The sequence below is a fragment of the Mycobacterium spongiae genome (assembly GCF_018278905.1).
Lineage (GTDB): Bacteria > Actinomycetota > Actinomycetes > Mycobacteriales > Mycobacteriaceae > Mycobacterium > Mycobacterium spongiae.
Window position 1 is genome coordinate 5,014,804 of the sequence record NZ_CP046600.1, and the last position, 57,671, is coordinate 5,072,474.

Below are 57,671 nucleotides of genomic sequence, written 5' to 3' on the forward strand. Positions count from 1 at the left end.
GTCTGCTTGGTGGGAATGTCGGGCAACCCTCGGCAGTTCGGACCGCCAGAGGCGTTCACGATAGGCAAGCTCTCCGGATACGTGTATGACGGCGCACCCAGGATGAAGTTCGACGACGTGAACAGGCCCGCCTTACGAACGCCGATCAGCGGGCCGAACTCCTTGACGCCGCGCCCAATGCCCCTGAACAAGCAACCAAGCTCGGGCGAATAGTCGCCGGCTACTTTGAGTGGGGCGCGGAGCCGATTGATGGCAGCAATGAAGTCCTGTTCGGCCGGCGCCAGGGTCTCGTAGGCGACGTTGGAGAGGCCGATCGTGGCCAACAGAGTGGCGTTGAGATTGTCCTGCTCGTCGATGAGCGTCTGGTTGATCGTCGGCACGTTCGCGAACAGGGTATTGAGGTCGGGAGCGGCGGCGGCGTAGGACTTGGTCGCCAACGCCGCTTTGCGGAGATCCTCCTGTAGCTGCGGCAGCTTTGGGTTCGCTTGTCGCGTCAGCGTATTCAATCCTGACAGCAGCGCCCCCACGTCATCACCGTGGCCGCGCAGGCCCTCCGACAGCGCGCTCAGCGTTCCGTTCAATTCGACCGGGTCGATCTTGTGAAGCAGGTCGATGAGTGACTGGAACAGGGTGTTGACCTCGAGTTGTACCTCTGACGCCGACAGGCGCGCATCCGGCTGCAGCGACTTGGGCGACGGAGTCGCGGGCGGCAGGAACTCGACCGACTTGGCACCGAAAATGGTGTTTCCAGCGATATGCACCGTCGCATTGGAGGGGATATAGCCCAGCTCGCCGGTGTTGATGGCCAACTTCAGCCGTGCCTGGTCGCCGCTGTAGCTGATGTTCTCGACCGTGCCAACCTGGAGGCCGCGATACTTGACCTTGGCGCCCTTCTCCATCACGAGCCCAGCACGCGGCGAGGAGACGATGACGGTGTCGGTCGGGGTGAACGCTTCCGTGTAGGACAGGTAGGTCAGCACAGCGGACCCCACCATCAAACCGGCCAGTAGCGCCGCTGCCAGCCGCACACTCGTGCGTCGTGATCCGCCGCCTGCCATGGTCTTTGAGGGGTCTCCTTACCCAGAGAGATTGAAGTTACCGGACGCGCCGTAGACGGCGAGCGAGATGAACAACGTAATGACCACGACAACGATCAGCGAGGTCCGTACGGCCTGACCGACTGCGACACCCACGCCGACGGACCCGCCACTGGCGTTGTAGCCGTAATAGGTGTGCACCAGCATCACCGCGATCGCCATCGCGATGGCCTGCATGAACGACCACAGCAGGTCGGACGGGATGAGGAAGGTGTTGAAGTAGTGGTCGTAGAGCCCCTTGGACTGCCCGTTGATGTACACAGTGGTGAACCGGGCAGCGAAAAACGCGGCCAGCACCGACAGCGAGTACAGCGGGATGATCGCCACGAGGCCAGCGATCAGCCGGGTGGACACCAGGTATGAGACGGAGTGGACCGCCATGCATTCGACCGCGTCGATCTCTTCGGAGACCCGCATGGCGCCGAGTTGCGCGGTGGCGCCGGCGCCGATGGTGGCCGCCAGCGCGATACCGGCAATGACCGGCGCGACCACGCGGACGTTCAAGAAGGCCGAGAGGAATCCGGTCAGGGCCTCGATCCCGATGTCGCCCAGCGAAGAGAAACCCTGCACGGCGATAACCCCGCCGGACGCGAGCGTCAGGAAGGCCGCGACCCCGACGGTGCCGCCGATCATGACGAGCGCTCCTGCGCCCAGCGTCATCTCGGCAACGAGGCGGATCGTCTCTTTCCGATACTTGGTGATGGCGTTGGGGATATAGCGGACGGTTTCGCCGTAGAACAGCGCCTGCTCGCCGAAGTTGTCGACCGGCGCCTGCAGCCGGCGAAAATACCGGCGAGCTCGGATAGTGATGTCGTAGCTCATCGCGTACTCACCATCGCTTATTCACCATCGTTTGTTACCCGGCCGACAGTCTTACGCCGATGGCGGTCATGACCACGTTAATGACGAAGAGGCAGATGAATGCGTACACGACGGTTTCGTTGACGGCATTGCCGACCCCCTTGGGACCGCCCTTGACCGTCAGGCCGCGGTAACAACCGACGAGTCCGGCCATGAGTCCGAACAGCAATGCTTTGACTTCGGCAAGGATCAGCTCGCGCAGCCCGGTGAGTACGGTGAGCCCGTTGATGAAAGCGCCCGGGTTGACGCCTTGGAGAAAGACGGAGAAGACGTAGCCGCCGGACAGGCCGATGGCGCAGACCAAACCGTTGAGCAACAGCGCGACCAAGGTCGACGCCAGGACCCTGGGCACCACCAACCGTTGGATGGGGTCGATGCCCAACACCCGCATCGCGTCGATTTCCTCGCGAATGGTTCGAGCACCAAGGTCGGCGCAGATTGCGGTGGCACCGGCACCGGCGACGACGAGCACCGTCACAACGGGGCCCAGCTGGGTGATGGTGCCGAAGGCCGTGCCGGCACCGGACAGGTCGGCGGCCCCGATTTCGCGCAGCAGGATGTTGAGGGTGAACGCCACCAGGACCGTGAAAGGGATTGACACCAACAGCGTCGGGACGAGGGATACCCGGGCCACCATCCAGGTCTGATCGAGAAATTCGCGAAACTGAAACGGCCGGCGAAAAGCGGCGCGCGCGGTGTCCATCGACATTTCGAAAAACCCGCCGACGGCCCGGGCCGGAACCGCAAGTTGTTGGATCAACTGGGTTCCCCCCGTCTGCTGCTCGCGGCGAAGACTGTGGGCCACCTGTACGTGACCCGGCCTGCCACGTTGCACAGTGTGAGCCGGCTCATATTAACCCAGAACAAGTTCACCATGTCAATGCGCCCACTTATTGATCAGCCGTGCCAATTTTGCAGGTTAGGCGCCTTGTTAGAGGGTTCGACCGACACCGGTTCTGCCAGTGAACCCGCCGCGGGGACAGGTTCGCGCGCCCTCACTGAGCCATGAGCCCGGTCGCGGAAAAATTCTGTTCCGGATCCCGGCCAGCAAAGTAGTCCTGCAATGTCGTGCCGAGCTGAGCTGGATCCCATACCGGGCCGTCCGCGCTGAAGCGACGCTCCACGCTGGGTGCGGATACCAACGTGACCTGGGGTCCGTAGACGATGAAGACCTGGCCGTTGACCGCTGCGGCCGCCGGGGACGCCAGAAACTGCACCAGGCTCACCACGTGCTCTGGCGACAACGGGTCGATCTCATCCGCTGCCATGTCGGACGCGTCCGGCGCGGGTCCAAAAACATCGGCCGTCATTGCGGTGCGCGCCCGGGGGCAGATCGCGTTGGCGGATACCCCGTACCGCCCCAGCGCCCGCGCGGCCGTCAGGGTGAGCGCGGTGATGCCCGCCTTAGCGGCACCGTAGTTCGCCTGACCCACCGGACCCACCAGGCCGGCCTCCGAGGACGTGTTGATGAGGCGGCCGAATACCGTGCCCTGTTCGGCTTCTTTGGCTTTCTTGCGCCAGTACGTGGCCGCGTTGCGAGTGAGCAGGAAGTGGCCGCGCAAGTGCACGGCGATGACGCTGTCCCAGTCCTCGTCGGTCATATTGAACAGCATCCGGTCTCGGGTGATACCGGCGTTGTTCACCACAATGTCGAGCCCGCCCAACCCGTCGGCGCAAGCCACCAGTTCGTCGGCCGTGGCGCGCTGGCTGACGTCGCCGGTTACCGCAACCGCCTTCGACCCCGTCGCCGTACCAACGGCGGCGATCTCGTCGATGACGTCGGAGGAGTCCATGGCGGTGGCGATGTCGTTGACGACGACGGTGGCGCCCAGGCGGGCCAGTCCGATCGCCTCGGCCCTACCGAGTCCTGCGGCCGCGCCCGTCACCACCGCGACCTTTCCGGATAGATCGACCGCGTTTGCGCTGCTAGTCAACTTATGAATACCTCTAGTTTCAGGAGTGTCGGACAGCGGCGAAAATTGGCTGGAAGTGGCGCGACTGGCGGGGCTTCCCGGAGGCTAATCCTCGCGTAACAGGGCCGCGCGCGGGCATTCCGCGATCGCCTGCTCGGCAAGATCCTCCTGGTCCGGCTCAATAGGATCCATCTTCACGACCGCGTAGTCCTGGTCGTCCAGGTCGAAGATATCCGGCGCGATTCCCAAGCACACGGCGTTACCTTCGCATCGGTCATGGTCCACGATCACCCGCACGGCACTCTCCTTACCTGGCCTTGGACCAAACACACGGCCCGTCGCACTCAGACTCCACCATAGGGCTCCGGACGGGCTGAGCAAACGGTCGCTGGATTCCCAGACTAGAACGTGTTACAACCGGGGATACGGACGGGTAGTCGTTGGCGGTTCTTGTTGGCGGCTCGTCGCAGCTAGTAGCGGCTCGCGCTACAGACACGGTCAGTTGATCGGAGGCGGCTTAGATGCGCATTAGTTACAGCCCCGAACAGGAGGAGCTGCGTCGCGAGCTTCGCTCCTACTTCACCACCCTGATCACCCCGGAGCGACGTGAGGCACTGAGTGCGGTCCAGGGCGAATACGGCACCGGCAATGTCTACCGCGAGACGGTGGCACAGATGGGCAAAGACGGGTGGCTCGCCCTGGGCTGGCCCAAGGAGTACGGCGGGCAGGACCGCTCGGCGATGGATCAGCTGATCTTCACCGACGAAGCGGCCATCGCGGGTGCGCCGGTGCCCTTCCTGACCATCAACAGCGTCGCGCCCACCATCATGGCCTACGGGACCGACGAGCAGAAGAAGTCCTTCCTGCCCAAGATCGCCGCCGGCGAGCTGCACTTTTCCATCGGCTATTCCGAACCCGGCGCCGGCACCGACCTAGCCAACCTCCGTACCACCGCGGTTCGCGACGGCGACGACTACGTGATCAACGGCCAGAAAATGTGGACCAGTCTGATCCCCTACGCGGACTACGTGTGGCTGGCGGTTCGCACCAATACCGAGGCCAAGAAGCACCGTGGCATTTCCGTCCTTATCGTGCCCACCAGCGCAGAGGGCTTCTCCTGGACCGCCGTCCACACCATGGCCGGTCCCGACACCAGCGCCACCTACTACTCCGACGTGCGCGTGCCGGTGACCAATCGGGTCGGTGAGGAAAACGCCGGCTGGCGCCTGGTGACCAATCAGCTCAATCACGAGCGTGTCGCTCTGGTGTCGTCGGCTCCAATCTTCACGTGTCTCAAGGAAGTTCGTGAGTGGGCGCAGAACACGAAGGATCCTGCCGGGGGCCGGGTCATCGACGCGGAGTGGGTGCAACTCAATCTGGCACGTGTGCACGCGAAGGCCGAGGTCCTCAAGCTGATCAATTGGGAGCTGGCATCGTCCCACAGCGACTCCCCGTCACCCGCCGATGCGTCGGCGGCAAAAGTGTTCGGGACCGAGCTGGCCACCGAGGCCTACCGACTGTTGATGGAGGTGCTGGGTACCGCGGCCACACTGCGCCCGGATTCGCCCGGCGCCTTGCTGCGCGGGCGCGCCGAACGGATGCACCGTGCCTGTCTGATTTTGACCTTCGGCGGCGGCACCAACGAAGTCCAACGCGACATCATCGGGATGACCGCGCTGGGCCTGCCCCGCGCCAACCGATGATGCAGTGAGGACGAAACTTCTATGGATTTCTCCACGACTGAAGCGGCCCAGGATCTCGGCGGTCTCGTCGACACCATCGTCGACGCGGTGTGCACACCCGAGCATCAACGCGAGCTGGACCAGCTCGATCAACGTTTCGACCGCGAGCTGTGGCGCAAGCTCATTGATGCCGACATCTTGACGAGCGCGGCGCCGGAATCGCTGGGCGGCGACGGATTCGGGCTGCTTGAGCAAACAGCCGTGCTGGTAGCACTGGGCCATCAACTGGCCGCAGTGCCGTACCTGGAGTCGGTGGTGCTCGCCGCCGGCGCACTCGCGCGGTTCGGCTCGGAGGAACTACAGCGGGAGTGGGCCGCACCGGCAGTGCGCGGCGAGAAGATCCTCGCGGTCGCCCTCGACGGCGAGATGGGCGAGGGGCCGGTAGAGGCGACCAGCGCCGATCGGGGGCATCGGCTCACCGGAACGCGCACCTCGGTCGCCTTCGGTCCGGTGGCCGACGGCTTCCTCGTTCCCGCCGAAACCGATTCCGGCACAGCTATTTTCCTGATCGCGGCGAATGACCCAGGGGTCACTATGACCGCGCTGAACACCACCGGGTTGGGTAGCGTCGGCCACTTGGCTCTGGAAGGCACCGAGGTGGACGCCGCGCGACGGGTTGGCGGCGACGAGGCCGCGGCGTGGTTGACCACCCTGACCACGCTGGGCCGCAGTGCATTCCAGCTCGGCGCGCTGGAGCGGGGATTGCAGTTGACGGCCGAATACGCCCGAACCCGCGAGCAATTCGATCGACCGATCGGCAGCTTCCAGGCGGTAGCCCAGCGGCTGGCCGACGGCTACATCGATGTCAAGGGGTTACGCCTGACCCTTACCCAGGCGGCCTGGCGCGTGGCTGAGGACTTGCCAGCTGACGTCGACATCGCCACCGCGGCGTTCTGGGCCGCCGAGGCCGGGCACCGGGTGGCGCATACCATCGTGCACGTGCACGGCGGCGTCGGGGTCGACACCGATCACCCGGTGCACCGGTATTTCCTTGCCTCCAAGGAGACCGAGTTCACGTTGGGCGGCGCCACCGGGCAACTGCGCCGCATCGGCCGCGAACTGGCCCGCGAACCGGCCTAGGCCCCGCCCAGTGGCTCGACCGAGAGCGAGCGACGTGAACAGCCAGCCGCCCGCTAACCCGACGGTCACCCAGTTGTTGGCGCCGCTGGCTGAGGTCGCCGACCGGGGTGTCTATTTCGAGGACACCTTCATCAGCTGGCACGACCATGTCCGGCACGGCGCCGCGATCGCCGCCGCACTGCGTCAACGACTCGATCCGGCTCGTCCCCCACACGTCGGTGTGCTGCTGCAAAACACGCCGTTCTTCTCGGCGACATTGGTGGCGGCCGGATTGACGGGGATTGTGCCGGTTGGCCTCAATCCGGTGCGCCGCGGCGACGCGCTGGCCCGTGACATCGCCAAGGCGGATTGCCAATTGGTGCTGGCAGACGTGGGTTCGGCGGCGACCCTCGACGGTATCGAGCACCTGAACGTCGATTCGGCCGAGTGGGCCGAGGAGGTCGCCGCGCAGCGGGACGCGGAAGTCGTGTGTCAATCCGCGGATCCCGCGGATCTGTTCATGTTGATCTTCACGTCGGGCACCAGCGGAGACCCCAAAGCGGTGCGATGCAGCCACGGCAAGGTGGCGATCGCCGGCACGACGATGGCGCAGCGCTTCGATCTTGGGCGCGACGACGTCTGCTACGTGTCGATGCCGTTGTTTCATTCCAACGCCGTGCTGGTGGGCTGGGCGGTGGCCGCGGCATGTCAGGGCTCACTGGTGTTGCGGCGCAAGTTCTCGGCGTCGAACTTTCTGCCCGATGTCCGCCGCTATGGCGCCACCTATGCCAACTACGTGGGAAAGCCGCTGTCGTATGTGCTTGCCACACCTGAGCAGCCTGACGACGCCGACAACCCGTTGCGGGCGGTGTACGGCAACGAGGGCGTGGCCGCCGACGTCGAGCGCTTCGGACGCAGATTCGGCTGCATCGTCATGGACGGATTCGGTTCGACCGAGGGCGGGGTGGCGATCAGCCGCACGCCGGACACCCCGCAGGGCGCCCTGGGCCCGCTGCCCGACGGGATCCAGATCGTCGACCCCGATACCGGCGAGCAATGCCCGGTGGGCGTCGTGGGCGAGCTGGTCAACAGCGCCGGACCTGGTCGCTTCGAGGGCTACTACAACGACGAGGCCGCCGAATCCGAGCGGATGGCCGGCGGTGTGTACCACAGCGGCGACCTCGCCTACCGTGACGAGGCCGGCTACGTGTACTTCGCCGGGCGGCTCGGCGATTGGATGCGGGTCGACGGCGAAAATCTCGGTACGGCACCGATCGAGCGAGTTCTGCTGCGGTACCCCGAAAGTTCCGAGGTTGCGGTGTATGCGGTGCCCGATCCCGTCGTCGGCGACCAGGTGATGGCCGCAGTGGTGATGGCGCCTGGCGCGACGTTCGATGCCGACACCTTCCGGGACTTTCTCGCCGGGCAGACCGACCTCGGGCCCAAGCAGTGGCCGTCGTACGTGCGGGTCAGCCCGGGGTTACCACGCACCGCGACCTTCAAGGTGCTCAAGCGGCAGTTGTCCGCCGAGGGTGTCGACTGCAGCGATCCGGTGTGGCCCATTCACCGGTAGTTGCCCAGCAGAGGCGAGCGCCCCGATGCGATCCCGAAGCACCTCATGGTGTGGAGTGCGCATCGGACCGACGACATAACCGATCCACATGCTGAATAACGATCCACATACTGACACTGGTTGATTCGGTGGAACGGCTGAATGAGCCACCCGATCGAGATACGATCCGGTTCTAGCGATGCATGGGATGGCGGCTGGCTGGTGCCAGTCTGCCTGAGCAAGTGCGAGGTGCCGGATGTCGTTTGTGTTGGTAGCGCCACAGATAATGGAGTCCGTCGCCGCAGATGTGGGGCGGATTGGCGAGACGCTGGCAGCTGGCAACGCGGCCGCGGCAGCACAGACGACGGCGGTCGCGTCCGCCGCCGCGGACGAGGTGTCGGCGGCCATCGCCGCACTGTTCTCCGAGCACGCCCAGGGCTATCAGGCCGCCGCAGCGCGGGCGCAAGCATTTCACAGCGAGTTCGTCCGTACCCTGACCGCGGGTGCGGGCTCTTATGCCGCCGCCGAGGCGGCCGCCGCGGGACCGCTGCAGCCGATTATTGACGCGCTGCCCGCACCGTTGCAGACGCCGATAGAGACGTTCCTGTCGCGCCCGCTGATCGGCAATGGCGCCGACGCGACGACGCCGGGCGGCGACGGTGCCGACGGCGGATGGCTGTTTGGCAGCGGCGGCGCCGGCGCGGCCGGCGGGGCGGGCCAGGCCGGCGGCAACGGCGGCAACGCCGGGCTGTGGGGCAATGGCGGCCCCGGTGGCGCGGGCGGCAGCGGCGGCGCCGCTGGCGGCAACGGCGGCAACGCCGGGCTGCTCTTCGGCGGCGGGGGTGCCGGCGGCCTCGGTGGCGTCGGCGCCGCCGCCAGCACGGGCGGCATCGGCGGCAACGGCGGCAACGGCGCCGGGCTGATCGGCGCCGGCGGCGTCGGCGGCATGGGCGGCATGGGCGGCACCGGCGGCGGCACCGGCGGCACCGGCGGCAACGGTGGCGCCGGCGCGGGACTCTTCGGCGCCGCGGGCGCCGGCGGCGCTGGTGGGATCGGTGCCACCGGTACCGGTGGCGGGGGCAACGCCGGCGACGGCGGCCTCGGTGGCAACGGCGGAACCGGTGGGTTCCTCACCAACGGCGGCGCTGGCGGTGCCGGCGGCCAGGGCGGCGACGGCGCCGCCGGGGACAACGCCGGCCTCGGCGCCGGCGACGGTGGCGACGGCGGTCTCGGTGGCAACGGTGGCGAGGGCGGCGTGGGTGGTGGCGGCCCGGTGCTGTTCGGTACCGCTGGCGCCGGCGGGCTTGGCGGCCAAGGCGGCACGGGCGGCATCGGTGGCGAAGGTGGTCAGGGCACCACCTCGATCGCCGCCGGCACCGGCGGCGACGGCGGCACGGGCGGGTCTGCCGGTAGCGGCGGGGCCGCTGGCGCCGCCGGAATCTTTAGCACCGGGGGTCTGGCCGGTGGTGTTGGCTCCGGCGGCACCGGCGGCAACGGCGGCATGGGCGGCCAAGGCGCCAACGGCGTCTCCGCCGTCGGTGACGGTGGCGCCGGCGGCGGCGGCTTCGACGGTGGCGCTGGCGGCAGCGGCGGCACCGGCGGCGCGGCGGTGACCGGCGGGACCGCCGGCAATGGCGGCACCGGCGGCACGGGCGGCACCGGCGGCACGGGCGCCGCCGGCAACGACTCGACGACGTCTGGCACCAACGGCGGCCTCGGCGGCATCGGCGGCGGAGGCGGGGCAGCCGGCTCCGGCGGCGCGGCCGGCTCCGGCACCGGCGGGGTGGCCGGCAGCGACGGCGACGGCGGCAACGGCGGCAACGGCGGCAACGGCGGCAGCGCCACCGTCGCCGGCGCCGACGGCACCGACAACAGCGGCACCATGAACGCCACCGGTGGAAACGGGGTCGCAGGCGACGCCGGAGGCGCCGGCGGCGCCGGCGGCGCCTCCGGCGGAGCCGGCGGCACCGGTGGAACGGGCGGCAATGGCGGCAACGGCTCCAACGGCGGCAGCGGCGGCGCGGCCGGCAACTTGAGCACGAACGCCCCCACGGGTGGTGAGGGCGGCGCCGGCGGCGCCGGCGGCGCGGGCGGCGCGGCCGGTGCCGCGAACGGCGGCACCGCGGGCAGCACGGGTACCGGCGGCACCGGCGGCAACGGCGGCGCGGGCGGCCAGGGCGGCAGCGGCGCCGCCGGCACCGACAACAGCGGCAATGTCGGAGTCGCTGGCGGGACCGGCTTCAACGGCGGTGACGGCGGGGCGGGCGGCCTGGGCGGAGCCGCGGGCGCTAACGGCGGCACCGGCGGCGATGGCGGCATGGGCGGCACCGGCGGCGCCGCCGGCGCTGGCGGCGACGGTGGCAATGGCACCACCGGCACGGGCGCGGCGCCCGCCGGCGGGACCGGAGCCAACGGCGGCGCCGGCGGCACCGGCGGCGCGGGCGGCAACGGCGGCGCTGCTGGCGGCGCCGGCGGTAACGGCGGCGAGGGCGGCACGGGCGGTGCCGGCGGTGGGGGCGGCGCAGCCGGCGAGGGTGGTGCGGCCGATACCCCCAACGCTCTGGTCACCGATACCCCGAATGGAGGCGACGGCGGCACCGGCGGCGCCGGCGGCTTCGGTGGCGTGGGTGGCCAGGGCGGAGCCGCCGGAGCCGGCGCCTCGGTCGGCGGCGGCGACGGCGGCATGGGCGGCGAAGGCGGCTCGGCAGGCAACGGCGGAGCCGGCGGCGCCGGCGCGAGCGGTACCCTCGACGCGCCCCCAGGCAACGGCGGTAGTGGCGGCACCGGTGGCGACGCCGGCAACGGTGGACAGGGCGGCACCGGCGGTGCCGACGCTGCTGGCACATCCGCCGGCGACGGCGGCCAGGGCGGCACCGGCGGAAACGCCGGCGCAGGCGGTAACGGCGCCTTGGGCGCCGCCAACGGCGGTGACGGCACCGGAACGGTGTTTGCCGCCGGCAACGGCGGCAACGGCGGCAACGCCGGCATGGCCGGCCAGGGTGGAGCCGGCGGCCAAGGCGGCGACGCCAGCAACAACTTCAGCGGCGGCAACGGCGGCAACGGCGGCAACGGCGGCCTGGGCGCCAACGGCGGAGATGGCGCCGCCGGCACCGACGGCACGCAAAACCCCATCGGAAGCATCTTCATCGCCACGCCTGACGGCGGCACCGGCGGGTCCGGGGGCACCGGGAGCGGTGGCGGCCTACCCGGCGACGGCGGAGCTATCGGCAACCTCAGCAACGGCACCGCCGGCAGCCAGGGTACCGGCGGCGACGGCGGCAACGGCGGCGCCGGTGGCAAAGGCGGGGCCGGCGCCAACGGCGCCAACATCACCAACACAACCACAGTGCCGCAGGCTGCTGATGGCGGCGACGGCGCCGACGCTGACCCGACCGGTGGCAACGGTGACCCTGGTACTCCGGGCAGCCCCACCACCGGTCCTCCCCCCGTCACTCAAATCCAGCAGGGTGGTAATGGCGGAGACGGCGGCACTGGAACCAACAACAACGACAGCCAAACCGCCACCGGCGGAGAGGGCGGCGCAGGCGGCGACGGTAGTTTCTTGAATGGGCCCGGTGGCGACGGCGGCCTGGGCGGCGACGCCAACGCCACCGGCAAAGCCGGGACGGCAAACGCTGGCGAAGGCGGCGGCGGCGGGGACGGCGGGTCCGGTGGATTTGGGGCCGGTGGCAGTGGAGGCGCTGGCGGCGCCGCCACCGCCAACGCCGAAGACGGGGTGGCCAACGGCGGCAACGGCGGCAACGGCGGCAATGCCACCAACGGCACGACGACCCTACCCGACGGCACTATGGTTACCGCCGGCAATGGCGCCGCTGGCGGGAACGGCGGCAACGGAGGCCTCGCTACTGCGAACGGCACCAACGGGACAGCCGTCGGCGGCAACGGCGGCAACGGCGGCGACGGCAACCTCGGCTCGTTCAATGCCGGCAGTGGTGGCGCTGGCGGACAGGGCGGCGCGGGCGGCGCCGGTGGTTTCAACGGCGGCACCGGCGGCACTGGCGGCGCCGGCGGCGCTGGCGGGGCCGGCGGCGATGGCGCCGACGGCGGCCTCGGCGGCAACGGCGGCAACGGCGGCGGGGCTGTCGCAACCGGCAGCGGAAATGACACCACCGGCAACGGCGGCAACGGCGGCAACGGCGCCGACGCCGCGTTCGGCGCCGACGGTGGTACCGGCGGCGACGGCGGAGCTGGCGGCCTCTCCGGCGGCGGCGGTGCCGGCGATGGCGGAGCTGGCGGTGCGGGCGGAAATGGCGGCACCGGCGGAACTGGCGGCAACGGCGGGGACGGCGGCACCGGCACCGTGGCCGGCGACGATGGCACCGGCGGGAGCGGTGCCGACAGCGGCACCGGCGGTGACGGCGGCAGGGGCGGGAATGCCGGCAACGGCAATTCCGGCGGCACCGGCGGTGATGGCACGTCCAACAGCGGCAGCGGATCTGGCGGTGGCCAGGCCGGCGGCACCGGCGGTGACGGTACCGGCACGGGCGGCAGCGCCGGGGCTGCTGGAACCGTCTCCTGAGGTTGACGTCCCGCTAGCCGAGCATTGACGGCACCACGGCGTCGATCAGGTGCGGTCCGGGTTCGTCGAAAGCGGCACGCAGGGCGTCCGCGAACTCCTCGCAGGTTGTCGCCCGCCGAGCCGGCACCCCCATCCCCTCGGCGATCTTGACGAAATCCATTGCGGGGCGCGATATGTCAAGCAGATCCAGCGCTTTGGGACCGGGTTCGGATCCGGCGCCGACGCGCTGCAGCTCGATCCGCAGGATGTCATAGGCGCCGTTGTCGTAGATCACCGTGGTGACGTCCAGATTCTCTCGCGCCTGAGTCCACAATCCCGAGATCGTGTACATCGCCGACCCGTCGGATTCCAGGCACAGCACCCGACGATCGGGCGCGGCGACCGCGGCACCGACCGCGGCCGGTATGCCGTAGCCGATCGCCCCGCCAGTCAGCGTCAGCCAGTCATGGGCCGGCGCCCCGGCGGTGGCCTGCGGCAACAGCACGCCCGAGGTATTCGACTCGTCCACGACAATCGCCCCTTCGGGCAACAGTGCGCCGACGACGTCGGCGGCCGTCATTGAGGTCAGTGTCCCGGTCGGCAACTCCGGACGGGACGCGGCCGCCACCGATGCCACTGTGTCCGGCGCAACCTCGTCGGCCAACGCGGCCAACGCGGCCGCCGCACCGTGCTGTTCGCAGAGCACGTGTACCTCGCAGCCGGCCGGCACCAGATCGCTCGGCACGCCGGGATAGGCGAAGAACGACACCGGTGACTTGGCGCCGGCCAGCACCAGGTGCTTGACCCCGTCCAGCTGCGCGGTCGCGCCTTCAGCGAAATAGTTGAGCCGGTCGACGGCGGGGACACCGGCACCGCGCTCCCACCGCGTCGGGAATGTTTCGCACAACCAGCGGGCTCCGGTTGCCTCAACGACCCGCGCCGCCGCGGCCAGCCCGGGCCCGCGAGTCGCGTCCCCGCCGATCAGGATCATGGCGGGTTCTCCCGAGCGCAGCACCTCAGCGACCGGCCCGATGTCCACCGGCGTTCCAGCCGACGGCGCCGGAACACCCGCCGCCGGATGGGCGCCATCGGTCCAACACACATCAGCGGGCAGGATCAGCGTCGAGATCTGCGCGCCCGAACGGCTCGCGGCGATGGCCGCTTCGGCGTCGGCCCCGACCTGCGCGACGGCACCCGTCCGCCGCACCCAGGCCGAGACGGTGCCGGCGACCGCGTCGATGTCGGATTCCAGCGGGGCGTCGTACTTCTTGTGATGGATCGCATGGTCGCCGACAACGACCACCATCGGCACCCGGGCGCGACGCGCGTTGTGCAGGTTGGCCAGACCATTGCCCAGACCCGGCCCCAAATGCAGCAGCACCGCCGCCGGCCGGTCGGCGATCCGCGCATAACCATCCGCGGCACCAGTGGCCACGCCTTCGAAGAGGGTCAGCACTCCGCGCATGCGGGGGACGGTGTCCAGCGCCGCCACAAAGTGCATCTCCGAGGTGCCCGGGTTGGCGAAACACACATCCACACCCCCATCGACCAACGTGTTGATCAAGGCCTGGGCACCATTCACGGATCTACTCCCCTCTCTTGGGACATCGGGCGAGCCGAAAGACCCGCTCGGCGTTGTCGTGCAGAAAGTCGCGACGAGCCTCGTCGCTGAGGCCGAGGTCGTCAAAGCCGGCCAGGGCGTGCGCATGCGCGATCATCGGGTAGTTGGTCCCGAACATGACTTTGCGTTGTCCCGTACCGGTTTTCATGAACCGGACTAGCTCGGGCGGTAGCCGCTTGATCGTGTATGCCGAGGTGTCGATGTAGACGTTCTCGTGCTTGCGGGCGACCGCGACCATCTCCTCGGTCCACGGATAGCCAATGTGTCCGCACACGATCACGAGCTCCGGAAAGTCGAGGGCCACCTGATCGATGTAGGGAATCGGGCGGCCGGTCTCCGACGGCCGCAGCGGGCCGGTGTGACCAACCTGAGTGCAGAATGGCACGGCCGACTCCACACATTCGGCGAACAGCGGGTAGTACCGGCGATCGGTCGGCGGCGCGTTCCACAGCCACGGCACCACCCGTAGACCGATGAACCCTTCACTGACTCGACGCCTCAGCTCGCGGACGGCCGCCATCGGGCGGTCCAAGTCGACCGCCGCCAGACCAGCAAACCTGTCCGGGTACAACCGGATCCATTCCGCAACCTGGTCGTTGGAGATCAGATCCTGCGCTACCGGGCCACACCACGCGCTGAGCAGGCCGAAACCCACATCGGCGGCATCCATCGACGCTACGGTCACCTCGATCGGGATGTCGCCATCCGGTATCGACCCACCGGTCCAGCGCCGCAGCGAAGCCATCATGTCGCTGCGCAGAAACCCTTGGGTCGGATGCTGCATCCACACATCGATCGTCATCGCGCTTCAGACTGTAGACGCTCGGGAGCCAATTACCACCCCTGCACCCTCGCAATCGGGGCGAGGCGCCGGAGGCCGCTCATATCGTCCAAGCAGGACACGCTAGACCAGCCGAAGGTTGGTCCCCTCATCAGGCGGGGCGAGCCGCCAGGCCGCGAGCTCGCTACACCGGAGCGCGGCGCGCCCGGATCACCCAGGATCAGGCGCCAGTGCTCTCCTGATTGGCACGCACGTCGTCGGCGGGGCGTGCCTCGGTCTGCTCCTTGGCCCAGCGGTAGTCCGGCTTGCCGGCGGGTGTGCGCTTCACCTCATCGACGAGCCAAAGGCTGCGCGGCACTTTATATCCCGCGATCTCGGAACGCACGAAACCGTCCAGTTCGGCTAACGCCGGCCGGCATCCGGGCCGGGCCGCAACGACGGCCGCCACGTGCTGGCCGTAGCGCGGATCCGGCACACCGACCACCAGGGCATCGAATACATCGGGGTGGCCCTTGAGCGCCGCCTCCACTTCTTCCGGGTAGATCTTTTCCCCGCCGCTGTTGATCGATACCGAGCCCCGACCCAGCATGGTGACCGTGCCGTCCTCCTCGACCTGCGCGTAGTCACCGGGGATCGCGTAACGGACTCCGTTGATGGTCTTGAACGTCTCAGCGGTCTTCTTCTCGTCTTTGTAGTAGCCGACGGGAATGTTGCCCTTCTTGGCGATGACGCCGCGCACGCCTGAGCCGGGCTGCACCTCGTTGCCGTCGTCGTCGAGGACGACGGTGCGATTGTCGATGCTCACTCGCGGCCCACCGGAATGCGCCTGGCCCGCCACGACGATGCTCGTTCCACCAAATCCGGTTTCCGATGCGCCGATCGAGTCCGTAATGACCCGATTGGGCAGCAGTTCGATGAATTTCTCCTTGAGGCTCGGCGAGAACAGCGCCGCGGTGCTCGCCAACAGGAAGAGCGACGACAGATCGTAATCGTTGTCCTTCATCAGCGCGTCAAGCAGCGGGCGGGCCATGGCGTCACCCGTGAAGAACAACAGGTTCACCTTGTGGTCGTGAATCCTGCGCCACACCTCGTCGGCCTGGAATTCCGGCGCGAGCACAGTGGTTTGACCCGAGAAGATCGCCATCCAGGTCGCCGACTGGGTGGCGCCGTGGATCATTGGCGGAATCGGATAGCGGATCATCGGCGGATTCGCTGCGGCGGCCTTGGCCAGGTCGTACTCGTCCTTGACGAATTCGCCCGTCGCGAAGTCAGTTCCGCCGAACAGCACGCGGTAGATGTCTTCATGGCGCCACATCACGCCCTTCGGGAATCCAGTGGTGCCGCCGGTATAGAGCAAGTAGATGGCGTCGGGGCTGCGCTCACCGAAGTCGCGCTCGGGAGAACCCTGCGCGATTGCCGAGGAGAACTCGACGCCGCCGTAGCGCTCAAAGTCGTCGTCGGTGCCGTCCTCGACCACCAGAACCGTCTTGACGTTGGGAGTCTCGGGCAACACGTTGGCGACCCGATCGGAATACCGACGTTCATGGACCAACGCCACCATGTCGGAGTTATCGAAGAGGTAGCGAAGTTCGCCCTCCACGTAGCGGAAATTCACGTTCACGAGGATCGCGCCGGCCTTCACCACGCCCAGCATCGCGATGACGATCTCGATGCGGTTGCGACAATAAAGTCCGACCTTGTCGTCCTGCTGCACCCCCTGGTCAATCAGGTAATGGGCGAGGCGATTGGCCTTCTCCTCCAGTTGGGCGTAGGTCAGCTGCTCATCGCCGCAGATAAGGGCGATACGGTCAGGCACAGCGTCAATAGCGTGCTCGGCGAGATCGGCAATATTCAGGGCCACGGCCACCAAACTAGAACGTGTTACATTTCTTGACAAGTTGATCGACTATGTCGAGAAAGAGAGACTGCCCGTGGCCCCGAATGACGACGGAGCACCAGCAAACGCGGAACCCGCGCCCGACGCGCTCGTGGAACAGCGCGGCCACACTCTCATCGTGACAATGAACCGCCCTTCTCGACGCAACGCTCTCAGTGGCGAAATGATGCAGATCATGGTCGAAGCATGGGACCGCGTGGACAGCGATCCCGACATCCGTTGCTGCATTCTGACCGGTGCCGGTGGCTACTTCTGTGCGGGGATGGATCTCAAGGCGGCGACCCAAAAGCCGCCGGGGGACTCTTTCAAGGACGGCAGCTACGACCCGTCACGCATCGACGCTCTGCTCAAGGGCCGGCGGCTAACCAAGCCACTTATCGCCGCCGTCGAGGGCCCCGCGATCGCCGGCGGAACGGAGATCCTGCAGGGCACCGACATCCGAGTCGCTGGCGAAAGCGCCAAGTTCGGCATCTCCGAGGCCAAGTGGAGCCTCTACCCGATGGGCGGCTCCGCGGTGCGGCTAGTGCGCCAGATCCCCTACACGGTGGCCTGTGACCTGCTGTTGACGGGACGGCACATCACCGCGACCGAGGCCCAGGAGATGGGCCTTATCGGCTACGTCGTACCCGATGGGCAGGCGCTGTCCAAGGCGCTCGAGCTCGCAGAGGTGATTGGCAATAACGGCCCGCTCGCCGTCCAGGCGATCCTGCGGACGATCCGCGAGACCGAGGGCATGGCCGAGAACGACGCGTTCGCGATCGACACCCAGATCGGGATCAAGGTCTTCCTGTCCGACGACGCCAAGGAAGGTCCCAAAGCGTTCGCTGAAAAGCGCGCGCCCAACTTCCAGAACCGCTAGCTCCCTGCGCCGAACTTGAACCCCCTACGAGATCCGGGGAGATCCGGGGAGATCCGGGCCAGTTTCTCGCAGTGACGTCACGATCGGCGAAGAGCTAGCCACCCAGCGGTGCGGTCGGGGTGAAGACGACGGGCATCGCCTCCAAACCGCTGACGAAGTTCGCCGGCCGCAGCGGCAGCGACGAGTCCTCGGAGGCCAGCCGCAGGTCCGGCAACCGGCGCAGCACCCGTCGGGTCATCAACGACAGCTCCAGCCGAGCCAGCTGGTTACCCAGACAGAAATGCGTGCCAAAACCGAACGCCATATGGCTGTTCGGGTTTCGCTGAATATCGAAGTGTTCCGGCTCGGAGAACACCGCCTCGTCGAAGTTCGCCGACTCGAAGAGCAGCATGATCTTCTCGCCCTCGCGAAGCTGGGTGCCGTGGAATTCGGTGTCGGCGGTCAACATGCGGCACATGTTCTTCACCGGCGACGTCCAGCGCAGCATCTCCTCGATGGCACCGGGTAACAATGCGTCAGTGTCGTCTTGTAGGTCGCGTTGTAGCAAGTCCCACTGGTCGCGGTGGCGCAGCAATGGCTCAGTACCCCCGCTCAACGTGTGCCGCGTCGTTTCGTCGCCGCCGATCAGGATGAGCAGCGTTTCCATGACCAGCTCGTCGTCGGTCAGCCGCTCGCCGTCGACCTCAGAACTCACCAAGACACTCACCAGGTCGTCGGTCGGCTCGTGGCGGCGCGCGGCGATCGTCTCGCGGGTGAATTCGTTGTAGGCGGCGAAGGCGTCCATGCTGACCTGGAAATCGTCATCGGAGAAATGCGAACTAAGAAACGTCACCAGATCGTCGGACCATCTAAGGAACATTTCCCGCTGCTCCGGACGCACCCCAAGCATGTCGCCGATGACCGCCATCGGCAGCGGCGCGGCGATGTCTCGCACAAAGTCGCATTCACCGCGTTCGCACACCGCATCGATCAGCGTGTCGCAAAGCTGCCCGATCGACTCTTCCTTGTCCTTGACCCGCTTTCGGGTGAATCCGGCATTCACCAGCTTGCGCCGCAACAGATGTGCCGGATCATCCATGTCGATCATCATCGGCATCGCTGGCTGGTCGGGACGGATACCGCCGGCATTGGAGAACAGCTCCGGCTGCCGTTCGGCGTCGATGACAGCCTGATAGGTCGTCGCGCCGGCCAGTCCATTGCGGTCCCGGAAAACCGGCTGGTTGGCCCGCATCCAGCGGTATGCCTCGCGCGCTTTCGGACTGTCGGCATAGAAGTTGCCGTCGGTCAGATCGACGTCCGGTTTTGTCTCCGGTACCGCCCCGGTCACCACTTCAGTCATCGCATTCCTCCGCATTACAGTGGGCGTTATGTCTGCCTCGCAACACACCATCGCCGGCACGGTGCTCACTATGCCGGTCCGCATTCGCACCGCTAACCTGCACTCCGCGATGTTCTCGGTGCCCGCTGACGCCACGCAACGCCTGATCGACTACAGCGGGCTGCGGGTATGTGAGTACCTGCCGGGCCGGGCGATCGTCGCGCAGATGCTGGTGCGCTACGTCGACGGGGATCTGGGCAAGTACCACGAGTACGGCACCGCGGTCATGGTGAACCCGCCGGACACCCCATCCCCGGCGCCCCGCGGGCCCAGGGCATTGGCCAAGGCGGCGGCGTTCATCCATCACTTGCCGGTGGATCAGGAGTTCACCCTCGAGGCAGGCCGCACCATCTGGGGTTTCCCGAAGATCATGGCGGACTTCACGGTTCGAGAGGGAAGGACTTTCGGCTTCGATGTCAGCACGGGCGGTCAGCTGATCGCCGGCATCGAGTTCAGTCCTGGGCTGCCGGTGCCCACCAGAGGCACGCAGGTGTTGACGACATACTCCCACCAAGACGGCGTCACTCGAGAAATCCCGTGGGAGATGCGGATATCGGGATTGCGCACCCGGTTCGGCGGCGCGCGGCTGCGACTGGGCGACCACCCCTACGCCAAGGAGCTCGCCTCGCTGGGCCTGCCGAAGCGCGCGCTGATGTCGCAGTCGGCGGCCAACGTGGAGATGACCTTCGGCGACGCTCACGCCCTCTGAACGCAACCCCATCCGGTAAATCTAGAACGCGTTCTAACGCGCTGGCAAGAACGGCTCAGTCAGCCTCACAGGAGCGCGGCAAGGTCGCGGACCTGCTCGGCGCTGCGGGCGGAAACCAGCATCATGGTCACACCCGCGGCTTCCCAAACCTCAACCTGCTTACGCACGTAGTCGAGGTCGCCAACGATCATGGCGTCATCGACGAGTTCGTCCGGGATGACCTTCGCGGCCTCGTCCTTGCGGTTGGTCCGGAACAGTGTGGTCACCTCGTCGACCACCTCCGCGTAGCCCATCCGGCGATAGACATCGGCGTGGAAGTTAGTGTCCTCGGCGCCCATTCCGCCCATATAGAGAGCGAGGAACGGCTTGATCCCGGCGAATGCCGCCGGCCGGTCGTCGGTGATCACCACCTGTGCGGTAGCGCAGATCTCGAAGTCCTCGCGGCTCCGGCGAGCGCCGGCGCGGGCGAAGCCCTCGTCGAGCCATTCGTTGTACGTGTCGGCCATTCGCGGCGTGTAGAAGATCGGTAGCCAGCCGTCACAGATTTCAGCGGCCAGCGCGACGTTCTTCGGCCCCTCGGCGCCCAACATGATCGGAATGTCAGCACGCAACGGATGGGTGATGGACTTGAGCGCCTTACCCAGGCCCGTCGTCCCCTCCCCCGACAGCGGCATCGGATAGTGCGGGCCGTCACTGGTCACCGGCTCGTCTCGAGCCCACACCCGGCGCACGATGTCGATGTATTCGCGCGTCCGCGCCAGCGGCTTGGGGAACCGCTGGCCGTACCAGCCCTCGACCACTTGCGGTCCGGAGACACCCAGCCCGAGGATGTGGCGGCCCCCGCTGAGGTGGTCCAACGTCAATGCGGCCATCGCGCAGGCCGTTGGGGTGCGCGCGGACAGCTGAACCACCGAGGTGCCCAGACGCACTCGGTGCGTCGAGGAACCCCACCAGGCCAGCGGCGTGTAGGCGTCGGATCCCCATGCCTCCGCGGTGAACACGGCGTCAAATCCGGCTTCCTCTGCGGCGGCGACGAGTTCCGCGGTGTTCTCGGGCGGCTGAGCGCCCCAGTACCCGAGGTGTAACCCCAGCTTCATGATCACCAACCTTTCCCGGGGTTTCCCCGGCTTGCCGCACCGGCTTCGGGATAGGAGAAGCCAGCCGATGTTGAAACCATTGTTAGAACCTGTTCTACTCGAAGGCGTGACAGCCAGTTCGAGCGGCCCGACCCTGATCGATAGCTCAGAGCCACCCCTTTCCGCGCCGTTGACATTCGCATTCGACTACACCCGTTCGGTGGGTCCTACTCTCGGTAGCTTCTTTACCGGGTTGCGCGAGCGCAGCATTCTGGGCGTTCGCGGATCGGATGGCCGGGTGCACGTACCGCCGGCGGAATATGATCCGGTCACCTACGAGGCGCTGAGCGAGATGGTACCGGTATCCGATGTCGGCACCGTCGCATCGTGGACCTGGCAGCCGGAGCCGCTGGAAGGCCAACCTCTCGACCGTCCGTTCGCCTGGGCGCTGATCAAGCTCGATGGCGCTGACACGCTGTTCATGCACGCCGTGGACGTGGGAGCTGCGGGTCCTTCGGCGATCCGCACCGGCACCCGGGTGCATGTGCACTGGGCCGACGAACCGGTGGGCGCCATCACCGACATCGCGTACTTCGCCCTGGGAGAGGAAGCCGAGCCGGTGACTGCCGCCGAACCGGCCGATCAGGACCCGGTCACCATGGTCATCACTCCGGTCCACATGGTCGTTCAACACACCGCCTCACACGAGGAGAGCGCGTACTTGCGAGCCCTGGCCGAGGGCAAGTTGCTGGGCGCGCGCACCGGCGAAAAAGGCAAGGTGTACTTTCCGCCGCACGGGGCCGATCCCGCAACGGGGCAAGCCACCGAAAATTTTGTCGAACTGCCCAACGAGGGCACGGTCACCACCTTCGCAATCATCAACATCCCCTTCATGGGCCAGCGCATCAAACCGCCGTATGTGGCCGCCTATGTGCTGCTCGACGGTGCCGACATCCCCTTCTTGCATCTGGTCTCCGAGGTCGACGCCCACGAGGTGCGGATGGGGATGCGCGTCGAGGCGGTATGGAAGCCCCGCGAAGAGTGGGGATACGGCATCGACAACATCGAGTACTTCCGGCCCACCGGGCAACCGGACGCCGACTACGACAGCTACAAGCACCACCTGTAAAGGGCCTACCCGTAATGAGCGCTAACAATGTCGCGGACATCGCCGTTGTCGGCTTCGCGCATGCCCCGCATGTCCGCCGTACCGACGGCACCACCAATGGCGTCGAGATGCTGATGCCGTGCTTCGCCCGGCTCTACGACGAGCTCGGCATCACCAAGGCCGATATCGGATTCTGGTGTTCCGGCTCCTCGGACTACCTTGCTGGACGGGCGTTTTCGTTTATCTCGGCGATCGACTCGATCGGCGCGGTTCCGCCGATCAACGAATCGCACGTCGAAATGGACGCGGCCTGGGCCCTCTACGAGGCCTACATCAAAATCCTGACCGGCGAAGTCGACACCGCGCTGGTCTATGGCTTCGGCAAGTCCTCGGCCGGAATCCTGCGTCGCATCCTGTCGCGGCAAACCGACCCCTACACGGTCGCACCGCTATGGCCGGACGCGGTGTCGATGGCGGGTCTGCAAGCCCGCATGGGGCTCGACTCCGGCAAGTGGACCGAAATGCAGATGGCGCGAGTCGCCTTCGATTCCTTGGCGCACGCGCGCCGCACCGATTCCGTTGAACCGCCAGCCAACGTCGAGGAGTTGCTCGAACGGCCGTTCTTCGCTGATCCACTGCGGCGCCACGACATCGCCCCGATCACCGACGGCGCGGCCGCGATCGTTCTCGCGGCCGGCAACCGCGCGCGCGAGCTGCGGGAAAACCCAGCCTGGATCACCGGAATCGAACATCGCATCGATTCGCCGTCGTTGGGGGTACGTGACCTCACCGAATCGCCGTCGACAAGGGCCGCAGCCAGGGCCGCCACCGGCGGAAACACCGACACCCTCGACGTGGCCGAAATTTGCGCCCCCTTTACCCACCAGCATCTGATTCTCACGGAGGCCATCGGAATACCGGAGAAGGCGCAGGTCAATCCATCCGGTGGTGCGCTGGCGGCCAATCCCATGTTCGTCGCTGGTCTCGAGCGCATCGGCTTTGCGGCCCAACATATCTGGAACGGGTCGGCGCAGCGGGTGCTCGCGCACGCCACCAGCGGGCCCGCACTGCAGCAGAACCTGGTCGCGGTCATGGAAGGAAAGAACTGATGGGCGGTGCAGGGACGCACCTCGCCGCGGTGCTCGGTACCGGGCAGACGAAGTATGTGGCCAAGCGCCAGGACGTTTCGATGAACGGCATGGTCCGCGAAGCCATCGACCGGGCGCTGGCCGACTCCGGTTCGACGTTCGACGACATCGATGCCGTCGTCGTGGGCAAAGCCCCTGACTTCTTCGAAGGCGTCATGATGCCGGAGCTGTTCATGGCGGACGCTGTCGGCGCCACCGGTAAGCCCTTGATTCGGGTGCACACCGCCGGCTCGGTCGGCGGCTCGACCGGAGTGGTGGCGGCCAGCCTGGTGCAATCCGGCAAGTATCGACGCGTGCTGGCGATGGCATGGGAAAAGCAATCGGAATCAAATGCCATGTGGGCATTGTCAATTCCGGTCCCCTTCATCAAGCCAGTGGGCGCCGGCGCAGGCGGCTATTTCGCCCCGCATGTGCGGGCCTACATCCGCCGATCCTCCGCCCCGACGCACATCGGCGCCATGGTTGCGGTCAAGGACCGGCTCAACGGCAGCCGCAACCCGTTGGCGCACCTGCAGCAGGCCGATATCACGCAGGAAAAGGTGATGGAATCCCCCATGCTGTGGGATCCGATCCGCTACGACGAGACCTGCCCCTCGTCGGATGGCGCCTGCGCCGTGGTGATCGGTGACGAGGAAATCGCCGACGCGCGCCTGGCGCAAGGACATCCGGTGGCGTGGGTTCATGCCACCGCGCTGCGCACCGAACCGCTCGCGTTCTCCGGACGTGACCAAGTAAACCCGCAGGCGGGCCAAGATGCGGCCGCCGCGCTGTGGCAGGGAGCCGGAATCACCAACCCCCTCGACGAAATAGACGCCGCCGAAATCTACGTCCCGTTCTCGTGGTTCGAGCCAATGTGGTTGGAGAATCTCGGTTTTGCCGGCGAAGGCGAGGGCTGGAAGCTCACCGAGGCCGGTGAGACCGCGATCGGCGGACGGCTACCGGTGAATCCTTCCGGCGGTGTGCTGTGTTCGAATCCGATCGGCGCCTCCGGACTGATTCGGTTCGCCGAGGCGGCGATCCAAGTGATGGGCAAGGCCGAGGACCACCAAGTTCCGGGTGCGCGAAAGGCCTTGGGGCACGCCTATGGCGGCGGCTCGCAGTACTACTCCATGTGGGTGGTCGGCTGCGACAAGCCCGAAAGGACAACCACATGACCGCGACGCAAGCAGAACTCGAAAGCCCCGCGCACGAAGCCGGCCGTCGATCGCGGGCGGCCGTGCAAGCCCGCGACAAAGAAGCTTGGCTGGCCGTATTCGCCGACGATGCCATCGTGGAAGATCCCGTTGGCCCGTCGCCCTTCGACCCCGAGGGCAAGGGCCACCGGGGCCGCGACGCAATATCGGACTTCTGGGATAAAGCCATCGCATCGACCGACAAGATCGAGTTCTTCTTCCGCGACACCTACCGATGCGGCAACGAGGAAGCCAACGTGGGTCGCGTCGTGATCACGACCGGCGAATACCAGGTCACCGCCGAAGGGGTGTTCACCTACAAGGCCAACGACGCCGGCCAACTGGTGGCCCTGCGTGCATACTGGGAGATGGACCGCCTCACGGCCAGCGCGCAACGAGTCTAGGCGCCATTCGCCGAGATCGACGCCGGTGAGCCGGCTAGATCGGCTCCAGTCCAGCTACGTGCCGCTCTGCCAGATCACGGTAGGCCTGGGGATTGACGTTGACCCACATCTCCGCGCCCGTCCCGGCGATGGGCCCCTTCACCTTGGCCGGTGCCCCGGTCACCAGCATTCCATCCGGAATCTGGGTGCCGGCGACCACGAGGGAATGCGCCGCGATGAGGCAGCGCGCGCCGATCACCGCGCCGTCGAGAACCGTTGCGTGGTTGGCGATCAGCGCCTCGGATCCGACATGGACACCGTGGATCACGCACAGGTGCGCCACCGTCGCCCCCGGACCGATGTCGACCGGGATTCCGGGCGGGGCATGCAATACCGACCCGTCCTGCACATTGGCGCCCGCCCGCACGACAACCGGCGCGTAGTCGGCGCGCAGCACGGCGTTGAACCAGACTGACGCCCCAGCTTCGACGGTGACGTCGCCGACCAGGGTGGCGGTGGGGGCGACAAAAGCGCTGGGATCGACCCGTGGTGACCGACCCTCGAACGCGAACAGAGGCATCGTCTAGATATACGCCCGCGAGGCATATGCCGTGGCCAGGCGCGCCGTCATTGCGCGCGGCCACGGTAAAACTGTAACGTGTTCTAGTTAGAGATACCGATCTGGAGGTGACACGGTGAGTACCGACACAGGTAGCGTCGGCGTCCGGGAGATCGATGCCGGCACCCTGCCGACCAGGTATGCACGAGGCTGGCATTGCCTGGGCGTTGCAGAGGACTTCCTCGACGGCAAGCCGCACGGCGTCGAAGCGTTCGGCACCAAACTAGTGGTGTTCGCCGACTCAGACGGGGACCTGAAGATCCTCGACGGCTACTGCCGACACATGGGCGGCGACCTGTCGGAGGGCACCATCAAAGGCGACGCGGTCGCATGCCCGTTCCACGACTGGCGCTGGGGCGGTGACGGCCGATGCAAGTTGGTCCCGTACGCCAAGCGCACACCCAGGATGGCGCGCACCCGCTCGTGGGAGACCGACGTCCGTGGCGGGCTGCTGTTCGTCTGGCACGACCACGAAGGAAACCCGCCGGACCCGGCCGTTCGGATCCCCGAGATTCCCGAGGCGGCCAGCGACGAATGGACGCAGTGGCGCTGGAACCGCATCCTCATCGAGGGGTCGAACTGCCGCGACATCATTGACAATGTCACCGACATGGCGCACTTCTTCTACATCCATTTCGGGCTGCCGACATACTTCAAGAACGTTTTCGAGGGCCACATCGCCTCGCAGTACCTGCACAACGTTGGCCGGCCCGATATCAGCGATCTGGGAAGTCAGTACGGCGAAGCCCATCTGGATTCGGAGGCGTCCTACTTCGGGCCGTCCTTCATGATCAACTGGCTGCACAACAGCTACAGCGGCTACAAGTCCGAGTCCATCCTGATCAACTGCCACTACCCCGTGACACAGGACTCGTTCATGTTGCAGTGGGGCGTCATCGTCGAAAAGCCCACGGGCATGGACGAAAAGATGACAAACAAGCTGGCCAACGTGTTCACCGAGGGAGTCAGCAAGGGCTTTCTGCAGGACGTCGAAATCTGGAAGAACAAGACCAGGATCGACAATCCCCTTCTCGTCGAGGAAGACGGCGCGGTCTACCAGATGCGTCGCTGGTACGAGCAGTTTTATGTCGACGTCGCCGACATCAAGCCCGAGATGGTCGAACGCTTCGAGATGGAGGTGGACACCGCACGCGCGAACGAGTTCTGGAACGCTGAGGTCGCAGAGAACCTCAAGGCTCAGGATCTCGAGGCGGGTGCGGCCGAGTCGGCGTCCGACGACGTGCCCGCGGAACAACACTGACGAACATGAGCCAGCCCGGAGATCGGCCGGCGGTTCCCGATGTCGATCGGCTGGCCCGGTCGATGCTGCTGCTCCACGGTGATCAGCATGACCACGACCCGCCCAGCCGGACCGTCAGCAACGGCGAGTCCGGGCACTGGTCGAAGTCGAGGGATTTCACCAATGATCCGCAGCGTGCCGCAGCGGTCCGGGAAGCAAGCCTGGCCGACCGCGAACGCTACCTCACCGAGGGGCTGCAGCCGGTGGATTGCCGGTTCTGCCATGCCACCGTCACCGTCAAGAAGCTCGGGCCGGCCCACACCGCGGTGCAATGGAACACCGACGCCTCGCAGCGTTGCGCACATTTCGCCGAGGTGCGAGCATCCGGCGGAGAAACCGCCCGCACCAGGACATGCCCACGACTTACCGATAGCATCACGCATGCGGTGGCCGAAGGCTACCTTGAGCCAACACCCCACGGGCCCTACGGCTGAGCCGGCGGTATAGCGCGGCCGGAGGCTGGGTAGGCGCGCTACGAATGGAGAGCCTGCGTGAGCTTCGTTGTGCTACCACCGGAGATCAATTCGGTACTGATGTTTACCGGTGCCGGGTCCGGGCCGATGCTGGCTGCCGCGGTGTCCTGGGAAGGGCTAGCCAGGGAGCTGGACTCGGCCGCAGCCGGGTTCCGGTACGCCACCTCAACTCTGGTCCACGAGTCGTGGCAGGGTGCGGCGGCCATGGCGATGGCCGCCGCGGCGGCGCCCTATACGGGTTGGTTGTCCGAGGCCGCATCGCTGGCCGCGGTCTCGGCTAGCCGCGCCACGGCGGCTGCCACCGCGTTCGAGGCAGCGCGGGCGGCCACGGTGCACCCGGGCGTGGTGGCGGCCAACCGGTCGCTGCTGGTGTCATTGGTGCGGTCAAACCTGTTCGGGCTCAATGCTCCAGCGATCGCAGCCGCCGAGGCACAGTACGAGCAGATCTGGGCCCAGGATGTCGCTGCCATGTTCGAGTATCACGTCGGCGCCTCCGCATTGGCCGCGCAGCTGACGCCGTGGCAGCAGGCGGCGCTGAGCCTGCCCGGGCTGCAGGGATTGGTCGCCGGTGCGGGTAACCCGTTCGGCCAGCTCGCATCGGGCTTCAACCTCGGCTTGGGCAACATCGGCAGCGGAAACATCGGCAGCGGCAACACCGGCAGCTACAACCTGGGCTCCGGCAACGGCGGCCCCAGCACCACCAGCGGCGGCAACGGCAACGTGGGCTGGGGCAATTACGGCTCCTTCAACGTCGGCGCCGGCAACGGGAATGCGGCCATGGTCGCCGGCGGTTTGCCCTACCCGGGCGCGGCCGAGTACAACGTCGGCACCGGCAATATCGGCCTTCGCAACATCGGTTTAGGCAACGTCGGCACCGGCAATATCGGGTTCGGCAACGGAAATCTGGTCACCGCCCTCGCTGGAACCCCGTCCTTGTTCAACGTGGGCGCCGACAACATCGGCACCTACAACATGGGTATCGGCCATATCGGCAACAACAACTTCGGCATCGGCAACGTCGGCAACAACAACATCGGCATCGGCCTCATCGGCGACAACCAGATCGGCATCGGCGGCCTGAACGCCAATGGCATGGGTTGGAACTTCGGCGTGGGCAACAGCGGCAGCTTCAACCTCGGCTTCGCCAACACGGGCGACGGCAACATCGGTCTCGCGAATACCGGCAGCAATAACATCGGCATCGGACTTACCGGCGACAACCAGATCGGCATCAATTTCGCTGGCGGGCTGAACTCGGGCAGCGGCAACACCGGCTTGTTCAACTCCGGCACCAACAACTCCGGCTTCTTCAATTCGGGCAGCGACAACTGGGGTGTGGCGAATACTGGCAGCAACAACTGGGGCATGGTGAATTCGGGCACCGTCAACACCGGCATCGGCAACACCGGAACCACCAACTCCGGCTGGTGGAATGCCGGCAGCGGCAACACCGGATCCCTCAACGCGGGCAGCACCAACATGGGCCTGGCGAACTCGGGCAACGGCAACCTGGGCGCTTTCAATTCGGGAGGCGGCACGTCCGCGTTGTTCGGCCACGACATCGGCTTCTTCAACGCCGGCAACCACAACGTCGGCGCGTTCAATGCCGGTTTCGGCAATCTGGGCTGGTCCAACGCGGGCGTAGGCAATACCGGCGGGTTCAACGCCGGCGGCAACGACACCAACCCGGTATTTGGACCCGGGGTCATCGGTCAGGCTGGCAATACGGGCTTCTTCAACTCGGGCTTCACCAATACCGGCTTCTTCAACTCCGGCACCACCAACACCGGTTTCTGGAACTCGGGCAACGTCAATACCGGTTTCGGCGGCACCGGTAGCCATAGCGGCAACTCCGGCTTCGGGAACTCCGGTACCGGCAACTCTGGCTTCTTCAATTCGAGCAACTACAACTCCGGCTTTTCCAACTCGGCGCACAGCGCGATCACGGGCGGTGGCTACAACTCGGGCTGGGGGAACTCGGGCAGCGGCGGCACCAACGTCGGCTTCTTCAACTCGGGCGGCGGCGGCACCAACGTCGGCTTCTTCAACAGCGGCGACGAGGGCTTGCTCGTGGGCTGGTGGAATTCGGGCCACCACGACGTCGGCTTCATGAACTCGGGGTACTACAACACCGGCTTCTTCAACTTTGGCAACCATAGTTCGGGTATCGGTAACCAGGGTGCAGGCTTCGACTCGGGCTTCGGGAACTCGGGCGGGGGCGCTAGTTCGGGCGGGTTCAATGCCGGCACGGGGCAGTCTGGTTTCTTCAACGCGGCTTGAGGTCTGTCGGTGAGCAACCGCGGGTCACCGCCGCGGAATCGACTTACAGCCCGGCGAATTTCTCTCCGACCGCATCGGCCGTCAGCCCGTAGTCGGCCAACGAATAGGAGTGCTTGGGAGCTCGCGCACCCGTCTGGCTCTCGGCGTGGATTTTCTCCATGGCCACCCGCGCCGTGTCCGTGAGGGGCAGACCAAAATGCCGGTAGATATCGGCAACCGTTCCCATCGGGTCGGCGATCAAGTCACGGTAGTCGACGTCATAGAACTGAGCCGAATCATACTTGGCTCGTGCGGTATTGAACCGTTGCAAACCGCGAGACCAGGTTTCCATCGAGTCCGCGCCGATCTGGGCGCCGACGAACGTCGTCGACCACCCTTCGGCGGTGTGCTGAGCCAGCGAGCACATCGAGGCCATGATGGTCTCGACCGGCCGGTGCGTTTGTATCACCAGAGCGTCTGGATAGGTGGCCATCAATGCATCGAGTGCGAACAGATGGCTGGGATTCTTGAGAACCCAGCGCTTTTCGACATCGTTGAGTCCGATGAGCTGAAGGTTCTTGCGGTGCCGCCGATACGACGGCGTCCAGTCCTGCCGCGACAGCCAGTCAGCGTAGCCGGGAATGTGGGCCAGGGTTTCGTATGAGACCGAGTGCAGCGATTGCCGCAGTAGCTGCCAGCATTCCTCGAGTTCATACGCGGCCATGAAATGCAGCCCGGTATAGTCCGGATTCTGCTCGTGGTGCCGGGTGAATTGCTCGTCGAGCTGGCGGTAGAACGGGTTTGACTCCCAAGTGTCCCGGGGCGGGCGCGGTTGTGGGAACTCGGCGAGCCACAGGTGCAAACCTTGATGAGCCGGGTCGGCACCGAGCAGCCGGTGTAGCGCAGTCGTGCCGGTGCGCACCAGACCGGTGACGAAGATCGGACGTTCGATAGCGACGTCGGCGTGGTGCGGGTACTGCTTCCATGCGGCTTCGGATAGCAGCCTGGCTACCAGCGCGCCGCGCAGGAACACCCGATTCATCTTGCTGCCCAACTCCGTAAGACCGGCCTCAGCACGGTAGGAGTCCAGCAGCACGCCTAACGCTTCGCGATAATTGTCGTCGTCACTGCCGAAATCGTCGAGCCCAACCAGTTTGGTGGCCGATGCGTGCAGCTCGTCGACGGTCCCAACATCGGTGCGATGGGTCATCAGGTGTGGTACTCCCCGCAGTTGACGTCCATGGTCTGGCCGGTGATGCCACTGGACAGGTCGCTGGCCAAGAACAGAATCGCCGAGGCCACCTCGTCTTCGGTGGGCAAGCGCTTCAGGTCGGAATTCGCCGCGGTGGCCTGGTAGATCTGGTCCACGGTCGTGCCATACTTGCCGGCCTGGTGCTCGAAATAGCCTCGCAACGTATCCCCCCAGATATAGCCAGGTGCCACGGAATTGACTCGGATTCCCTGCTCGCCTAGCTCGGTGGCCAGCGACTGAGACATGGCCAGCAGCGTTGACTTGGCCATCTTGTAGGCGCCGTATTTTGCTTGGGAGTGCCGGATCACCATGGAGTTGACGTTGACGATCGATCCGTGAGACTCGGCCAATGCCGGGGTGAAGGCCTGGATGAGCCGCAGCGCCCCGAGCGCGCTGAGTTCGATCGCGTCGCGGATGTGCTGAAATGTCGTGCCGGCCAGTGGCTTCATCGACGGGACTCGGAACGCGTTGTTGATCAGTACGTCGACCTTGCCGTAGGCGGCCATGGTCGACTCGACGAGGGACACCACGTCATCGTCGTCGGTGATGTCGGCGCGCACAGTCACTGCCCGGCGGCCGATATCGGTGATCTGCTTGGCGACACTGTCCAGCCGTTCGGGGGTGCGCGCCGCCAGCACCAGGTCGGCGCCGTCGTGCGCGCACCGCTGCGCGAGCGTGGTCCCGAGCCCGGGGCCGACACCGCTGATGACGACTACCTTTGACGCGAGCATCCCGGTCATCGCTGATCCTTCGTCAACCCAACATCCTGACTGCAATCTGGCTTTGTCGCAACGCGATTCGCGCCCGCCAATCCTCTGCGGAAATCTTGTTCTGCGGAAAATACGGTAACGCTGCCGGCACCGCGTCGAAGTCGACTACCTCAACGGTGGGTCCGTCGGCCGCGCTGAGTTCACGGGAGACGCGCTGCCAGCGGAACTGGAGAAAACCACGCCGGTGACCCAGGGTTTCGACCCAGTTGGTCACGCCGGGATTCTGATCGGCCACGACGATGCGGACTTTCCCGTCGGGGTCCGCCTGAGCCTGGCTGGCGTTCAGCGATGTCTGGTGGTTGATGTAGTCCAGCGAGATGTACCACATGCTGCCGAGCTGGAAGCCGAGATAGGGGGCATCGGTGACCGGAACGGTGATCACTAGCGCCTGATCGGGGCGCAGGTCGAAGTGCCCGGCCGACGAATACTGAGTTGCCAGGCCACCTGGCGTCAGCCGGGGCGAAACCATGGTATTGACCGGAATGTTGAGATAGAACCACTGCGGGAACTGCAGCCAGGTCTTGACCCGGCCCACAAGTTGCTTGCCCGCTGTGGCATAACGCTTTTCGATGGTCTCCCGAGTCGGCGGCGGCGGCGCGGTGCCCGCAGTGTCCAGCCTGGAAATGGCCACAGTGCCACGCTGCTGCGACCAGTCGCCGTACACCTCACGGATCACGAGCTGTCCGGGGCTGGTGGGCCGTAGCCGCCACTGGAAGCTGCCGTCAGCAGCGATGTCGAGTTCGCGGTCATCGAATGCGACCTGGCTGGCGGGAACGTTGTCGTCGGTGTATTCGCCGCCGAGCACCTGGAAACTGAGGTCTGTGGTGGTCCCGCGCACGCCGGTGACGACGTAATCGTGGTCGGCGTGCACCCGCGTCCCGAAATAGAGGGTGTCGGGGTTGTCTAGGCCCATCTTGGTGAATGGCCCGGTGCCCGCCAGCAGCAACGGGTGGTCTCGTTCGTAGTCGAAGGCCAAATGCATACAGCCGGCAATGCAGCCGGCTAGATACTGCAGCCCTTCGAGCAGGTCGGCTTCGGTCGCTATGTGGCCAGCGGCAGCTACCAGCTGCTCGGCTTCCGCGATCGCTTCGGTCAGCGGGTTGGAGAACACGACTTCGACGCTAGAACGTGTTCCTGTTTTGAGTCAATGGCGAACCTTCACGCCCAGGCTCAGCGCAGATCATCGGCTGTCGACGACTAGGAGGTGTAGGTCATCGCGACCGACCCGGATCGCCACCAGCGCGACCCGCTCCGGCCCGACTGGCCCCGGTCAGCTCTTGGCCTCGCCCAACGCGCCGACGGGCCGACTCTCAGGGTGCGAGGCGTCCCACTGCTCCTCGATGCGGGTTACCCGGCGACGCTCCACGACGATCCAGAGCGCTCCAGCGACCACTCCGAGCACTGAAATGAGCACCGTCGTGGCAAGCCACTCATAGTGCCGGTAGGCCGCGGCGGCCACCGTGCTCATCAGCCCTAACAACGCGACGACCAACAGGATTAATCCTGGCCAGAAGAAATTGTCCTTCATGGTGATACCAGCGCGCGGTTGCGTGGTCCGGGAATGATCCGTTGGATCGTGGTGCGTGTCGCCCATCACATCTCCCTCCGCCGTCGGACGAGATAACAAAATGCTACCCATTTGACGCACCTGGCGAAATGCGGAATTTTTTTGCCGCTGGTCAGCAGCTGAGCCGTCCCGACGATCGCAAGCCGACTGGCGACGCGCCACCGGTGCGGTCATTGCCGACGCGGCCAGCGCCGGCGCCCCAAAGCTGACCTCGCGCAACCAGATACAAGGCCGACGAATCCGCGGGCGCTCGGCGGCTGACTGCGCAGGAACACACTGTCACGACCACGGCTACCACGTGCGCGGGCCGCGAATGCGTTAGGCCGAGCTGACCTCGGTGCGGTCGAACAGGTCGGGCACTGAAATGGCGCCGACCGTGGCCACCAGCCAGATCACCACAGTTGCCGCCACCCAGGACGCACCACCATTAATAGCCAGGCCATCGCTCAACGCCGAGCCGACGAGCAAGGCGACGATGGTCATAGCCAGGCCGGTGCCCCCAAGGAGCAGCGACGCGTAACCGTGAGGCAACCGCAGGATCAACAACGACAGGGCCGCCTGCGCTACCGAGAACACGACCACGGCAAGGATGAACCCCGACACCGACAACGAAACTCCAGGAACAACCCACGCCGCCACCAGTAGTCCGATCGCCCACGATCCCAGAAGCACAATCGCCCGCATCAAGACTCGTGTCATAACAACAACTGTATGCCTCGGCACTGTGGCTGTGAAGAACCTCGTTTGCTCATCACCATGTCCGAACCTTCATCGATGGCGGGCACGACCTGGCAACGCGAGTTCGGGTCGGCAATCAGCGAATACGGCGCTGTCGTGATCGCCCGGCGAGGTTAGCGAAAGTGACTGCCCCACAACGATGAATGGGAGTGTGAGCGATCGTCTGATTTGACGACTACCCCGGTTGGTCGACGAACGACATCGTCAACGCGTAGCAGCGGCGCCGCTGTCTTGCTCGCGTTTGATCTCCAGCGCGATGTCTATCAGCTGGTCTTCCTGGCCGCCGATGAGTTTGCGCTGACCGGCCCGGTGCAGCAATTGGTGCGCCGGGACGTCGTAGCGCTCGGACTGGCGAACGGCATGCTTGAGGAAGCTCGAGTACACCCCCGAGTACCCCATGATCAGCGCATTGCGGTCCAGCAGGCACTCGGCCGGCATGGCCGGGCGCACGATGTCCTCCGCGGCGTCGGCGATGTCGAAGAAGTCGATGCCCGTCTTGACGCCGATCTTGTCGAAGACCCCGATCAGGGCTTCCACCGGCGCGTTGCCGGCACCCGCACCGAACCGGCGCACGCTGCCGTCGATCTGTTTGGCGCCCGCTCGCACCGCCTCCACCGAATTGGCCACCCCCAGGCCGAGGTTTTCATGCCCATGAAAACCAACTTGGGCATCCTCGCCCAGTTCAGCGACCAGGGCCGACACTCGGTCGGCCACGCCGTCGAGCACCAACGCTCCGGCGGAGTCCACGACGTAGACGCATTGGCAACCGGCATCGGCCATGATGCGGGCCTGAGCGGCCAGTTTCTCCGGCGGAATGGTGTGAGCCATCATCAAGAATCCGACGGTTTCCAGGCCCAGCTCGCGGGCCAGACCAAAATGCTGAATTGACACGTCAGCCTCGGTGCAGTGGGTGGCGATCCGGCAGATGGAACCGCCATTGTCCTGCGCTTCTTTGATGTCTTCTTTGGTGCCCACTCCCGGCAGCATGAGAAACGCAATCCGGGCGTCTTTGGCGGTCTGGGCTGCGAGCTTGATCAATTCCTGCTCGGGGGTCTTGGAGAAGCCGTAATTGAACGAGGAGCCACCCAACCCGTCGCCGTGAGTCACCTCGATCACCGGCACGCCGGCGGCGTCGAGCGCGGCCACGATCGCACCGACTTCGTCCTTGGTGAACTGGTGACGCTTGTGATGCGACCCATCGCGTAGCGACGTGTCGGTGATCCGTACGTCCCACGAGCCCTCAAGAATATGGCCGGTCATCGCGCGCCTCCTACTGGCTGCTGCTCGTCGCGCGAGCGCTCATCGCCGCACAGCGTCTCCTTGGCGATCTCCTCGCCCACCTTGGTCGCCGCCGCCGTCATGATGTCGAGATTGCCCGCGTACGGCGGCAAGTAATCGCCGGCACCCTCAACCTCGACGAATGTCGTGACCACAGCCCGGCCGCCCGAATTGAGGGACGGCTCGTCGAACTGCGGATCGTTGAGCAGCCGGTACCCGGGAACGTAGGTCTGCACCTCGGCGACCACCTCGTGGATCGAGATGGCGATCGCATCGCGGTCGGCGTCCTCGGGAATCGCGCAGAAGATGGTGTCGCGCATGATCATCGGCGGGTCAGCCGGGTTCAGGATGATGATCGCCTTGCCCCGAGCCGCGCCGCCGATCGTCTCGACCCCGCGAGACGTGGTCTTGGTGAACTCGTCGATGTTGGCCCTCGTCCCGGGCCCGGCTGAGACCGAAGCAACCGAGGCCACAATCTCGGCATACGGCACCCCGCCGTAGTCGGCGACGGCACGTTGCACGGCGTACACGATCGGAATCGTCGCCTGTCCCCCGCAGGTGATCATGTTGACGTTCGGCGCGGCCAGATGCTCGCGTAGGTTCGCCGGCGGGATCACCGCGGGGCCGACCGCGGCCGGCGTCAGGTCAATGGCCCGGATCCCCGCGTCCGCATACTTCGGCGCCGCGTCCTTGTGTACGTAGGCGCTGGTCGCCTCGAACACCAGGTCGGGTTTGTCGGACTGCTCGAGCAGCCAGTCGACCCCCTTGTGGGTGGTCTCCAAACCCAGCTTGGCTGCCCTCGCCAGCCCCTCGCTGTCCGGGTCGATGCCTACCATCCACCGCGGGTGCAGCCAATCCGATCGCAGCAGCTTGTAGAGCAGGTCCGTGCTGATATTCCCCGACCCGACAATGGCTACATCCAGGGCCGCATCTCGGGCCGTTTTTGCCTTCGACGGCATGTTGCTCCTCTTACTGCTCTTGATATTCGAAGCTAATTCGAAATCATTCGAACGACAACCGAACCGAACCCAGTCCCGTGAAGTCGGCGACGAACTGGTCGCCAGCGTTCACATCGACCGCGAACGTGCATGACCCGGGCAGCACAATGTCACCCTTGCGCAGCCTTACCCCGAAACCTTCCACTATGCGAGCTAGCCAGGCAACGGCGGTGGCCGGATCGCCCAACACGGCGTCGCTGCGGCCCTCGGCGACTACCTCCCCGTTGCGCGTCAGCACCGCGTCGATCCCCTTGAGGTCGATATCGGCAGGCGGCACGCGGGCCGCACCCAGCGCGAAACCTGCCGCCGACGCGTTGTCCGCGATGGTGTCGCAGATCGCGATCTTCCAGTCGGTGATCCTGGTATCGATGAGTTCGATGGCGGGAACAACGGCCTCAGTAGCCGCGACTACGTCGTCTTCGCTGCAGTCGGCACCTGGCAGGTCGGCGCCCAGGATGAAGCCCACTTCGACCTCAACCCGCGGAGCCAGGTAGCTCGACGCCTTGACCGGGGTGTCTTCGAACACCTGCATGTCGTCGAGCAAATGCCCGTAGTCCGGCTCGTCGACCCCCATCATCTGTTGCATGATCGGCGACGACAGCCCGACTTTGTGACCCACGACACGTGCACCCTCGGCCACCCGCTGACGGATATTGATCAGCTGGATCTCGTAGGCGTCGACGACGTCGATATCCGGATGGCTTGCCGTCAACTGACCAATCGACTGGCGGCTCCGCTCGGCCTGCGCCAAGTCGGCGGCCAACTCTCGACGGGTCGCAACACGCAGCATAAACTCCGAAGTCCCCTCGTCTCGAACCATTCCTTGTGACCGGGCCAGTAGCGCCCAACCCGGGCAATTCTATAACGTGTTCTACATGACAGCACAGGAGTTCGACGTCGTCGTCGTAGGCAGCGGCGGCGCCGGCATGGTAGCTGCCCTTGCGGCCGCCCACCGCGGCCTCTCGACAATAGTCATCGAGAAGGCGCCCCACTTCGGCGGATCAACCGCACGCTCGGGGGGCGGCGTCTGGATTCCCAACAACGAGGTCCTCAAGCGCACTGGCGTGCGGGACACCCCCGAGGCGGCGCGCACCTATTTGCACGGCATCATCGGGGATATCGTCGAACCGGAGCGCATTGACACCTACCTCGACCGTGGGCCCGAGATGCTGTCCTTTGTGTTGCAGCACACGCCGTTGAAGATGTGCTGGGTGCCGGGTTACTCCGACTACTACCCGGAGGCGCCGGGCGGCCGGCCCGGCGGCCGCTCAATCGAGCCGAAGCCGTTCAACGCCAAAAAGCTGGGCGCCGACATGCCCGGCCTGGAGCCGCCCTACGGCAAGGTTCCCTTGAACGTGGTCGTGATGCAGCAAGACTATATGCGTCTAAACCAGCTCAAGCGGCACCCACGGGGGGTGCTGCGCAGCCTGAGGGTTGGTGCCCGCACCATGTGGGCAAAGGTAACCGGTAAGAACCTCGTTGGCATGGGGCGAGCCTTGATCGGTCCGTTGCGGATCGGGCTGCAGCGCGCCGGTGTGCCCGTTGAACTCAACACCGCGCTCACCGACCTCTACGTCGAGGACGGGCCCAATGGCGGAGTGCGCGGGGTCTACGTCCGCCACACCGATGAGTCTGAATCGGCGGAGCCGCAATTGATCCGGGCTCGCCGGGGCGTCATCCTCGCCTGTGGTGGTTTTGACCACAACGAGCAGATGCGAGTGAAGTACCAGCGCGCGCCCATTACCACGGATTGGACCGTCGGCGCGAAGGCCAACACCGGGGACGGGATCGTTGCCGGTGAGAAGCTCGGTGCTGCGTTGGATCTGATGGACGATGCCTGGTGGGGGCCGACGGTGCCGCTGGTCGGCAAACCATGGTTCGCGCTGTCGGAGCGCAACTCCCCCGGCTCAATCATCGTCAATATGTCGGGCAAGCGTTTCATGAATGAATCGATGCCCTACGTCGAAGCGTGCCATCACATGTACGGCGGCAAGTACGGTCAGGGGCCCGGGCCTGGTGAAAACATTCCCGCATGGCTGGTGTTCGACCAGCGATACCGGGATCGCTACATCTTCGCTGGACTGCAGCCCGGACAACGCATTCCGCGCAGATGGCTCGATACCGGTGTGATAATCCAGGCCGATACTCTCGAGGAACTGGCCGCCAAAGCGGGCCTGCCGGCGGACGAGTTCATCGCGACCACCCACCGCTTCAACGGCTTTGCGCGCTCGGGCGTCGACGAGGACTACCACCGCGGGGAAAGCGCTTACGACAAGTACTACGGCGACCCGACCAACAAGCCCAATCCCAACCTCGGCGAGATCAACCACCCGCCCTACTACGCCGCAAAGATGGTGCCCGGAGACTTGGGGACCAAAGGCGGAATCCGCACCGATGTCTACGGCCGAGCGCTCCGCGACGACGGCAGCGTCATCGAAGGCCTATACGCCGCCGGCAATGTCAGTTCCCCCGTGATGGGGCACACCTACCCCGGGCCGGGCGGCACCATTGGGCCGGCGATGACGTTCGGCTACCTCGCCGCACTGCATATCGCCGATCAAGGGGCTGATCAAGGCGGGGCAAGCTAGCATGCCGATCGATGTCGACGTCGCGCTCGGCGCGCAGCTGGAACCGGTCGAACTCTCCTGGGCAAGCAGCGATGTGCAGCTCTACCATCTGGGACTGGGGGCCGGAGCCGATCCGATGGATCCCCGCGAGTTGCGGTATCTGGTCGATGCAACGCCCCAGGTGCTGCCGACCTTCGCGACCGTGGCCGCCACCTTCGGGGCCACCGAGCCGCCGACAGTCCAGTTCCCCGGCATCGACATCGAGCTGAGCAAGGTCCTACACGCCAGCGAACGGGTGGAAGCGCCCGCACCACTGCCCCCATCGGGCTCCGCGAGGGCGATCACCAGGTTCACCGACATCTGGGACAAGGGCAAGGCTGCTGTGATCTGGAGTGAGACCACGGTGACTACTCCGGACGGCGCACACCTATGGACGCAGAAGCGGTCGATCTTCGCCCGCGGCGAAGGCGGATTCGGTGGAGAACGCGGGCCATCCATGTCGGACGCGCCACCGCAACGGGCACCCGATGTGGAGGTCGCGATGCCGATACTGCCGCAGCAGGCGCTGCTGTATCGGCTCTGCGGCGATCGCAATCCGCTGCACTCCGATCCCGAATTCGCTGCCGCCGCAGGTTTTCCCCAGCCCATTCTGCACGGCCTATGCACCTACGGCATGACCTGCAAGGCCATCACCGACGCGGTATTGGATGGCGACGCTGCGGCCGTCGCCGCCTACGGCGCTCGCTTCGCGGGTGTCGCGTTCCCGGGCGAAACGCTGACGGTCAACATCTGGAAGGACGACGACCGCGTCGTGGCCAGCGTCGTCGCGCCATCGCGCGACAACGCCGTAGTGCTGTCCGGCGTCGAACTGATCGCGGCCTAGACGCCCAGCGTCGCGCCGCAGTCACGTTCGATCGCCGGCGTGACTGTATCGTCACGCTCGCCGAGCCAGTGCGGCGCGAACGCTATGGGAATCTGGGTCTGTGGCCTCGGCAGGCCCGCCCGCACCAGAATCACCCGCAGCCAGCTCTCTTTCGGTGACTGCGCACCGGCATCGACGAGCTCCACCGACTCGCGTGCACGCTTGACACCACGACGGCCCCGACAGCGTTGCACAAGAAATTTCACCTCGCAGGTCTTGAGTTCGCAGGCGCGTGCGAGCGCATCAACGGCGGGCACCGCAGTCAACGTCGGGTACCAGCATGCGAGATCGAGCGCAGTTCGCGCAGGGGTGGTAACCGCAACGCCTTCGACGACCTGCACCTCGTCGGGGCTGCGGCGATCGGACCATACACGAAGCCCCGGCAGGCGATTTCGGTTGCGCCGAATGAGCTCGGCGGGCCGTGTCGGATCAACCCACTTGCTGCCATACAGCGCAGCCGAGAATCCCGCAAAGATGCCGCGCCGCCGCGACCACAACCACGCGGCTTTCGCCTGCACTACCGGCGTTAGATCGGCGTCTGGACTGATGTAGACGGAACACCCGGCGGTACCGACAACGCAGCTGGTTGTGCGAGGAAATCCCCGCGCTCACCGCCTCACTGCCAATAAATGGTTGCGCCACAGCGGCAGCGTTCCACGGCGAACCGAACTCGTCACTTCAGCGCGACGCTACAGGGGCATTGGAAGCCGAGTGTGACTGCAGTATCACGCTCGCGGCCGGGCCGGCCCTAGCCCAAGATGAGGCCCGACGTCGGCACCCCAGTCCCGGCGGTGACGAGCACATGCTCGACATCGGCCACCGGGTTCACCGAGGTGCCCCGCAACTGCCGAACACCCTCCGCGATGCCGTTCATCCCGTGGATATAGGCCTCACCGAGCTGACCACCGTGGGTGTTGATGGGCAATCGCCCGCCTAACTCGATCGCTCCGTCAGCGATAAAGTCCTTGGCTTCGCCTTTGCCGCAGAATCCCAACTCCTCCAGCTGAATCAGGGTGAACGGTGTGAAGTGGTCGTAGAGAATCGCGGTCTGGATGTCGGCTGGCGTCAGCCCGGACTGCTCCCACAGCTGCCGTCCCACCAGGCCCATCTCGGGCAGCCCGTCGAGCTCAGGGCGGTAATAGCTCACCATCGTGTACTGGTCCGGGCTAGAGCCCTGGGACGCCGCAACGACGACCGCTGGCCGGTGCTTCAGGTCTTGCGCGCGTTCCACGGACGTCACCACGATCGCGACCGCGCCGTCGGTCTCCTGGCAGCAGTCCAGCAGTCGCAGCGGTTCGGCAATCCATCGCGAATTCTGGTGTTCTTCAATCGTTATCGGCTTCTGGTAGAAGTACGCGTGCGGGTTGTTCGCAGCATGCTTGCGGTCGGCCACGGAAATCGCCCCGAAGTCCCGGCTGGTCGCGCCCGACAGGTGCATGTACCGCTTGGCGATCATCGCGACCTGCGCGGCCGGGGTCGACAGTCCGTGCGGATACGAGAACGAGTTGTCGGCAGCCGTCGAATCGGCCGGAGCGCCAGCGTTTCCCACCAACCGGGTCATCACCTGACCGAACCGCATGCCGGAGCGTTCGTTAAAGGCCCGGTACGCCACCACAACGTCGGCGACTCCGGTCGCGACGGCCATGGCCGCCTGATGGACGGTGGCGCAGGCTGCTCCGCCGCCGTAGTGGATCTTGGAGAAGAACTTCAACTCGCCGATACCCGCCGCGCGCGCAACAGCAACCTCGGAGTTGGTGTCCATGGTGAAGGTTGTGAGCCCGTCGACATCTGCCGGGGTGAGACCGGCGTCGTCGAGAGCGTCACGCACTGCCTCGGCCGCCAATCGCAACTCGCTTCGACCTGAGTCCTTGGAGAAGTCGGTGGCGCCGATTCCGGCGATGGCGGCCTTACCGGACAGCACTAGGCTTCCCCAATCGTCAGCTTGACGGTCGCGACGACGTGGTCACCAAGACTATTGCGGCCCACGACTTTCACGGTGATCAGCCGATCCTCCACGGCGGACACCTCACCGGAGAACGTCACCGTGTCATACGCATACCACGGGACCCCAAGCCGGAGTCCGATCGACTTGACCATAGCCGACGGCCCTGCCCAGTCGGTGACGTAGCGCTGGACCAAACCGGTGTCAGTCAGGATGTTGACGAAGATGTCCTTGGACCCCTTGGCCTGGGCCTTGTCTCGGTCGTGGTGCACATCCTGAAAATCCCTGGTAGCCAATGCTGTTGAGATGATGAACGTGGGATCACCGTGGAGCTTGAGCTCCGGCAGCGTCGTTCCCACCTCGAGGGTCGGTGCGCTCATGCGTCCGGCTCCCAGGCGTAGAGCGTCCACTCTGGTCCGCTATCCCCGGCTGGGAAGTCGATATACATTGCGCGGACGGGCATTCCGATCTCCACCTTGGCGGGGTCCACGTTGCGCAACTCGCCCATCATGCGAACACCTTCCTCCAGCTCGACCAACGCGATGACGAATGGCAGTGTGCGGCCGGGAACCTTCGGCGCATGGTGTACTACGAAGCTGAACACTGCACCCTTGCCGCTTGACACCACGTATTGTGTCGGCGCGTCCTTGCTTTGCCACACCGCCGGCACTGGCGGATGCTGCAGGCTGCCGTCGCCGCGCTGCTGGATCCGCAGCTCGTGGGCGCTGACTCCCTCCCAGAAGAACGCGGTGTCACGCGATCGCGAGGGACGCATCAGTAGGTCAGGATCGAGATCTGCGGGCACCGAGCCGTCCGTCGGCAAAGCGCTCGACTCAGCAGGCTTGAATTTGAGAATGCGCCAGTGCATCTCGGCGACGTCTTCATCGCCAACCTGCCACACGATGTGCTGGTTGATGAACCAGCCTTCGCCGAGGGCAGTTTGCTTGGGTCCGATCACCTCACCAAGCTCGGCGCTGATGCTGACCTCCTCGCCCGGCTGCAGATAGCGGTGGTAGGTCTGCTCACAATTGGTCGCCACCACTCCGATGTAGCCGGCGTCGTCGAACAGCTTGACGATCGGCGGCAGCGGATCGTCGTCCGCGCGAACTCCGGCCAGACCCATCATTGTCCACACTTGGATCATCGCCGGCGGAGCCACGATTCCCGGGTGGCCTACGGCGCGGGCCGCGGCCTCATCGCTGTAGATCGGGTTGTCGTCCCCGATAGCCTCGACCCAGTTGTTGATCATCGGCTGGTTTACCGGATCGCGCGCCGGCCGTGGCTTGCTGCGACCTTTCGCCTTGATCTGTGCGATGGTGTCGTGAATGTCGCTCATCGTGGCACCCGCGGCACCTTGAGGCCAGAGGCGGCGATCATCTCGCGCATGACTTCGTTGACGCCTCCGCCGAAGGTGATCACCAGATTGCGCTTGGTCTGCGAGTCCAGCCAGGTGAGCAGCTCGGCAGTATCCGGCTCGGCGGGATTACCGTATTTTCCAACGATCTCCTCGGCAAGTCGACCCGCATGCTGGACACGCTCCGTACCAAAGACTTTCGTCGCCGCCGCATCGGCCACGTTGATGTCCTCACCCGAAGCGGCAACCTGCCAATTGAGCAGTTCGTTGATCCGCCAGATCGAATGAATCTCTCCCAGAGCACGTTTGACATCGCTGTGATCGATCGGCGTGACGCCGTCACCACCCGGCTTGGATGCCCACTCGTGTACCCGGTCGTAGATACCGGCGAATCGGCCCGCCGGTCCAAGCATCACCCGCTCGTTGTTGAGCTGGGTGGTGATCAGCCGCCAGCCCGCGTTTTCTTCGCCGACCAGCATGTCGGCCGGCACTCGAACGTCGTTGTAGTACGTGGCGTTGGTGTGGTGGGCTCCGTCGGACAGAATCATCGGAGTCCACGAGTACCCGGGGTCTTTGGTGTCAACGATCAGAATCGAAATACCTTTGTGCTTGGCGGCTTCCGGGTCGGTGCGGCATGCCAACCAAATGTAGTCGGCGTCGTGCGCACCGGTCGTGAACACTTTCTGGCCATTGACGATGTAGTGGTCACCGTCGCGGACCGCCGTGGTGCGCAGCGAGGCCAGATCGGTGCCGGCTTCCGGCTCGGTGTAGCCGATGGCGAAGTGCACCTCGCCGGCCAAGATCGCCGGCAGGAACTTCTTTTTCTGCATCTCGCTGCCGTACACCTGCAGCGTCGGACCCACCGTCTGCAGGGTCACCGCGGGCAATGGCACATCCGCCCGATGCGCTTCGTTGACGAAGATCTGCTGCTCGATGGGACCGAAACCCAGACCACCGAACTCCGTTGGCCACCCAACGCCCAGCTTGCCGTCCTGGCCCATCCGCCGGATGACCGCGCGGTACGCGGGACCGTGGCGGTCCTTCGCCATCTCCTTCGTCTCGTCAGAAGAGATCAAATTCGAAAAGTATTGCCGTATCTCGGCTTGCAGCTGCCGCTGCTCGGCAGTCAAGTCTATGAACATTGCGCCCCCACCAGGTCGAGACGATAAGCTGGCCCGCCCACTAACCGGATCAGGTCTTTGATCGTGGAGTAATACCGGTGCATCGGATAGGTGATATCCATACCCATACCACCGTGCAGATGATGGCAGATCTGCATGGCCGGCGGCGCTTGTGATGTCAGCCAGTAGGCGAGAACGTCCAGATCGTCATCGGCATCTCGGCCCTCCGCTAGGCGCCACAACACCGATTTGGCCGCCAAGTCGATCGTGCGCGAGGCGATATAGACCTCCGCGAGCTGCGCTGCCACCGTCTGGAACGTCGACAATGGCTTCCCGAATTGCTTCCGGTTTGCCACATAGTCAGCGGTGAGCCGTAACGCCCCGGCTACCAGGCCGTCGGCAAGCGCCCCGATCGCGGCCAACGCCAACTGGTTGACTCGACGCGCTGTCGCTCCCGCTAGGACATCAGAGTCGGTAACCACTACTTCCCTGAATGTCACCGCGTGCTCTGCGGAACCATCCGACGTCGGCGTACGTACCAGCTGTACACCGTCGGCCGTCGGGGATACCACCACGACCGCACTATCAGCGGTCACGATCATCCAATCCGCCTGCTCGGCGTACGCGACGCCGACTTTGGTGCCCGACAACCGCCCATTCGCCAACGTCGTGGCCGGCCGGTCGGGTAGCGCAGTGCCAGGCTCGTTGAGCGCCGCGGTCAGCACCCCACCCTTGGTTACCCCGCTCAGGAACCGATCCTGCTGCTCGTCGGATGCCAGCTCGAGCAGCGGAACCACGCCAAGGCCCAGGGTCGCCAGCGCTGGCGTGACCACGCCGCGGCGGCCCACCTCGGTTAACAGGGTTCCAACCTCGCACAGACCCACGCCGTCGCCACCGAGGCGCTCCGGCACTGGCAGTGCCGTCACGCCTCCGTCGACCAACGCAGCCCAGGCCGAATCAGCCGTCGGCGTCGTCGCCGAGCTGTCTTCCCGATCGAGTACCGACGCGACGACATCGGCGACAGCCTGTTGGGTTTCAGTGAGATCGAAATCCATCGTTGGTGAGATCGATCCGTCAGTGAGCTACCGGACACTTGCCGGTGTAGTCGACCTGCCAGTGCTTGATGCCGTTGAGCCAGCCGGACTTCAACCGCTCAGGTGCCGATATCGGCTTGAGGTCGGGCATGTGGTCCGCCACGGCGTTGAAGATCAGGTCGATGGTCATCTTGGCTAGGTTGGCGCCGATGCAGTAGTGCGCACCGGTGCCGCCGAAGCCCACGTGCGGATTGGGGCTCCGCAAGATGTTGAACGTGAACGGATCCTCGAAAACCTCTTCGTCAAAGTTTGCCGACCGATAGAACATCACGACCCGCTGGCCCTTCTTGATCTGCACGCCGGACAACTCGTAGTCCTCGAGTGCGGTGCGCTGGAACGCGGTGACCGGGGTAGCCCAGCGGACAATCTCGTCGGCAGCCGTCTCGGGGCGCTCTTTCTTGAACAGCTCCCATTGGTCAGGGTTGTCGGCGAACGCCATCATCCCCTGCGTTATGGAGTTGCGACTGGTCTCGTTGCCAGCCACGGCAAGCATCACCACGAAGAAGCTGAACTCGTCGTCGGAGAGCTTTTCGCCCTCGATATCGGCTTCGATCAGCGCTGTCACGATGTCATCGCCTGGATTCTTGGCCTTGATCTCGGCCATCCGCATCGCATAGGCCATCAACTCCGCGGAGGAGGCCTTCGGGTCGATATGAGCGAACTCGGGGTCTTCGGTACCGGTCATCTCGTTCGACCAGTCGAACAGCTTGCCGCGGTCTTCCTGCGGGACGCCGATCAAGCCGGCGATCGCCTGCAGCGGCAGTTCACACGACACCTGCTCGACGAAGTCTCCGGAACCGGCGGCCGCCGCGGTTTTGGCAATGTTCTGGGCGCGCTCTTCGAGTTCGCCCCGCAACCGTCCGATGGCCCGCGGCGTGAAACCCCGAGAGATGATCTTGCGGAGCCGGGTATGGTGCGGCGCGTCCATGTTGAGCATGACGAAGCGCTGCACTTCGATGTCCTCGCGTGCGATGTCGTTGTGGAACCGCGGTATCACCCCGTCCTGCCAGCTGGAGAAGATGTCGCTACGCCGGGAAATCTCTTTGACGTCCTTGTGCTTGGTGATCGCCCAGAACCCGCCGTCGTGGAAGCCCCCGCCCTTGCCGGGAGCCTGTGCATTCCACCAGATCGGCTCGGTGGCCCGCACCTCGGCAAACTCATCGATCGGCAATCGCTGGGCGTAGATCTCGGGGTCGGTGAAATCGAACCCGGGCGGAAGATTCGGACTGGGCACGCTGCTTCTCCTTACTGCTCGTCCTCTTTGACTAGCACTGACTAGCACTGACTAGCACTGACTAGCACTGACTAGCACTGACTTGCGGTTCCGAACACTAGTTCTCCTAGTGAGACCCTGTTGCCAGTAAAACATGCCTTCACCGCAGATAAAAGGCGCTGAGGCATCCTTGCTTGTCATAGTAATGAAACGTGTTCTAGCCTGGCCACATGGGTAACCCGGTAATCGTTGAAGCCACTCGCAGCCCGATCGGCAAACGCAATGGATGGCTCTCGGGGCTGCATGCGACCGAGCTACTCGGCGCGGTGCAAAAAGCGCTGGTCGACAAGGCCGGTTCCGCGTCCGACTTTCAAGTCAGCGACGTCGAACAGGTCATCGGCGGATGCGTGACTCAGTTCGGCGAGCAATCCAACAACATCAGCCGGACCGCGTGGCTGACCGCCGGTCTGCCCGAACACATCGGCGCTACCACGGTCGATTGCCAGTGCGGCAGCGGGCAGCAAGCCAACCACCTGATCGCTGGTCTGATCGCCGCCGGTGCTATTGATGTCGGCATCGCGTGCGGTATCGAAGCGATGAGCCGGGTCGGGCTGGGCGCCAATGCGGGTCCGGAACGCAGTTGGCGCGCGGAGTCGTGGGACATCGACATGCCGAACCAGTTCGAAGCCGCCGAGCGGATCGCCAAACGCCGCGGAATCACCCGCGAGGATATCGACGCCTTCGGATTCGAGTCGCAGCTGCGCGCGAAGCGGGCTTGGGAGGAGGGCCGGTTCGACCGCGAGATTTCACCGATCGAGGCGCCGGTGCTCGATGAGCAGAAGCAGCCCACTCAGGACCGCCATATGGTCTCGCGGGACCAAGGGCTGCGCGACACCACTATGGAGGGGCTGAGCGAACTCAAGCCGGTGCTCGAGGGCGGGATCCACACGGCGGGCACGTCGTCGCAGATTTCCGACGGTGCGGCGGCGTTGTTGTTGATGGATGAAGACAAAGCCAAGGCCATGGGTCTACGGCCGCGAGCCCGGATCGTCAGTCAGGCGCTGATCGGCGCCGAGCCGTACTACCACCTGGACGGACCGGTGCAGTCGACGGCGAAGGTGTTGGAGAAGGCCGGTATGAAGATAGGTGACATCGACATCGTCGAGATCAATGAGGCGTTCGCATCGGTGGTGCTGTCCTGGGCGCGGGTGCACGAGCCTGACATGGCGCGGGTCAACGTCAACGGCGGCGCGATTGCGTTGGGCCACCCGGTGGGTTGCACGGGCAGCCGGCTCTTCACTACCGCTTTGCATGAGCTCGAACGCGCGGATCAGAGCACAGCGCTGATCACGATGTGTGCGGGCGGGGCTCTGTCTACCGGCACGATCATCGAGCGCATCTAGTCGACCAATGGTGGTATCCGAGGAGAAGCGGATCGCGGCGGCGCAGGCCTACATCGATGCGCTGGTCAGCCATGACGCATCCGCCGTTCCCTTTGCGGCCGGATGTACCCGCATAGAGCAAGGCATCAAGAACGGGTTTTCCGGTAGTCACCTGCGGCGCGGTCTCAATCGCGGCCGCCAGTACCGGGTCATCGCCGCCACGACAGCTCCGCAGTACCGGATCGCCGGTGACGAAGTGCACGCGGCATACGACGTGCTCACCAAGGCAACGTTCGCTGGCCGGCGGATCGCCACGCGGGTCAACGAGACGTTCGTGATTCCCGCTGAGAGCGCCAGCGGGCAAGCTCAGATTCATCACATCCGGGTGCGCTTCCGGCCGTTCATCCATCACCAATCCGCGCGTACGTCGAGAACCTAGGATCAGCAGTATGCCGAAGTCACCACCGCGGTTCTTGAACTCGCGCTTCACCGATTTCTTCATCAAGTGGATGTCGCGCCTGAACACCTGGCTCTATCGCCGCAATGGCGGACAGGGCCTTGGTGGCACCTTCCAGAAGATCCCCGTTGCGTTGCTCACCACGACGGGCCGCAAGACCGGCGAGCCGCGGGTGAGCCCGTTGTATTTTCTGCGCGACGGAGACCGGGTGATCGTGGCCGCCTCACGGGGCGGTTCGGAAAAGAACCCGATGTGGTACCTCAACCTCAAAGCCAACCCAAAGGTGCAGGTGCAGATCAAGAAAGAAGTTCTCGATCGCACGGCGCGAGACGCCACCGACCAAGAACGGGCTAAGTACTGGGCACAGTTGGTGGATATGTATCCGTCTTACGAGGACTACCAGTCGTGGACCGATCGACGAATTCCGATAGTCGTCTGCGATCCGTAGCCTCGACCCGCAACCCTAGGCGCGCAGCCTTAGGAGCCCGCGCCGTAGACGGGCATCGGCGGCCGCGACTTGGACAGCAGACCGCTGACGACTTGGCCCAGCTCAGCTGGGTCCCACTTGGCGCCCTTATCAGCCTGAGGGCCGTGCGCCCAGCCCTCGGCAACGCGGACAATGCCGCCCTCGACCTCGAAAACCCTGCCGGTCACGTCACGGGATTGCGTGCTACCGAGCCAAACCACCAGCGGCGAAACATTTTCCGGCGCCATCGCGTCGAATCCCGCATCCGGCTTTGCCATCATGTCGGCGAATACGGTCTCGGTCATCCGCGTGCGAGCTGACGGAGCGATGGCATTGACGGTGACGCCGTAGCGACCCATTTCCGCGGCGCCGACGAGCGTCATCGCCGCGACGCCGGCCTTGGCGGCACTGTAGTTCCCCTGCCCGACGCTGCCCTGCAAGCCAGCGCCCGAACTGGTGTTAATGATCCGTGCATCAACGGCTTTGCCCGCTTTTGACAACCCGCGCCAATACGACCCAGCGTGCCGCATCATGGCGAAGTGGCCCTTGAGGTGCACGGCGATGACGGCATCGAATTCCTCTTCGCTGGTGTTGGCCATCATCCGGTCCCGCACGATGCCGGCGTTGTTAACCAGGACATCCAGACCGCCGAAGGCCTCGACCGCCGACTGAATCAGACCGGCTGCCTGATCCCAGTCCGCGACATTGGACCCGTTTGCGACGGCTTCGCCACCGGCCGTGGTGATCTCGTCGACGACGCTCTGCGCCGCGCTGCCGCCTCCCGCGGGCGAACCGTCCAGCCCCACGCCGATGTCGTTGACCACCACGCGCGCGCCCTCGGAAGCGAACGCGAGCGCGTGCGCGCGACCGATACCGCCGCCCGCTCCGGTGACGATGACTACCCGGCCATCGAGCAAGCCCATACTTATTGCTCCTTACTTGTCACTTGTTGGCACTCGAGGCCGCCAGATACGGCGGAGACTCGCCGCCACCGTGCAGCTCCAGCGTCGCCCCGCTGATGTACGAAGCTAAGTCAGAGGCCAAAAATGCCGCGGCCCAGCCGATGTCGGCAGGACGAGCCAGCCGGCCCAGCGGCACCGTGCTGGCCACTCGGGCGACCGACTCGGCATCGCCGTAGAACAGTTCTGACTGTTCGGTTTCCACCATGCCGACGACCAGCGCATTGACCCGAATCTTAGGAGCCCACTCCATGGCTAGCGTGGCAGTGAGGTTTTCAAAACCCGCCTTAGCGGCGCCATAGGCGGCGGTACCCGGGGAGGGTCGGCGACCGCTGACACTGCACACGTTGACGATCGAGCCGCCGTTGGGCTGTTCTTGCATGAGCGCATTGGCGTGCTGTGAAACGAGCAGTGGTGCAAGCAAATTGAGTTCAACGATCTTCCGGTGGAAATTGGGGGTCGCTTCAGCCGCCAACGCGTAGGGAGATCCGCCGGCGTTGTTCACAAGCACATCCAGGCGGCCGTGTTCTTCGCCGATCGCACTCATGAGTCGAGCCACCGAATCTTCGTCGCGAATATCGCAGCAGTGGAACTCATACGGCAGGGTTTCGACGGCTCGCCGCGCACAGGTAATCACCGTCGCGCCCTGCTCGGCGAACACGGAGCTGATTCCCGCGCCAACGCCTCGCACACCGCCGGTCACCAGAACCACCCGTCCGGCCAATCCCACATTGATGGCGTCGGCTGAGTGGGGGCGGGTCACTGTGTTAGTGTACCAAGCAAGTGCTTGCTTAGGTAGCGACCCCACAGGAAGTCCCATGCCGATCACCTCCACCACGGCCGAACCAGGCATCGTCGCGGTCACCGTGGACTACCCGCCCGTCAACGCCATCCCGTCCCAGGGGTGGTTCGAACTCGCCGACGCCATCACGGCCGCGGGTGCCAATCCCGACACCCGAGCGGTGATCCTTCGCGCCGAAGGCCGCGGTTTCAACGCCGGGGTAGACATCAAGGAGATGCAGCGCACGCAGGGGTTCACCGCCCTGATCGACGCCAACCGCGGCTGCTTCGCCGCCTTCCGCGCCGTCTACGAGTGTGCGGTCCCGGTGATTGCGGCGGTCAACGGCTTCTGCGTGGGTGGCGGCATCGGCCTGGTTGGCAACTCCGACGTCATCGTGGCCTCCGACGACGCCACCTTCGGGCTCCCGGAAGTCGAACGAGGCGCCCTCGGCGCGGCCACGCATCTGTCGCGGCTCGTGCCCCAACACATGATGCGGCGGCTGTTCTTCACTGCCGCGACAGTGGACGCAGCAACCCTGCATCACTTCGGCTCGGTGCACGAGGTGGTGGCCCGCGCGGAACTCGACGAGGCGGCTTTGCGAGTCGCACGTGATATCGCCGCGAAAGACACCCGGGTCATCCGCGCTGCCAAGGAGGCGCTCAACCTCATTGACGTGCAGCGGGTGAACTCGAGTTATCGCATGGAGCAAGGCTTTACCTTCGAGCTCAACCTGGCCGGAGTGGCAGACGAGCACCGCGACGCGTTCGTGGAGAAGTCGTGAGGCCGGCGACGATGAGAAGAGTAGCGATGAGGTGGGGGTACCGCCCGCGTGCGGGGGAGAGCGGCGCATAGTGCGGGACAAACGAACCACCCTCGACGAGGCCGTTGCGCAGTTGCGCAGCGGCATGACGATCGGTATCGCCGGCTGGGGATCACGGCGCAAGCCGATGGCATTCGTGCGCGCCATGCTCCGTTCGGACGTCACCGACTTGACCGTGGTGACCTATGGCGGGCCCGACCTGGGCCTGCTGTGCTCGGCCGGCAAGGTACGCCGTGTCTACTACGGATTCGTCTCGCTGGACTCCCCGCCCTTCTACGACCCGTGGTTCGCCAAAGCCCGCACCAGCGGCACGATCGAGGCCCGGGAAATGGACGAGGGCATGCTCCGCTGTGGGCTGCAGGCCGCCGCCCAGCGGCTACCGTTTCTACCCATCCGCGCCGGGATGGGTAGTTCGGTGCCCGATTTCTGGGAAGGAGAGCTGCGCACCGTCACCAGCCCCTACCCGGCCCCCGACGGCCGACATGAGACTCTGACCGCCATGCCGGCGCTGCGCCTGGACGCCGCGTTTGCCCATCTCAATCTAGGTGATTGCCACGGCAACGCCGCATATACCGGGATCGACCCGTACTTCGACGACCTGTTCCTGATGGCTGCCGAGAAGCGGTTCCTGTCGGTGGAACGGATCGTCTCGACTCAAGAGCTGGTCGAAACGGTGCCGCCGCAATCGCTTTTGGTGAACCGCATGATGGTCGACGCGGTCGTGGAGGCACCTCGTGGTTCCCACTTCACCACCGCTGCACCGGACTACGGGCGTGACGAGAAATTCCAACGCCACTATGCCGAAGCAGCATCGACGACAGACGGCTGGCAGAAGTTCGTACAGACCTACTTGTCTGGGACCGAGGACGATTATCAAGCGGCCGTGCGCGCGTTCGGAGAGGAGAACTCATCGTGAGCACCCGAGCCGAGGTATGTGCGGTTGCGTGCGCCGAATTGTTCCGGGACGCAGGCGAGATCATGATCAGCCCGATGACCACGATGGTTTCCGTCGGGGCGCGGCTCGCCCGCCTGACCTTCTCCCCGGACATCCTGCTGACCGACGGTGAAGCTCAGCTGCTGGCGGACACCCCGTCGCTCGGTGCCACCGGAGCCGTTGAGGGCTGGATGCCGTTTGGCCGCGTGTTCGAGACCTTGGCCTGGGGACGGCGGCATGTCGTGATGGGCGCCAATCAGGTTGACCGCTACGGTAATCAGAACATCTCGTCCTTCGGACCGCTGCAACATCCGACCCGGCAGATGTTCGGCGTTCGGGGCTCGCCCGGCAACACGATCAACCACGCGACCAGCTACTGGGTCGGCAACCACTCCACGCGAGTGTTCTGTGAGAAGGTCGACGTCGTCGCCGGAATCGGTTACGACAAGGTTGATCCGGACAATCCGGCGTTCCGCTTCGTCAACGTCTACCGGGTGGTGTCCAACCTCGGCGTGTTCGACTTCGACGGCCCGGACCACACCATGCGAGCCCGCACACTGCACCCCGGCGTGTCACCCGATGATGTCCGTGAGGCCACCTCGTTCACCGTTCATGGTCTCGATGAGGCGGAAGAGACCCGGCTCCCGACCGCTGAAGAACTACGCCTTGTTCGCGATGTCATCGATCCGAGAGCACTGCGCGACAGGGAGATTCGGTCATGAAACTACGCACGCCGCTGACCGAACTGGTCGGCGTCGAGCATCCAGTGGTGCAAACCGGGATGGGCTGGGTCGCCGGTGCCCGGCTGGTGTCGGCCACTGCAAACGCCGGCGGGCTGGGCATTTTAGCCTCAGCCACTATGACCATCGACGAGCTCGCGACCGCCATCGGCAAAGTCAAGGCCACCACCGATCGGCCATTCGGGGTGAACATCCGCGCCGATGCCGCCGACGCCGCAGACCGCGTTGAGCTGATGATTCGCGAGGGCGTCAAAGTGGCGTCGTTCGCGCTGGCACCGAAACAGGAACTCATCGTCCGCCTCAAAGAGGCCGGGGCGGTGGTCATCCCGTCGATCGGTGCTGCCAAACACGCGCGCAAGGTGGCGGCCTGGGGTGCGGACACCATGATCGTCCAAGGCGGCGAAGGCGGGGGGCACACCGGACCGGTCGCGACCACGCTGCTGCTGCCGTCGGTGCTCGACGCCGTGGCGGGCAGCGGAATCCCGGTGGTAGCCGCGGGCGGCTTCTTCGACGGCCGCGGGCTGGCCGCGGCGTTGTCCTACGGCGCTGCCGGGGTAGCGATGGGCACCCGGTTTCTGCTTACCTCGGATTCCACTGTTCCTGATGCGGTCAAACGGCGCTATTTGGAGGCGGCGCTGGACGGCACCGTGGTTACCACCCGAGTCGACGGCATGCCCCACCGGGTGTTACGCACCGGGCTGGTCGATAGGCTGGAAAGCGGCTCACGAGCAAGGGGTTTCACGGCCGCGATCCGAAATGCCGGAAAGTTCAAGCAGATGTCGAGGATGACGTGGCGATCGATGATCCGTGATGGATTGGCGATGCGTCACGGCAAGGACTTGACATGGTCGCAAGTGGTGATGGCGGCCAACACGCCCATGCTGCTCAAGGCCGGGTTGGTTGAAGGCAACCTCGACGCCGGAGTACTAGCCTCCGGCCAGGTGGCGGGGATCCTCGGCGACCTGCCGTCGTGCGCTGAATTGATTGAGTCGATCGTCGACGACGCCGTAGCTCACTTGCGGGCGGCCGCTTCACTGGTGGAGTAGTTGACGCGTGTCGAGTAGGCTTGTCCAGCTATGTCGACCATCGAAGCCATAGGTTCTTCGGCGCCCGAATCTGCCGCACACCATGCGTTGCCGGATCCCGGCGAATCGGTGCCCAAGCTCGCGCTCCCAACGGTCGGGATCTTCCTCGCCGCGTTGACCGCCTTCGTCGTGTCGACAGTCGGCTACATCAACGGGTGGGTCCCGATCTGGGCCACGATCCCGGTCAACGCCGCGGTGACTTTTGTGATGTTCACGGTGGTACACGACGCATCGCACTACTCGATCAGCGCCACTCGATGGGTGAACGGCCTGCTCGGACGCCTCGCGTTTCTTTTCGTCGGTCCCGTGGTCGCGTTCCCGGCGTTCGGATACATCCACATCCAGCATCACCGGCACTCCAACGACGACGATGAAGATCCGGACACATTCGCCTCCCACGGCTCGCTGTGGGTGCTGCCGCTGCGCTGGTCGATGGTCGAGTACTTCTACCTCAGGTACTACCTCCCGCGTGCCCGCAGCCGGCCGGTTGCCGAGGTCGCCGAAACGCTCGTGATGCTGACCCTGAGCCTGACAGGCCTGACCATCGCGATCGTCACCGGAAACCTCTGGACACTTGCCGTTGTCTTTCTGATCCCGCAACGCATCGGACTCGCCGTGCTGGCTTGGTGGTTCGATTGGCTCCCGCATCACGGTTTGGAGGACACCCAACGCAGCAATCGATATCGCGCGACCCGCAATCGCGTCGGCGCGGAGTGGTTGTTCACGCCGGTGTTGCTATCGCAGAACTACCACCTGGTGCACCACCTGCATCCCTCGGTGCCCTTCTACCGGTACCTCCGGACGTGGCGGCGCAACGAGGAGGCCTACCTGGAGCGCGACGCGGCGATCTCCACAGTCTTTGGCCAGCAACTGAATCCGGACGAGTTCCGGGAATGGAAGCGGCTTAACGGCAGACTCTCCAAGCTGCTACCGGTGCGGATGCCGGCCCGTTCGAGTTCGCCGCACGCGGTACTGCATCGCATCCCGGTTGCCTCGGTCGATCCGATCACCGCCGACAGCACTTTGGTGACTTTCGCGGTACCCGAAGATTTGCGGGACGCGTTCCGGTTCGAGCCGGGCCAACACGTGACGGTGCGCACCGATCTGGGCGGCCAGGGCGTCCGCCGCAACTACTCGATCTGCGCCCCGGCCACCCGGGCTCAGTTGCGAATCGCTGTCAAACACATTCCGGGCGGAGCGTTCTCCACGTTTGTGGCGAATGGCCTCCAGGCCGGCGATGTTCTCGAATTGATGACTCCGACGGGCCGATTCGGGACCCCGTTGGATCCCTTGAACCAGAAGCACTATGTGGGCGTCGTCGCCGGGAGCGGAATCACGCCGGTGCTGTCCATCCTGGCCACCACGCTGGGGATCGAGACCGAAAGCCGGTTCACGCTGATCTATGGCAATCGCACCAAGGAGTCAACGATGTTTCGGGCGGAGCTCGACCGTCTGGAGTCGCGCTACGCCGATCGGCTCGAAGTCGTACATGTGCTGTCGAACGAACCCCTGCACACTCCGGAGCTGCGGGGCCGCATTGACGAGGAAAAACTCAACGGATGGCTGTCCAGCAGCCTGCAGCCCGACAGTGTGGACCAGTGGTTCATCTGCGGTCCGCTGGAGATGACCACCACAGTGCGAGACACCTTGATCGAGCACCGGGTGGACGCGGAGCGCATTCGCCTGGAGCTCTTCTACGGGTATGACACACCGTCGGCACCCGCGGACGGGTATGAGGCTGCGACTGTGACCTTCACGTTGTCCGGGCAGCAGGATACGTTCGATCTGACACCAGGCGACTCGATCCTGGAAGGCGCGCTGCAGCGACGCAGCGATGTTCCCTACGCCTGCATGGGCGGCGCGTGCGGCACGTGCCGGGCCAAACTCGTGGAGGGCGATGCGACGATGGATCACAACTTCGCTCTGGGACGCGCGGAGCTCGACGCCGGCTACATCCTTACCTGTCAGTCGCATCCAACGACGCCATTCGTCGCTGTCGATTACGACGCTTGAGCGGCCCGCGTGCAGGTAGCTCAGATGACTAGGACGACCCGCTAAGTCCGTCCACGCCGAACAGCCCGCCGCTGCCGCCTGCGCCGCCGCTGCCTTCCGTCACTCCCGTCCCACCGTTGCCGCCGTTACCGCCGGCGCCGAACACCGCGACATCTCCGCCGTCGCCGCCGTCGCCGCCGTCGCCGGTGAGCCCGCCGCTGCCCCCAGCGCCGCCGTTTCCGGCGCTACCGATCAACGCGGCCCCGCCCCCAGCACCGCCGGCACCCCCGACGGTGCTGCCATTGCCGGCGATGCCGCCCGCCCCACCGGCACCACCACGCCCAAACAGCCCACCGCCACTACCACCGGCACCACCGCCACCACCGTTGTTGCTGGCGCTGACAGTGGAGTTCCCCCCGGCGCCACCAGCACCGCCGACACCACCATCACCGAAGAACAAGCCCCCGCCACCGCCGGCCCCACCAGCACCCCCGCTGCCATCGGCGGTGTTATCCAAGAATCCGATCCCGCCGGCACCGCCGACCCCCCCGGCACCGCCATTGCCGCCGAACAACCCGCCATCACCACCGGCCCCGCCGGCACCGCCGTTACCAAGGCCACTGTCGCCGCCGATACCGCCGGCCCCGCCGAACCCGAATCCAGTGCCGCTACCAACACCGCCGGCACCACCGTTACCGCCATTACCGCCGGCGCCCACCGCACCATCACCACCGACACCACCGACACCCAAGAACACCCCACCAGCGCCGCCGGCGCCGCCGTCACCGCCGGGCGCGAACCCGCTGACGCCGCCGGCACCGCCAGCCCCACCAATGCCGATCAGTCCGGCGTTGCCGCCAGCCCCGCCGTCCCCGCCGCCGGCCGAGCCCGCGGACAGTGGACCGCTGAACCCCCCTTGCCCGCCGGTGCCTCCCATGCCGAACACCAAACCGCCGTCGCCGCCATCGCCGCCCGCACCCCCGGCCGACAGGCCAGGGTCGCCGGGGAAGCCGACGCCGGTGCCACCCACACCGCCGTCCCCGCCGGTACCGAACAACGTGGCCTTGCCGCCGTCCCCGCCGGCACCACCGGGCCCGCCCGCCCCGGTACCACCAACCCCGCCGCTACCCCCATTCCCGCCGAACAGTCCGCCGGCCCCGCCAGACCCGCCCGTCCCGCCGCTGCCGGCTCCGCCTTGCCCGCCGCGCGCGCCGTCGCCACCGGGACCCCACAACAGGCCGCCGTCGCCGCCATCGCCACCCGCAGCACCAACGCCAGAAAACCCAAGACCACCAACGCCGCCGTTACCACCGATACCGAACAATCCCGCATCTCCGCCGGACCCGGCGATCCCACCCGACGGGCCTTGCCCAAACCCGCCGAACCCGCCCCCGCCCCCGACGCCGAACAGCCATCCGCCACGCCCACCATCTCCACCGGCCCCACCAACGCTGACTTGGCCAATCTCCACGCCATTAGTGCCGCCCGAACCACCCGTCCCACCCCCACCACCGGTGCCGAAAATCCCGGCGGCACCACCACTGCCAGCCGCACCCCCGGTAAGGAATCCAGTTCCGCCGTGGCCACCGGCCCCACCATCGGCAGCCGCCAAGAACCCGGAAGCACCACCGTCGCCGCCCACACCACCGACACCCGCAGTGCCGATACCGCCCGTGCCACCCGCGCCGCCACCACTAAAGAGCCGACCAGCCC

The 57,671-nt window shown here is 65.6% G+C and carries 52 protein-coding genes (2 of these 52 only partly in view); 23 read left to right on the top strand and 29 right to left on the bottom strand.

Annotation, left to right across the window (positions count from 1 at the left end; translation table 11 throughout):
• The 5 genes from F6B93_RS20170 to F6B93_RS20190 form a co-directional block, all read right to left on the bottom strand.
• Positions 1-1,058 carry the 5' portion of an MCE family protein gene (locus tag F6B93_RS20170; RefSeq protein ID WP_211696653.1) on the bottom strand. It extends 145 nt beyond the left edge of the window, so 1,058 of the gene's 1,203 nt are visible here — the first part of the coding sequence; the start codon lies at positions 1,056-1,058; its stop codon lies beyond the left edge, outside the window.
• Between the two features lie 18 nt (positions 1,059-1,076).
• Entirely contained in the window at positions 1,077-1,919 is an 843-nt protein-coding gene (locus F6B93_RS20175; protein WP_211696654.1) for an MlaE family ABC transporter permease, read from the bottom strand.
• A 34-nt stretch (positions 1,920-1,953) separates the two neighbouring features.
• On the bottom strand, positions 1,954-2,718 hold the full coding sequence (locus tag F6B93_RS20180) for an MlaE family ABC transporter permease (protein ID WP_211699635.1): 765 nt from the start codon (positions 2,716-2,718) through the stop codon (positions 1,954-1,956).
• A 235-nt stretch (positions 2,719-2,953) separates the two neighbouring features.
• Positions 2,954-3,892, bottom strand: a complete 939-nt coding sequence (locus F6B93_RS20185) for a 3-oxoacyl-ACP reductase (protein WP_211696655.1) — start codon at positions 3,890-3,892, stop codon at positions 2,954-2,956.
• 84 nt (positions 3,893-3,976) lie between these two features.
• The gene (locus F6B93_RS20190; protein WP_211696656.1) at positions 3,977-4,168 is read right to left on the bottom strand and encodes a ferredoxin; all 192 of its coding nucleotides are present in this window, start codon (positions 4,166-4,168) and stop codon (positions 3,977-3,979) included.
• Positions 4,169-4,392: 224 nt separating this feature from the next.
• On the opposite strand from F6B93_RS20190, the gene F6B93_RS20195 reads away from it, so the two are divergent.
• The 4 genes from F6B93_RS20195 (at position 4,393) to F6B93_RS20210 (ending at position 12,764) form a co-directional block, all read left to right on the top strand.
• Entirely contained in the window at positions 4,393-5,574 is a 1,182-nt protein-coding gene (locus F6B93_RS20195; RefSeq protein ID WP_211696657.1) for an acyl-CoA dehydrogenase, read from the top strand.
• 21 nt (positions 5,575-5,595) lie between these two features.
• Positions 5,596-6,693 carry an acyl-CoA dehydrogenase family protein gene (locus F6B93_RS20200; protein WP_211696658.1) on the top strand — a complete coding sequence of 366 codons (1,098 nt, stop codon included), beginning with the start codon at positions 5,596-5,598 and terminating at the stop codon, positions 6,691-6,693.
• Positions 6,694-6,727: 34 nt separating this feature from the next.
• Positions 6,728-8,245 (top strand): long-chain-fatty-acid--CoA ligase FadD17, encoded by a 1,518-nt coding sequence (gene fadD17, locus F6B93_RS20205; protein ID WP_211696659.1) that lies wholly within the window; start codon positions 6,728-6,730, stop codon positions 8,243-8,245.
• A 235-nt stretch (positions 8,246-8,480) separates the two neighbouring features.
• On the top strand, positions 8,481-12,764 hold the full coding sequence (locus F6B93_RS20210; protein ID WP_211696660.1) for a PE family protein: 4,284 nt from the start codon (positions 8,481-8,483) through the stop codon (positions 12,762-12,764).
• A 13-nt stretch (positions 12,765-12,777) separates the two neighbouring features.
• Here F6B93_RS20210 and F6B93_RS20215 read toward each other — a convergent pair whose 3' ends face one another.
• From F6B93_RS20215 to F6B93_RS20225, 3 genes are all read right to left on the bottom strand, one after another.
• A complete protein-coding gene (locus F6B93_RS20215) occupies positions 12,778-14,325 on the bottom strand; it encodes an acetolactate synthase large subunit (RefSeq protein WP_211696661.1) in 1,548 nt (515 codons plus the stop codon).
• 4 nt (positions 14,326-14,329) lie between these two features.
• Positions 14,330-15,166 (bottom strand): amidohydrolase family protein, encoded by an 837-nt coding sequence (locus F6B93_RS20220; RefSeq protein ID WP_211696662.1) that lies wholly within the window; start codon positions 15,164-15,166, stop codon positions 14,330-14,332.
• Between the two features lie 199 nt (positions 15,167-15,365).
• The gene (locus F6B93_RS20225; RefSeq protein ID WP_211696663.1) at positions 15,366-17,012 is read right to left on the bottom strand and encodes an acyl-CoA synthetase; all 1,647 of its coding nucleotides are present in this window, start codon (positions 17,010-17,012) and stop codon (positions 15,366-15,368) included.
• A 64-nt stretch (positions 17,013-17,076) separates the two neighbouring features.
• Between F6B93_RS20225 and F6B93_RS20230 the strand changes: the two genes are divergently transcribed.
• Positions 17,077-17,901 carry a crotonase/enoyl-CoA hydratase family protein gene (locus F6B93_RS20230; RefSeq protein ID WP_211699636.1) on the top strand — a complete coding sequence of 275 codons (825 nt, stop codon included), beginning with the start codon at positions 17,077-17,079 and terminating at the stop codon, positions 17,899-17,901.
• Positions 17,902-17,995: 94 nt separating this feature from the next.
• On the opposite strand, the gene F6B93_RS20235 is transcribed toward F6B93_RS20230, so the two are convergent.
• A complete protein-coding gene (locus F6B93_RS20235; RefSeq protein WP_211696664.1) occupies positions 17,996-19,240 on the bottom strand; it encodes a cytochrome P450 in 1,245 nt (414 codons plus the stop codon).
• Positions 19,241-19,268: 28 nt separating this feature from the next.
• Between F6B93_RS20235 and F6B93_RS20240 the strand changes: the two genes are divergently transcribed.
• On the top strand, positions 19,269-19,988 hold the full coding sequence (locus tag F6B93_RS20240) for an acetoacetate decarboxylase family protein (protein ID WP_211696665.1): 720 nt from the start codon (positions 19,269-19,271) through the stop codon (positions 19,986-19,988).
• 65 nt (positions 19,989-20,053) lie between these two features.
• Here the strand turns inward: F6B93_RS20240 and F6B93_RS20245 are convergent, their stop codons facing one another.
• A complete protein-coding gene (locus F6B93_RS20245; RefSeq protein ID WP_211696666.1) occupies positions 20,054-21,085 on the bottom strand; it encodes an LLM class F420-dependent oxidoreductase in 1,032 nt (343 codons plus the stop codon).
• A gap of 106 nt (positions 21,086-21,191) precedes the next feature.
• Here F6B93_RS20245 and F6B93_RS20250 point away from each other — a divergent pair, with 106 nt between their 5' ends.
• From F6B93_RS20250 to F6B93_RS20265, 4 genes are read left to right on the top strand one after another with little or no spacing between them, the layout of a single operon-like run.
• Positions 21,192-22,193, top strand: a complete 1,002-nt coding sequence (locus F6B93_RS20250; RefSeq protein ID WP_211696667.1) for a Zn-ribbon domain-containing OB-fold protein — start codon at positions 21,192-21,194, stop codon at positions 22,191-22,193.
• A 14-nt stretch (positions 22,194-22,207) separates the two neighbouring features.
• Positions 22,208-23,281: a thiolase domain-containing protein gene (locus F6B93_RS20255; protein WP_211696668.1), complete on the top strand. Its 1,074-nt coding sequence runs from the start codon at positions 22,208-22,210 to the stop codon at positions 23,279-23,281.
• Positions 23,281-24,474, top strand: coding sequence for a thiolase domain-containing protein (locus tag F6B93_RS20260; protein WP_211696669.1), 1,194 nt, complete (start codon positions 23,281-23,283; stop codon positions 24,472-24,474). Before F6B93_RS20255 ends, F6B93_RS20260 begins: the two co-directional genes overlap by 1 nt.
• Positions 24,471-24,896 (top strand): nuclear transport factor 2 family protein, encoded by a 426-nt coding sequence (locus F6B93_RS20265; protein WP_211696670.1) that lies wholly within the window; start codon positions 24,471-24,473, stop codon positions 24,894-24,896. Before F6B93_RS20260 ends, F6B93_RS20265 begins: the two co-directional genes overlap by 4 nt.
• A 34-nt stretch (positions 24,897-24,930) precedes the next feature.
• Here the strand turns inward: F6B93_RS20265 and F6B93_RS20270 are convergent, their stop codons facing one another.
• Positions 24,931-25,455 carry a gamma carbonic anhydrase family protein gene (locus F6B93_RS20270; protein ID WP_211696671.1) on the bottom strand — a complete coding sequence of 175 codons (525 nt, stop codon included), beginning with the start codon at positions 25,453-25,455 and terminating at the stop codon, positions 24,931-24,933.
• Positions 25,456-25,570: 115 nt separating this feature from the next.
• Between F6B93_RS20270 and F6B93_RS20275 the strand changes: the two genes are divergently transcribed.
• From F6B93_RS20275 to F6B93_RS20285, 3 genes are read left to right on the top strand one after another with little or no spacing between them, the layout of a single operon-like run.
• Entirely contained in the window at positions 25,571-26,755 is a 1,185-nt protein-coding gene (locus tag F6B93_RS20275; protein WP_211696672.1) for a 3-ketosteroid-9-alpha-monooxygenase, oxygenase component, read from the top strand.
• A gap of 5 nt (positions 26,756-26,760) precedes the next feature.
• The gene (locus F6B93_RS20280; protein ID WP_211696673.1) at positions 26,761-27,228 is read left to right on the top strand and encodes a hypothetical protein; all 468 of its coding nucleotides are present in this window, start codon (positions 26,761-26,763) and stop codon (positions 27,226-27,228) included.
• Between the two features lie 57 nt (positions 27,229-27,285).
• Complete coding sequence (locus F6B93_RS20285; RefSeq protein WP_211696674.1) at positions 27,286-29,547, top strand: PPE family protein; 2,262 nt, start codon at positions 27,286-27,288, stop codon at positions 29,545-29,547.
• A gap of 43 nt (positions 29,548-29,590) precedes the next feature.
• On the opposite strand, the gene F6B93_RS20290 is transcribed toward F6B93_RS20285, so the two are convergent.
• From F6B93_RS20290 to F6B93_RS20325, 8 genes are all read right to left on the bottom strand, one after another.
• Positions 29,591-30,736, bottom strand: coding sequence for a sulfotransferase family protein (locus F6B93_RS20290; RefSeq protein WP_211696675.1), 1,146 nt, complete (start codon positions 30,734-30,736; stop codon positions 29,591-29,593).
• Positions 30,736-31,518 carry an SDR family oxidoreductase gene (locus F6B93_RS20295; protein ID WP_211696676.1) on the bottom strand — a complete coding sequence of 261 codons (783 nt, stop codon included), beginning with the start codon at positions 31,516-31,518 and terminating at the stop codon, positions 30,736-30,738. Before F6B93_RS20295 ends, F6B93_RS20290 begins: the two co-directional genes overlap by 1 nt.
• A 13-nt stretch (positions 31,519-31,531) precedes the next feature.
• Positions 31,532-32,659, bottom strand: a complete 1,128-nt coding sequence (locus F6B93_RS20300) for a hypothetical protein (protein WP_211696677.1) — start codon at positions 32,657-32,659, stop codon at positions 31,532-31,534.
• A gap of 159 nt (positions 32,660-32,818) precedes the next feature.
• The gene (gene usfY, locus F6B93_RS20305; protein ID WP_211696678.1) at positions 32,819-33,142 is read right to left on the bottom strand and encodes a protein UsfY; all 324 of its coding nucleotides are present in this window, start codon (positions 33,140-33,142) and stop codon (positions 32,819-32,821) included.
• Between the two features lie 291 nt (positions 33,143-33,433).
• Complete coding sequence (locus F6B93_RS20310; protein ID WP_211696679.1) at positions 33,434-33,814, bottom strand: phage holin family protein; 381 nt, start codon at positions 33,812-33,814, stop codon at positions 33,434-33,436.
• A 243-nt stretch (positions 33,815-34,057) separates the two neighbouring features.
• On the bottom strand, positions 34,058-35,113 hold the full coding sequence (gene dmpG, locus F6B93_RS20315) for a 4-hydroxy-2-oxovalerate aldolase (RefSeq protein ID WP_211696680.1): 1,056 nt from the start codon (positions 35,111-35,113) through the stop codon (positions 34,058-34,060).
• The gene (locus F6B93_RS20320) at positions 35,110-36,090 is read right to left on the bottom strand and encodes an acetaldehyde dehydrogenase (acetylating) (protein WP_211696681.1); all 981 of its coding nucleotides are present in this window, start codon (positions 36,088-36,090) and stop codon (positions 35,110-35,112) included. Before F6B93_RS20320 ends, dmpG begins: the two co-directional genes overlap by 4 nt.
• A 43-nt stretch (positions 36,091-36,133) precedes the next feature.
• Positions 36,134-36,919 (bottom strand): 2-keto-4-pentenoate hydratase, encoded by a 786-nt coding sequence (locus tag F6B93_RS20325; RefSeq protein ID WP_211696682.1) that lies wholly within the window; start codon positions 36,917-36,919, stop codon positions 36,134-36,136.
• Positions 36,920-37,004: 85 nt separating this feature from the next.
• On the opposite strand from F6B93_RS20325, the gene kstD reads away from it, so the two are divergent.
• Positions 37,005-38,717 carry a 3-oxosteroid 1-dehydrogenase gene (kstD, locus tag F6B93_RS20330; protein WP_211696683.1) on the top strand — a complete coding sequence of 571 codons (1,713 nt, stop codon included), beginning with the start codon at positions 37,005-37,007 and terminating at the stop codon, positions 38,715-38,717.
• A 1-nt stretch (position 38,718) separates the two neighbouring features.
• Positions 38,719-39,579: a MaoC/PaaZ C-terminal domain-containing protein gene (locus F6B93_RS20335; protein ID WP_211696684.1), complete on the top strand. Its 861-nt coding sequence runs from the start codon at positions 38,719-38,721 to the stop codon at positions 39,577-39,579.
• On the opposite strand, the gene F6B93_RS20340 is transcribed toward F6B93_RS20335, so the two are convergent.
• The 7 genes from F6B93_RS20340 to F6B93_RS20370 form a co-directional block, all read right to left on the bottom strand.
• Positions 39,576-40,136: a hypothetical protein gene (locus F6B93_RS20340; RefSeq protein ID WP_211696685.1), complete on the bottom strand. Its 561-nt coding sequence runs from the start codon at positions 40,134-40,136 to the stop codon at positions 39,576-39,578. The two genes, F6B93_RS20335 and F6B93_RS20340, sit on opposite strands and share 4 nt — an antisense overlap.
• 230 nt (positions 40,137-40,366) lie before the next feature.
• A complete protein-coding gene (locus F6B93_RS20345) occupies positions 40,367-41,539 on the bottom strand; it encodes a lipid-transfer protein (protein WP_211696686.1) in 1,173 nt (390 codons plus the stop codon).
• Positions 41,539-41,940 (bottom strand): MaoC family dehydratase, encoded by a 402-nt coding sequence (locus tag F6B93_RS20350; RefSeq protein WP_211696687.1) that lies wholly within the window; start codon positions 41,938-41,940, stop codon positions 41,539-41,541. Before F6B93_RS20350 ends, F6B93_RS20345 begins: the two co-directional genes overlap by 1 nt.
• A complete protein-coding gene (locus F6B93_RS20355; RefSeq protein ID WP_211696688.1) occupies positions 41,937-42,896 on the bottom strand; it encodes a bifunctional MaoC family dehydratase N-terminal/OB-fold nucleic acid binding domain-containing protein in 960 nt (319 codons plus the stop codon). Before F6B93_RS20355 ends, F6B93_RS20350 begins: the two co-directional genes overlap by 4 nt.
• A complete protein-coding gene (gene fadE29, locus F6B93_RS20360; RefSeq protein WP_211696689.1) occupies positions 42,893-44,056 on the bottom strand; it encodes an acyl-CoA dehydrogenase FadE29 in 1,164 nt (387 codons plus the stop codon). The genes F6B93_RS20355 and fadE29 overlap by 4 nt, the downstream gene beginning before the upstream one ends.
• Positions 44,047-45,090 carry an acyl-CoA dehydrogenase family protein gene (locus F6B93_RS20365; RefSeq protein ID WP_211696690.1) on the bottom strand — a complete coding sequence of 348 codons (1,044 nt, stop codon included), beginning with the start codon at positions 45,088-45,090 and terminating at the stop codon, positions 44,047-44,049. The genes fadE29 and F6B93_RS20365 overlap by 10 nt, the downstream gene beginning before the upstream one ends.
• A gap of 19 nt (positions 45,091-45,109) precedes the next feature.
• Positions 45,110-46,363: a cytochrome P450 gene (locus F6B93_RS20370; protein ID WP_211696691.1), complete on the bottom strand. Its 1,254-nt coding sequence runs from the start codon at positions 46,361-46,363 to the stop codon at positions 45,110-45,112.
• A gap of 209 nt (positions 46,364-46,572) precedes the next feature.
• Here F6B93_RS20370 and F6B93_RS20375 point away from each other — a divergent pair, with 209 nt between their 5' ends.
• From F6B93_RS20375 to F6B93_RS20385, 3 genes are read left to right on the top strand one after another with little or no spacing between them, the layout of a single operon-like run.
• Complete coding sequence (locus F6B93_RS20375; protein ID WP_211696692.1) at positions 46,573-47,745, top strand: steroid 3-ketoacyl-CoA thiolase; 1,173 nt, start codon at positions 46,573-46,575, stop codon at positions 47,743-47,745.
• A gap of 7 nt (positions 47,746-47,752) precedes the next feature.
• Positions 47,753-48,163 carry a DUF8021 domain-containing protein gene (locus tag F6B93_RS20380; RefSeq protein WP_211696693.1) on the top strand — a complete coding sequence of 137 codons (411 nt, stop codon included), beginning with the start codon at positions 47,753-47,755 and terminating at the stop codon, positions 48,161-48,163.
• A gap of 10 nt (positions 48,164-48,173) precedes the next feature.
• Entirely contained in the window at positions 48,174-48,629 is a 456-nt protein-coding gene (locus F6B93_RS20385) for a nitroreductase family deazaflavin-dependent oxidoreductase (protein WP_211696694.1), read from the top strand.
• A 29-nt stretch (positions 48,630-48,658) separates the two neighbouring features.
• Here the strand turns inward: F6B93_RS20385 and F6B93_RS20390 are convergent, their stop codons facing one another.
• Positions 48,659-49,570: an SDR family oxidoreductase gene (locus F6B93_RS20390; RefSeq protein WP_211696695.1), complete on the bottom strand. Its 912-nt coding sequence runs from the start codon at positions 49,568-49,570 to the stop codon at positions 48,659-48,661.
• 19 nt (positions 49,571-49,589) lie between these two features.
• Positions 49,590-50,369: an SDR family oxidoreductase gene (locus tag F6B93_RS20395; protein WP_211696696.1), complete on the bottom strand. Its 780-nt coding sequence runs from the start codon at positions 50,367-50,369 to the stop codon at positions 49,590-49,592.
• 55 nt (positions 50,370-50,424) lie between these two features.
• Between F6B93_RS20395 and echA20 the strand changes: the two genes are divergently transcribed.
• The 5 genes from echA20 to F6B93_RS20420 all read left to right on the top strand — a co-directional run bounded on the left by echA20 (position 50,425) and on the right by F6B93_RS20420 (position 55,979).
• The gene (gene echA20, locus F6B93_RS20400; RefSeq protein ID WP_211696697.1) at positions 50,425-51,168 is read left to right on the top strand and encodes a (7aS)-7a-methyl-1,5-dioxo-2,3,5,6,7,7a-hexahydro-1H-indene-carboxyl-CoA hydrolase; all 744 of its coding nucleotides are present in this window, start codon (positions 50,425-50,427) and stop codon (positions 51,166-51,168) included.
• Between the two features lie 70 nt (positions 51,169-51,238).
• Positions 51,239-52,123, top strand: coding sequence for a cholesterol ring-cleaving hydrolase subunit IpdA (gene ipdA, locus F6B93_RS20405; RefSeq protein WP_211696698.1), 885 nt, complete (start codon positions 51,239-51,241; stop codon positions 52,121-52,123).
• A complete protein-coding gene (ipdB, locus tag F6B93_RS20410; protein WP_211696699.1) occupies positions 52,120-52,863 on the top strand; it encodes a cholesterol ring-cleaving hydrolase subunit IpdB in 744 nt (247 codons plus the stop codon). The genes ipdA and ipdB overlap by 4 nt, the downstream gene beginning before the upstream one ends.
• Positions 52,860-53,927, top strand: coding sequence for a (3aS,4S,5R,7aS)-5-hydroxy-7a-methyl-1-oxo-octahydro-1H-indene-4-carboxyl-CoA dehydrogenase (gene ipdC / locus F6B93_RS20415; protein ID WP_211696700.1), 1,068 nt, complete (start codon positions 52,860-52,862; stop codon positions 53,925-53,927). The genes ipdB and ipdC overlap by 4 nt, the downstream gene beginning before the upstream one ends.
• Before the next feature lie 30 nt (positions 53,928-53,957).
• Complete coding sequence (locus tag F6B93_RS20420; RefSeq protein ID WP_211696701.1) at positions 53,958-55,979, top strand: fatty acid desaturase; 2,022 nt, start codon at positions 53,958-53,960, stop codon at positions 55,977-55,979.
• Positions 55,980-56,007: 28 nt separating this feature from the next.
• On the opposite strand, the gene F6B93_RS20425 is transcribed toward F6B93_RS20420, so the two are convergent.
• Positions 56,008-57,671, bottom strand: partial view of a PE family protein gene (locus F6B93_RS20425; protein ID WP_211696702.1) — the 3' portion only. It continues 2,701 nt past the right edge of the window; 1,664 of the gene's 4,365 nt are visible here — the last part of the coding sequence; the start codon falls outside the window, past its right edge; its stop codon occupies positions 56,008-56,010.

Excerpts from the sequence above, each read along its gene's own strand:
- F6B93_RS20175 (WP_211696654.1), bottom strand. The coding sequence starts at position 1,919 with ATGAGCTACGACATCACTATCCGAGCTCGCCGGTATTTTCGCCGGCTG.
- F6B93_RS20195 (WP_211696657.1), top strand. The coding sequence starts at position 4,393 with ATGCGCATTAGTTACAGCCCCGAACAGGAGGAGCTGCGTCGCGAGCTT.
- F6B93_RS20200 (WP_211696658.1), top strand. The coding sequence starts at position 5,596 with ATGGATTTCTCCACGACTGAAGCGGCCCAGGATCTCGGCGGTCTCGTC.
- F6B93_RS20210 (WP_211696660.1), top strand. The coding sequence starts at position 8,481 with ATGTCGTTTGTGTTGGTAGCGCCACAGATAATGGAGTCCGTCGCCGCA.
- F6B93_RS20220 (WP_211696662.1), bottom strand. The coding sequence starts at position 15,166 with ATGACGATCGATGTGTGGATGCAGCATCCGACCCAAGGGTTTCTGCGC.
- F6B93_RS20235 (WP_211696664.1), bottom strand. The coding sequence starts at position 19,240 with ATGACTGAAGTGGTGACCGGGGCGGTACCGGAGACAAAACCGGACGTC.
- F6B93_RS20240 (WP_211696665.1), top strand. The coding sequence starts at position 19,269 with ATGTCTGCCTCGCAACACACCATCGCCGGCACGGTGCTCACTATGCCG.
- F6B93_RS20245 (WP_211696666.1), bottom strand. The coding sequence starts at position 21,085 with ATGAAGCTGGGGTTACACCTCGGGTACTGGGGCGCTCAGCCGCCCGAG.
- F6B93_RS20255 (WP_211696668.1), top strand. The coding sequence starts at position 22,208 with ATGAGCGCTAACAATGTCGCGGACATCGCCGTTGTCGGCTTCGCGCAT.
- F6B93_RS20260 (WP_211696669.1), top strand. The coding sequence starts at position 23,281 with ATGGGCGGTGCAGGGACGCACCTCGCCGCGGTGCTCGGTACCGGGCAG.
- F6B93_RS20265 (WP_211696670.1), top strand. The coding sequence starts at position 24,471 with ATGACCGCGACGCAAGCAGAACTCGAAAGCCCCGCGCACGAAGCCGGC.
- F6B93_RS20270 (WP_211696671.1), bottom strand. The coding sequence starts at position 25,455 with ATGCCTCTGTTCGCGTTCGAGGGTCGGTCACCACGGGTCGATCCCAGC.
- F6B93_RS20280 (WP_211696673.1), top strand. The coding sequence starts at position 26,761 with ATGAGCCAGCCCGGAGATCGGCCGGCGGTTCCCGATGTCGATCGGCTG.
- F6B93_RS20290 (WP_211696675.1), bottom strand. The coding sequence starts at position 30,736 with ATGACCCATCGCACCGATGTTGGGACCGTCGACGAGCTGCACGCATCG.
- F6B93_RS20295 (WP_211696676.1), bottom strand. The coding sequence starts at position 31,518 with ATGACCGGGATGCTCGCGTCAAAGGTAGTCGTCATCAGCGGTGTCGGC.
- usfY (WP_211696678.1), bottom strand. The coding sequence starts at position 33,142 with ATGGGCGACACGCACCACGATCCAACGGATCATTCCCGGACCACGCAA.
- F6B93_RS20310 (WP_211696679.1), bottom strand. The coding sequence starts at position 33,814 with ATGACACGAGTCTTGATGCGGGCGATTGTGCTTCTGGGATCGTGGGCG.
- dmpG (WP_211696680.1), bottom strand. The coding sequence starts at position 35,113 with ATGACCGGCCATATTCTTGAGGGCTCGTGGGACGTACGGATCACCGAC.
- F6B93_RS20320 (WP_211696681.1), bottom strand. The coding sequence starts at position 36,090 with ATGCCGTCGAAGGCAAAAACGGCCCGAGATGCGGCCCTGGATGTAGCC.
- F6B93_RS20325 (WP_211696682.1), bottom strand. The coding sequence starts at position 36,919 with ATGCTGCGTGTTGCGACCCGTCGAGAGTTGGCCGCCGACTTGGCGCAG.
- kstD (WP_211696683.1), top strand. The coding sequence starts at position 37,005 with ATGACAGCACAGGAGTTCGACGTCGTCGTCGTAGGCAGCGGCGGCGCC.
- F6B93_RS20335 (WP_211696684.1), top strand. The coding sequence starts at position 38,719 with ATGCCGATCGATGTCGACGTCGCGCTCGGCGCGCAGCTGGAACCGGTC.
- F6B93_RS20350 (WP_211696687.1), bottom strand. The coding sequence starts at position 41,940 with ATGAGCGCACCGACCCTCGAGGTGGGAACGACGCTGCCGGAGCTCAAG.
- F6B93_RS20355 (WP_211696688.1), bottom strand. The coding sequence starts at position 42,896 with ATGAGCGACATTCACGACACCATCGCACAGATCAAGGCGAAAGGTCGC.
- fadE29 (WP_211696689.1), bottom strand. The coding sequence starts at position 44,056 with ATGTTCATAGACTTGACTGCCGAGCAGCGGCAGCTGCAAGCCGAGATA.
- F6B93_RS20365 (WP_211696690.1), bottom strand. The coding sequence starts at position 45,090 with ATGGATTTCGATCTCACTGAAACCCAACAGGCTGTCGCCGATGTCGTC.
- F6B93_RS20375 (WP_211696692.1), top strand. The coding sequence starts at position 46,573 with ATGGGTAACCCGGTAATCGTTGAAGCCACTCGCAGCCCGATCGGCAAA.
- F6B93_RS20380 (WP_211696693.1), top strand. The coding sequence starts at position 47,753 with ATGGTGGTATCCGAGGAGAAGCGGATCGCGGCGGCGCAGGCCTACATC.
- F6B93_RS20385 (WP_211696694.1), top strand. The coding sequence starts at position 48,174 with ATGCCGAAGTCACCACCGCGGTTCTTGAACTCGCGCTTCACCGATTTC.
- F6B93_RS20390 (WP_211696695.1), bottom strand. The coding sequence starts at position 49,570 with ATGGGCTTGCTCGATGGCCGGGTAGTCATCGTCACCGGAGCGGGCGGC.
- echA20 (WP_211696697.1), top strand. The coding sequence starts at position 50,425 with ATGCCGATCACCTCCACCACGGCCGAACCAGGCATCGTCGCGGTCACC.
- ipdC (WP_211696700.1), top strand. The coding sequence starts at position 52,860 with ATGAAACTACGCACGCCGCTGACCGAACTGGTCGGCGTCGAGCATCCA.
- F6B93_RS20420 (WP_211696701.1), top strand. The coding sequence starts at position 53,958 with ATGTCGACCATCGAAGCCATAGGTTCTTCGGCGCCCGAATCTGCCGCA.